Source organism: Brevibacillus sp. TJ4, assembly GCF_044627595.2.
Lineage (GTDB): Bacteria > Bacillota > Bacilli > Brevibacillales > Brevibacillaceae > Brevibacillus.
Map to the genome: position 1 here is coordinate 3,972,501 of NZ_CP185865.1, position 57,671 is coordinate 4,030,171.

Below are 57,671 nucleotides of genomic sequence, written 5' to 3' on the forward strand. Positions count from 1 at the left end.
GCTCAGGACGAAATTGCCCACGAGGACGATTACCAGCGGCAAGATCGCCAGCCAGATGCTCATGTACGTCCTGTTCTGGCCTTCATTCAGATCAGGTTCATTGACATGCCCTTCGCCGTATCCTTCGCCGGAAGCGACAGCTTGCTTGCGTCTGCGTTCCAGCCAGTACATACCCGCTCCAAAAACGAGAATCGCTCCAATGATCCCGACCAACGGTGCCGCGTACGCGTCCGTTCCGAAGTACGAGGTCGGAATGATATTTTGAATCTGCGGCGAGCCTGGCAGCGCATCCATCGTGTAGGTGAACGCACCCAGGGCAATCGCTCCGGGAATCAGCCGTTTGGGAATGTTGGCTTCCCGGAAAATCGCGGCTGCGAACGGATAGACGGCAAATGCCACGACGAACAGGGAGACGCCACCGTAGGTCAGAATCGAACAGGCCAGGACAACAGCGAGGATCGCCCGGTTGGAGCCAAGCGCCTTGACGATGTTGTGCGCAATCGATGCCGCCGCGCCACTCATCTCCATGACTTTTCCAAAAACCGCCCCCAACAGGAAGATCGGGAAAAACGACTTCACGTAGTTGGCTGCGTTCACCATGTAGGTCTCCGTGTAGCTGGGCAGCAAGGCAATCCCGGACATCGCCACGGCGAGCAAGGTGAAAATCGGGGCAAAGATAATCACGGGATAACCCCGGTAGGCAAAAAACATCAACAGCCCGAGCGCAAGGATAATAGAAATAACTTCAATAAACATACGATGCTCCTTTCGCTGATCTCGCCAGTGTGACGGATCGAAGTTTATGAAATCGCTTTCACGAAAATGATAAAAGCAACATTCATGCCAACCTCCGGAACCTGTGCCTGCATCCTTGCACGGCAGGGCTTTTGCCGATTCGTCGAAGGACTTGGAATCGTCGAAACAGCCCTTTATTCCACGATTCCGGAATAAACCTTCCGAAAACGTGGAATTGTATGCGCTTTCCTCACTGCTTCCTTTCCGCAAATCTGGAATATCACAAATGAACAGAAAAAACCTCTCTGCACATGTACAGAGAGGTCGATGATTACGATTCGGGCAAACCGTACTTTTCCCATTTTGCATAAAATGAAGATTTGCTGATCTGCAGCAGCCGTGCTGCCTCCTGCTTGTTTCCGTTCGCCTGCATGAATGCTTGCAGCAGCGCTTCCCGTTCCGCTGCCTCTACAGTCTCTTTCAACGCTTTCACCGGACCAGGCAGCGATGGCACGGATACTGCCTCTGCGACTACCGGCAGCCAGATATGTTCTTTTCGCAACACATCGTCGTCGAGCAGATGCAAGGCCCGCTCCAGCAGATTGCGCAGTTCCCGCACATTCCCCGGCCAGGAGTAGCTTCGCAGCACATTCCACACCTCATCGTCAATCGCTTTGACCACGATCCCAGTCGACTCGGCAAGCTGTTTGAGCAGATTGGATACCAGCTCAGGCAAATCCTCCAACCGCTCGCGCAGGGGCGGAATGGACAGCGAGACGACATTCAGCCGGTAGTACAGATCAGCACGGAACTTGCCCTCCCGAATGAGTGCGAGCAAATCCTGGTTGGTAGAGGCGATGACCCGCACGTCGATCGGGGTGGCACGCACCGCTCCCACGCGCTCCACTTCTTTTTCCTGCAAGACCCGCAGCAGCTTGGCCTGCAGCGGCAGCGGCATGTCGCCGATCTCATCCAGCAGGATCGTCCCGCGGTGGGCAAGCTCGAACTTCCCTTTTTTGCCGCGACGGGCGGCTCCGGTAAACGCCCCTTCCTCATATCCGAACAGCTCGGATTCGAGCAGCGAATCGGGAATCGCCGCGCAGTTCACACGGATAAACGGCCCCATTTTCCGCTTGCTCTCGGCGTGGATCGCGTGGGCAAACAGCTCTTTGCCCGTGCCGCTCTCGCCTGTGATCAGGACAGTGGAGTCGCTTTTCGCCACCTTTTGCGAAAAGTTTTTCAGCTCCCGCATCTTGGCGCTGTAGCTGACGATCTGGTCAAAGCGATACGTGGCGCCGAGCCTGCGTTGCAGCTCTTTTTTGTAATAGGATAGCTCATCTTTTAGCTGCTCGACCATCGCGGCCAGCGACGCCAGTTCTTTTACGTCCTGAAACAGAACCGTGCCCAGGACGGCGATCACTTTGCCGTCGTCGATGATCGGGATGCGGTGGGCGATCATGCTCTGTCCCTTGATTTGCTGAATGGAGGCAATCTCCGGGACTCCCCGTTGCCCGACGATGTGCATGCGCGTATTCTCAATCACTTCCGTAACGGGGCGGCCGATGACATCCTGCACACCGAGGAACTCCCGATAGCTGCGGTTCATCAGCAGTATTTTTCCATTCTGGTCCGTGACCACCATCGGTTCGTGAGCGTTTTCAAAAACAACTTCCAGCAGTTTGCTGATTTGTTGAAGATTCCAGTCCAGAACAGTTCCCCCCGTTCCAATCCCTTGCCCGGAGAGGCAGCAGGAGATGATAAGAAAAGTTTGCCCCAGATTTCACTCCGGGGCAAACATTCGCGAATTGACCTCTCTTTAATTTCTTTGTACGATCTGCTCTTCCTGCTTCAACCCTGCCTGCTTGCGTATGAGTGGAAGCATCGACACCATGCCGATGAGAAACAGCAAAGTGATCCCCTGGTAAATGGCCACCAGCGAGAAGTTTTCTTTCAACAAGCCGGCCACACTCATCGTCAGCACCATAGACCCTGTAAACAGCGGGGTCAGGATGCCGTTCACCCGGCCGATAAAAGAGCTTTCCGTATGCTTCATAATCAGTGTGTTGATGCCGATCTGGATGCACGGCAACAGCAGACCTGCGATCAGACTGGCGGAAAGCGTCAGCCAGAGCATGGTGGAGATCCCGGAGAGGCTGAAGGCAAGCGCATTTCCCAACATCCCGATGATCAACAGCTTTTGCGGAGCGACATTTTTGGCGTAGATCATGGTCAGCGCTCCGCCCACGATCATTCCGATGCCTTGGGCTGTCAGCAGCCACTGCAAACTTTCCTTGGGCAGCCCCAGACGCTCCGTCACCAAAAAGATGCCCAGCGGCTGTGCCATCCCCAAACCGAGTCCCGCTGCCGCGAAGGTAAAGCCGATCAGAGACAGCACGCGATTGGACCTGACATAGCGAACGCCGCTTGCCATCTCGGCCAGAAGCTGCTTCTGCTCCGATGAGGCCGACTCTACCGGGTCCGCTGGCAGCGAATAGAGTACGGCGGCCGAACAGAGGAACGCCACGATGGTGATCCCCATCGCCACTTCCACCCCAAATTGCTGAAATACGAATGTGCCCAAAATCGGTCCCATGACCATAAAGATGGCAAACAGCGTCTGATAGGCGGACATTCCCGCCTGTATCTGCTCGGCCGGAACGTGCAGCTTGAACAGCTTCATCCCGGACGGGTGGGAAAACTGGGAGAGAATCGACGAAATCAACGTCGCGAAAAAGACCGCTTTCCACGTGCCAAACACAAACGTCAGCAATACGACCAGCACAGAGGCCGCGCTGAGCAAATCACACCAGACCATCGTCCGTTTGGGGCGCCAACGATCCGCGAAAGTGCCGGCCAAAAAAGAAAAGAGAAAGATCGGCGCGTATTCAGCTACCGAAATCATCGAGATGGCAAAGGCATTGCCCGCCGTTTGTTCCATCACAAACAGCAGAATCGCAAAGTTGCGCACCCAGATGCCAATCTGCAAAAACAAGCCTGACAACAAAATGGCCCGCACATACCGATTCCGAATAACTCCTGACATAATAAAAAACCTCCTCATCCATTCAATTCTGGACAGGAGGTATCGCATACATGTGCAAAACAGACAAAGAATCCCTTATACGACAAGGGAAGCATCCATATTTTGCCAATATCGCGTACTAATCCTATCCAGAAATGAAGCATCGTCATGTTTTCGAATGCGTTCTTGGAATAGGAATTAGTAGATCATTGGCTTGATGGTCACCCTTCCGTGTTAGAATGACCCAAGAATACCACAAATAGGCAACTGTGCACAAGAACCTTTTTTTGCTTATTCCTTTAGCCGCAACAAGCGCATGCTGTTCAGAATGACCAGAAGCGCCGCTCCGGTGTCGCTCAACACGGCCATCCACAGCGTCAGTATGCCCGGGAAAATCAGGACCAGCGCCGCCAGCTTGATCAGGATGGAGAAGGCGATGTTTTGCTTGATGATGCGCAGCGCTTTGCGGCTCAGCTTGACGGTATGGGGCAGCTTTTCCAGGTTGTCGGCCATCAGCACGATGTCGGCTGTCTCCATCGCGGTATCGGTACCTGCTCCACCCATCGCGATACCCAGGTCAGCCGTAGCCAAAGCTGGCGCATCGTTGATTCCGTCGCCGACCATCGCCACGACGTGACCCTCCCGCTGGAGCTGCTTCACTGCCTCCACTTTTTGCTCGGGCAGCAGTTCGGCAAAATAGCGGCTCACACCTGCCTGATCCGAGACCTTTCGAGCTGTTCCCGCATGATCGCCGGTCAGCATTACCATCTCCCGCACACCGGCCCGTTGCAGCTTGCCAATCGCCTGAACGGTACTCTCGCGAATCGCATCCGCTACGGCGACAATTCCGACAACGCGCTGTGCCGTACCGACGACGACGAGTGTATTGCCTTCTTGCTGCAAGGACTGGATCGAGCCTTCCCATCTCGTCAGGTCCACACCCAGTTCGGCAAACAGCGCCGGTTTGCCTGCGTAGTAGGTCTCGCCCGTGATCGTGGCTTGCACCCCTTTGCCCGCGATGGCGAGATACGCTTCTGCCGCAAGCGGGGGAACGCGTTTTTCCATCGCGTAATTGACGATCGCTGTGGCAACCGGATGGCGGGAATGTTCCTCGATCGTGCGGGCGATTTGCAACAACTCGTCTTCTGTCGCTCCGACGGTCAGCAGTCGCGTCACCTGCGGCTTGCCCTGCGTCAGCGTCCCCGTCTTGTCAAAGGCGAAGGCCGTAATCGCACCCGCTCTCTCCAAAAACGTCCCGCCTTTGATCAGCACGCCATTTCGCGCCGCGTTGCCAATCGCCGAGACGATCGCGACCGGGGTGGAAATGACCAGGGCGCATGGGCAGGCCACGACGAGCAGCTCCAGCCCTTTGTAAAACCACTCGCCCCACGTGCCGATTCCGAACAACGGCGGCAGGAAAATCACTCCGATGGCCAGCACGAGCACGATCGGTGTGTAAATCTCCGCGAATTTATCGACAAACGCCTGGGTCGGTGCCTTTTTCTCCTGCGCCTCTTCGACCAGATGAATAATGCGGGCGATCGCCGTATCCTCCACCAGCCTGGTCACTTTGATCTCCAACGAGCCGCTTTCGTTCACCGTCCCGGCGAAGACCACATCTCCCGGCTCCTTGTCTACCGGAATCGACTCCCCGGTAATCGGCGCCTGATTGACGCTGGAGCTGCCTTTGCCCACCTCGCCGTCCAAAGGGATTTTCTCCCCTGGCTTGACGACGATCACCTCTCCCAGGCGAATCTCTTCCACTGGCACGCGGACGAGCGCTGCTCCGCGCTGCACCCATGCTTCCGGCGGTGCCAAATCCATCAGCTTGCGAATCGAATCGCGCGTCTTCTCAATCGAGCGGGCCTGCAGCATATTTCCGATGGCAAACAGCCAGACGACGGTTGCCCCTTCCAGCCACTCACCAATCGCCGCCGCACCGATTGCGGCCACGGACATCAGCACGTTCATGTCGAGCGAACGGCTTTTGATCGCGTAAAAAGCGCTCCGCACCGGTTTGTAGCCGCCCGTCACGATCGAGCTGGCGAACAGCAGCGTACTGACCAGCTCAGGAATGGCGGAAAACGAGCTGACCAGCCCCAGCAGCAGAAAGACACCGGAGATGATCGTCAGCCTGGTCCCGCTGCGATCGCCCTCGGACTGTTGCTCCACGCGTCGGCCAGACAGCGGGCTGGCGCTGTACCCTGCTTTGGACACCTCCTGGGCCACCCCCTGGTGTCCGAGTCCTTCCTCGACGATCTGCATTTTTCCGGTTGAAAAATTGACGCTGACCGCCTGTACCGCTGCGAGCGATTTCATATGGTTCTCCAGCGACTTCGCGCAGGAACTGCAATCCATTCCATGGATCTGGTAGACAGCCACACCGGACCCTGCCAGCAGCGGAGCAGACTCTTCCCCCGCGTGATGCGCGTGTCCGTGGCCATGCGAATGTAGATTTTGCTGACTGCCGCACTGATCATCCTGGCAGCAGGCAGATTTTTGATTGGAACTTGTCATGGATATTCCCCCAATCCATCGGACAAAAACAAAACATTCAAATGTATATTTAATTATGATACTACCTGATTTTTGGTGTTCATTCAATTGCATATTTGAATTTGCACCGCTCTTTTTTCCTCACTACTATTGATTCTTTCCCTCCGGAAAAGAAAAGAGACTTCTCTGCGCGAGAAGCCTCCTTAATGCACTGCGATCTACGATTTGTTCCGGCCTGTCACCGGTTCCCAGCGATGGCCGCAGTCCAGACAGGTGCAAGCGACGGTCTTGCTCCTCTCCAGCATCATCCGGATGACGAACAAGGCAAACGCCGCCGACAAGCCGAGAAACATGAACACCACCGGCGTAGCCTCCAGCCGGACGCCGACCCAGCCGGCGATCACCAGGATCAGGACGTACATGACGACGTAGAGCACGCGATTGTAAGATTCTTGTATATCCACCTTTTTTGATTTGCACGAAGGACATTTGCTTGCTTCCATGCTGTCTCTCCTCCTGTATGTTCCGCTACCGGTTCGTAACCATGTCCATCTTACTCCAGCACACTTTGCTTTGCCAAGGAAAGTGTTTTTGCCTTTCCACTTTTTCGCGCAATGACTATAATAGGGAGACATGAAATGTAAGGTAAAGAGGTGATTCCTCATGTCCGCAAAAGCAAAGGAAGACATTTGTGAAATCCAGTGCTTCGACGAAGAAAAAGTACAGCGCCTGCGTCCACACGTCTCCGAGTCAGAAGGGGTAGCGAAGATTTTCAAGGCATTGGCCGACGACACGCGAGCCAAGATCATTTACATCCTCTCGCTTGAAGATGAGCTGTGCGTCTGCGATATCGCGGCTGTCATCGGCAGCTCGATCGCCAATACCTCCCACCACCTGCGGCTGCTCCGCAATATGGGATTGGCCAAGTACCGCAAAGAAGGCAAGCTCGTCTACTACTCGCTCGATGACGAACACGTCCGCCACCTCATCCTGGCTGGTGTCGAACACGCGAAAGAACTGCGCGTACCGATGGATACCCAAAAGGTATAACGCAGCTCCCCGATCCTGCGAATCACCCTTATGAAAAAAAGACCCTGGCTGTCGATCTCACCAGGAGGGCTCACCCAAGGTCAGTCCTCCCGGTCACAGCCGGGGGCTTTTTGTATGCGCCGGTAATCGTCCGGAGTGTCGACATCAAGACCCCACTCCGCCCGTTCAAACGGAATGGTGCGCAAATGCTGCTTGTACTGGCTGACCACTTCCTTGCCTCCCTGATCTCCTGTGACCTGGGCCAACTCGGCGAACAGCGCTGCGTCGAACAATACCGGATGACCTGCCTCTCCGGCGTACAGCGGGCGCACAATCCGCACCCCGGCATCGCGCTGCTGACGATATGTATCCACCAGTGCCTGAATCACCTGACCGGGAACGTAGGGCTGGTCAGCCAGAAACACGAGCACAGCATCCGCCTTCCCCGTCATCGCCCGAATCCCGCACGCCAGCGAAGAAGCCATGCCTGTGGCGTAATGCGGATTGTGGAACACTTCCACTTGCGGCAGATCGCTTGTCTGCTCGCGCAGTTTCTCGTGATGCTCGCCTCCTACGACGAGGATCGGCGCCAGTCCGCTCGCCACAGCGCGGTCGACGGCGTGGCGAAACAACGGTTTTTCCCCGAGCGGCAAAAACTGCTTGGCACTCCCCATCCGGCTCGACATGCCAGCCGCCAGTATGATCGCTCCGATTTCAGCCATTTTCTACCCCCCTTTTCTCGTTCACTCGATGGCCGCGATCAGCTTCTCCATCATTTCCATGTGCAGCGCACCGATTACTTTCTCGCGAACGATGCCGTCCGCATCGATGACATAACTGGTCGGAATGGAGATTCCCTGATACAGCCGGGCCACCTGTTTCCCGTCATCCAGCAGGACCGGAAAGCTGATGCCGTACTCTTCGAGGAAGCGGGTGACTGCTTCTTCGCTCTCCTCGGTTTCGATCAGGTTGACGCTTACGATCGTCACGCCATCTGCTTTGTACTTCTCGTAAAACTCCTGCATATCCGGCATTTCGGCGCGGCATGGCGGGCACCAGGTAGCCCACATGTTGAGAATCACCTTGCTTCCGCGAAAATCGGACAAGCGGACCAGATCGCCTTCCCGGCTGCGCAGGGCAAAATCCGGGGCGAGGTTTCCTTTTTTCAGTCCGACAGCAGCCTCGCTTGCTCCCGCTGTCGGCTGGTGTGGTACTGACGGGGCGAGCTCTCGATCCAGATACCCCCAGAGGACCATTCCCGCGATGCCGAGTACCGCGACTACCGCTCTCCTCCGGTCCGTGCGCGCTGTCAGCGCCAGGTACAAGACGAGGCACAATCCGGCCTGTGCAGCATGGTACAGCACGTCTTCCCGCCACACTGCCGCGTACAGTACGTGTCCGATCCCCCAGGAGATGACGACGCCGATTGCCAAGGCGGGAAAGACAGCTTTGAAAGGCAGCTCCGCTTTTCTCATGCGGTAGATCGCATACAGCGCTACGCCGCCTAGGGCCAGCCATACTCCGCGGTCGCCACCGGAGAAGTAGAGCAGGGACGCAGGGTTTTCCCACACTTTCCACGGGTAAAACACGGCGTAGCTGAGCTTCCAGATCAACAAGCCGAGTATTGCTCCACTGCCTGCCAGGTCCGTAATCTGCCGGCGATACGCCGGATATTGCCGTCTCAGCCGGTACCCCATCGCGCCATACCCGCTCAAGGCGGCAAGAACGTACACCAGCGTAGCTGTCTGGATCAAAAACGGTCCCAATTGGATGACATCGCTCACGTGCCGCCCCCCTCTCTTCCGATCATCGCACATCTCGCTGGACAAGATGCTGATTCTTCTATCATACAATCTCTTTCTCCGCTTGTAACGCCCGGCAGTGCAAACCTTCCCTCCGGCGCTTGCACCAGGCATTTTCCCGGTCATTACCCGGCAACACATCGCCCCAAAACACGCACATGAAAAAAGGAAGGCGTGGCGACCTTCCCTTTTTCCCGACATATAGGTGCTGTCACGAAGTCCGAACAGCGCGCTCGGCATTGACGCGTCCGTGTACCCAATATCTGCCGGTTCCCGGTACCGGGTCACATGTGGACAAAATGGCGTCTACGATCTCTTCGTTCGTTTTCCCTTGTGCAGCCAGCAACGCGGCTACCCCGGCAACATGCGGAGCTGCCATCGACGTTCCGCTCAAGTACGAGTAGTAATTCCGCGGATACGTAGACAAAACCTGATCTCCGGGTGCCGCGACATCGACCCACAGCCCGTAGTTGGAAAAGCCGGACTTCGTATCGTTTTCGTTCGTGGAAGCGACCGCGATCACATTGGCGAAGTTGGCCGGGTAGTTGGGAGTGGCCGAACCATCGTTTCCGGCTGCCGCGACGATGACAGCGCCGCGGCTCCACGCATACTGGACAGCGGATTGCAGCGTCGAGGATGAGGCCGGCGCACCCAGGCTGAGGTTGATGACTTGTGCACCTTGTTGCGCGGCATAGACGATGCCCCGTGCTACATTCATCAGGTCGCCGCTACCCGAATTGTCCAGTACCCGGATCGGCATGATCGATGCCAACGGACACACCCCGGCGATGCCGATACGGTTGTTCGTTACCGCCGCTGCGATCCCCGCTACATGTGTACCGTGTCCGTTTCCATCTGCGGGACTCGTATCGTTGCTGACAAAGTCGTAACCAGGTACGATCTTCGCCCGAAGGTCCGGGTGATCCAGTTGTACGCCTGTATCTACGACAGCGACGGTCACCTCTGGGCTCCCCTGGGTTACATCCCACGCTGCAGGGGCTGCGATTCGCTGCGGTCCGTACTGATACAGGCTAAAGTACGGATCGTTTGGTACCGCAAAAGCCTTGAACTGGTAGTTGGGCTCGGCGAATTCAATCTCGGACAATCCCTGGTAATGCTTGAGTATTTTCCTCATCTTGCGCCTGGAGGAAACCCGATAGATCCCCAGCTCTGGCTCGCTGTCGACCAGTTCGCATTTTGCCTTGCGATGAATCTCATTCATCTGTTCTGCCGACAAACCGTCCTTAAACCGGACAATCAGTTGGTTGGCTGTGTGCGCCGGCCACTTCTGATCCTGTCGGCGATCCCAGTATCGGTACAGAAGACCGGCAATGACAGCTCCCGCGACGAACAAGCTGATCCAGAATCCCATGTTCGCTATCTCCCCCTTGTTTCGTGATGGCAATTCCTTACCTGTGTATGCGGGGAGAGGGACAGGGGATTGGGTGGCTATCCTTTTCGAAGCGAAATTTAGTGCAAATCAACTATCATTCTTTTGCAGTAAACCGTGATATTCGTGTCGTTATTGCATTGTGTCACTTCCATTATTATGCAAACAAAAAAGCCAATCGTCCGCCGTACTTGGACATTGGCTTTTCGTTTTGCACCCGATGGACGCGTTATGACAGCAGGGCTGCAAATACCTGCTCGTCGAGCGCGGTGGCCTTTTCGATGTTGTACGTTTTTTCATAGGCCGGGTTTTGCGTGATGGCCGCTCCCCAGAACATCGATTCGAACACGGACTCGACCGCTACCTCGATTTTGCACAAAGGCATGGCGACGCCTTCCATTTTCTCCTCCACAATCTGCGCGACACCGATGATCGAATATACGGTTCCCAATCCGATCATCGTCAGGGAAACGCGCGGATTGGCCTGTACATTGGCCGCAGTGCGGGAGTTGTTGGTAACGGCAAAACGAATCGCTGTATCCGAGTACGCCTTCACCCATGAAATCGCAGAGGTATTCGGCGTATTGGTTTCGGAATCAATCGTGCTCAAGAGAATCAGCGGCTTGTCGTTCATAAAATCGATTTGCTCCTGAGTGAGCGTTTTCGGGATTTCTTTACTCATCTTCGCGTGTGCCTCCTTTTGGTTTCACTTTCCTTATGATAACAGTAAATCCTTTTGATTCAAAGGCACCCCCAGTTCCAACTTTCCAAACATTTCCCCGAGATGATCCATATTAAACGTGATGTGCATGGACGACGCCTGCACATCGCGCCAGTATCGCTGCAACGGGTTGGCGGCAAAGATACTTCCCGCACCGCTCGCATCCATGATCGTCTTGACTGCTTGGCTGCACAGTTTGGCAGTATAGCCGTAGTTGCGGCGCAGACGAATTCGCTCATACGCATCAATCGGCACATCGGTACTCAGACGCGTCAATGATTTTTCCAGCAAGGCAGTCGCCGCTTCCAGCGATGCTGAGACTTCGGCAACGCGGATTTGCTGGTGCGTGAAATCGGCCACTTTTGCCTGACGCACCGTAGATTTGGTACGCAGCCCGTCCCGCCACAATTCATAGGCGCCAACACTGGCACCGAGTAGCGCGGATGTAAGGCTGACCGGTATGACCGTATACAGCGGATTTTTGTAAAGCGGATTGTCGTTCACGACGTTTCCCGGTCCCTCGCCCCTTTGGCACCAGGCAACCATGTCAAAGGTGCGATGTTCCGGAACGAATGCATCGGTTATTTCGATGTTTTTGCTCCCGGTGCCACGCTGGGCGACAGTGTCCCAGGAATCGAGAATCGTGTAATCCTGTTTCGGCACCAACATCATCATCGAATAGGGAGGCTCTCCTTCTTTTTCGGAAGGTACGCTTCCAAACAGCATCGCCCATCCGCTGTGGTCGACTCCTGAGGAAAAACCCCAGGTTCCGCTGATCCGATAGCCGCCTTCGACCTTTTTCACCTCTGACTTCGGCGAACCAAATGACGATGCGATACAAGCGTCGGGGTTTTCCCCCCAGATTTCCTGCTGTGCCTGCTCCGGGTAGTAGGCCAGCATCCAGGAGTGGAGCACCAGCAGCCCAAAGCACCACCCGGCTGACGGATCTGCCTTGGCGATTTCGTACGTCGTTTTGTACATCGTTTCAATTCCCAGCTCATGCCCTCCCCAACGCTTGGGCATCAGACAGCGGATCAAGCCTGACCTTACAAAATCATCGATATTTTCCTGCGGTTGTCGGCCCAACTCCTCCGACAGATTCGCCCGTTCCCGGATTCGCGGAACAAGGCTCTTGGCTCGTGCCACTGCTTCTTCGTGTGTAAGAAAAGACATCGGCGTATCCCCCCGTACTGACTTCTGCTTTCCATGCTAGTCAAAAGGGAGGGCAAACGGAAATACATGACTTGTATGTCGGTAATAAGAATTCCTTATTGCCATCTGTATCAATTGGCTTCTGTGTTATCATGTAACCAATCTGGCTACTTTTCAAAAAAGGGGATCAGCAGCAATGGACATCCGGCAATTGCACTATTTTATCGCGGTCGCGGAGCATCTCAACTTTACCGAAGCAGCCAAAAAGCTGTATGTAGCGCAGCCTGCCGTCAGCCAGCAAATCGCCTCTCTGGAAAAGAAAATCGGTGTCAAGCTGTTCCATCGAACCAAGCATTCCGTAGAGCTGACAAACGCAGGCCGAGCCTTTCTCGAAGACGCACGGGAGATTGCCAAACGCTTCGCCGATTCGATCCAGCACGCCCGGGAAGCGGAAGAAGGACTGGCGGGTGTCATTCGCATCGGCTTGTTGAGCGTCTCTGTCCGGGATTTTCTGCCGCTTGTAGTCCGCTCGTTCCGCAGCAAATACCCGAACATCAGGCTTCACTTCAGCTTTCATAATAGTGCGCGCATCAATCGCATGCTGCAAGACGACGAGATCGACATCGCCTTCACCCTGTCACACGGACTGCACAATATCCACAATCTGCAGTGCCGTGCCTTGTGGAACCAGCCCTACTCAATCATTTTGCCGCAGGATCATGCTCTTGCGGATCAAGCCGAACTGTCTGTGGCCCAACTGGAACACGAGCCGTTTCTCATGCTGGATCGGGAAGAATCGCCGCAGGGCTATGATTACGTGCTTGCGATGTGCGCCAGCCATGGATTTTCCCCGCGTATCGTTAGCCATGCGTCCCGCCCGGATGCAGTCTTGATGATGGTCGATGCGGGAATCGGCATTACGATCTTGTCTCGGCATCTGCTTTTGTACGCAAGTCCGCGCCTGCGCTTTGTCGACATCGCAGGCGAACAGCATCAGGTGGATGTCGTGGTCGCCTGGAAAAACTCGACTGCCAATCCTTCTGTCCCTCTGCTCATCCGGGAGGTAGAAGATACGCTGGCAACTGCTTCTTTTCGTTGATGTGGCCGAAATCACCGGGACCCGACAAAAAACAGCCCTTGGCTCGCTGTACAAATGCGAAACCAAGGGCGAAAAATTCAGCAGAACAACCCTTGCAAAAACGGAGCTTGCAGCCGATTCGTCATCTCCTGCCGGCTTTTTTTCATCTTCTCCCTGACCGCTACCCTCTCGCGCAATGCCAGCTTCGTACAACTCACCAACTTTTGCGCCAACTCCGGATCGTCTGTCATCACAGCCAATTCCGGCAAATCCAGTGAATAGGCGAAATCTACGCACTTGAAGCGATAGGCCAGACAGACAAACGGCACGCCCGCAGCAGCGCTCAAGACGTTGGCATGCAGCTTGAAGTTGATCGTCGCCTGGCAGCGGCTGATCCGTCTCATCAGCTCCTGATGGCCGTGCAGCTCCAGGTCGAGAACCGTGTGCTGGGGCAAGCCAATGTTGCTGTACAATCGCTTGATCGCCTCCCGGTCGGGGCCCCACATCGTGTACAGGTAAATGTCATACCCTTCCGCAATCATCGCCCGGGCTGTTTCGGCCAGCGCTGCTTCGACTCTTGCCTCGTTTTTTCCGTAAATGCGGTTGTAGGAAGTTCCCCAGTTGATGCCGATTTGCGGGCGCTTCCCCGCGTCGTCGGCCTCCTTCTCGATTGATGGCAGGCTTGGCAGCATGCCCGAATCGCCGCTGACAAAAAGTTTGCCCGCAACGCCTGCATACCGCATCACTTGCTCGCTCAACGGTCCGCGCACCCCGAAGTACGCGGCATGGTTTCCGATGTTGACCAGCATCCGGCACATCGCTTCACTCTCCCGCCATTGTCCAGACGGAAGCTCTCCGGCAAAAGCAGAAGGCAGCGGCACCTGGGAATCGTACCCGCTGCCCCAAATGACAAGCTGCTTGTTTGCTTGCACCGCCCGATGCGCCACGTTGACGTATCCGGGCACCAGCAGCGAGCCGCCGCCCAGAACAACCGTATCATACGCGCGTACATCCTGCAGATCGACGCCGGGCAAGGAAGGAACCACCTTGTAGTGCTTGGGATCGAGATGCTTGCGAGAAAGCTCCGCGAACACCTCCCACATCAGCTCGTCGCCAAGATTGTGAAACCCGAGCCAGCCTACGTACAAAATCGTTTTCATCGCGTCGCTGTCCCCCTCTCAGGATCGCTGTTTGCACGCTGCATACACAGCGAGAATCTGACCGCTCACCTGTTCAATGTCAAACTGCTCCTGCACCCACTCTCTGGCTTGTTCCCCCCAGCGCCGCAATTGCTCGCGATCGGCAAACGCCCGCTGCAAAGCCTGCGCGATCAAATCAGAGGACGGCTTCGCAATGGAGGCGTGGTCGCCAAAATAGTAGTCCCACGCCTGATCGTAGGCGGATGGGGTGACCAGGCCAAAAAAGCCGTGATTGCCAATCGCCAGTACGGGCTTTCCTGTCGCCATTGCTTCCAGCGCGACCCTGCCGGTGCCGACGACGAGATCGCTTTGCGCATAGTACGGCCGGACATCCGTTTTTTCTCCGACAAAGTGAATGTACTCTCGCCCCCTTTGGCGGTTCAACGCCTTGGCCAGCTCCCTAACAGCATGAGACTGCGGTCCGGTGCCGACGACGATGACATGCAGGTCGGATAGCCCGGGCAGTACCTTGGTCGCCCGCAACAGCATGTTGCAGACCGACGCCTTTTGCCAGGCCAACCGGCTGACATAGGTGACAACGGGTGCGCCCGGAGCAATCGCGGGTAATCTCCCCTCTGTGGCAATGGCCTGCTTCCCTGATTCGGGATGAAAAAGCTGGACATCTACGCCGTTGGCTATCACGGCAGAGGCGATTCCTCGCTGCGCCCAATACTTCTGCACCGGTTTGCTGACGCTGATGACAGCATCGCACAAGCGTGCGAGCTGGACCGCCTCTTCGACCGGATAATAGGTGCCGTGCAGGGTAAAGACGACCGGAATCCCCAACTGCTTCGCCGCTGACGCCGCTGGCAACCCCGAAGGTGTCTGGTGCACGTGGACGACAGTAATCCCTTCGCGCTCCATGACGCTGCGGTAATATTTCTCCGCCTGTCGCCTGCGCACCGCAATCGGTTCACGTCCGCCAGTTTTCGGAAGGTGAATCTGGTATCCTGCCTGGGCGAACGCACGATGGAGAGGACCGTTTGCCCCTGTACAAAACAGCGACACGCCTCTCGCTCGCAGCGGCCCAGCCAGACTGAGCGCATACGTCTCTGTGCCGCCTGTTCCCAAGCTGTCCAATACCATCAGCACGCGCTCTGTACTACTGTTCATTGCTCTTCTCCTTTCTGCCATAAAAGTAGGTGGATCGCTGCCCTTCATGCTGGCGGTAATAGTACAACGGGTCGGGAATGTTTTCGATATTCGCGCCCACGTTCAATGCTTTGGCAATAAATTCGTAATCCTCTGCCCCGACGATGCGCCTGGTCGGCCCGCCAATCCGGTCGAACAGCGTCCCGCGAAACAGGATCGTGCCGTGGCAGACGCAATGCCCGCCTCTGCCGTACACCTTTTTGATCTCCTCGCCATAGCGAATCCAATTCGCCAGCTTGCCATGAGCCGGGGCATCGCCAGAAAAGGCATAGTAATTGGAGCCGACGAGTTCGATGTCGGGCCGCTTGCGCAAAAACGCGACCTGCTTTTCAAAGCGCAAAGGATGCGAGTAATCGTCCGAATCCTGGATCGCGATAAACTCGCCCTGCGCCAGATACAGTCCTGTGTTCAGCGCACCGGCAAACCCGATATTGCGAGGCAGCGCATGCACCACGACCTGGTTGACGCCGCCCTGCTGTGTGATATACTGCTCTCGCCACTGCTCTGCTACTTCTACAGAGCGGTCCGTCGATGCATCGTCGACGAGGATAATCTCCCAGTGGCTGTACGTTTGTTGGCGGATGCTGTCCAGACATTCGACCAAGTATTTCGCTCGGTTGTAATTGGTAATCACCAGGCTGACCAGCCCGTCGATTCTCGAATTGTTCATGCTGACACCCCATACAAATTGTAAAATCGTGAAAATTTCCCATCCTGCGAAAAAGAAAGGCAGCTACAGCGCCGCCTGATTACTGCCTGCGCCCTGTTGCCGGACGCGACCATGCCAATATTGGATCGCCTCGATGTGGTCACCCATAATTTGCTCGACAGCAGGTGCGTGACCACGACGGGCAAGATGTTTTTCCGGGCGGAACCGGTTTAAGGCAAAGCTGTCTACTGCGTGTACCAGTTCGACCCGCAAGCCCTCTTTCAGAGCGGCCATCTGCGCCAGTGGAGGACAAGCGAGCAATGACCAGCCCAACGTCGCAAACGCCGCTTTTCTCAGGGCGAATGGAACGGCAAGCATCGACCCTGTGCCCAAATCCTTGCGATCAGCCACAAAGGTAAGCGCTTGACGGGCAGCGACGATGACATTCCCGGAGTGTGACTCGAAAAACGCGGATTGATCATTCAAGGCGAGATCAATTCCCTGCTCACACCCGTAGACGAAGGGATACAGATCCTGTGCCGGCAATACAAAATCGGCGTCCACAAAAAGCAAAATGTCCCCTGCTGCAATGCTTGCTCCTACTGCCCGCCCGGAATCAACTCCGAGAGGATGGGCAAATTCTACGGTGACACCCCCGCACGCACGCGCCTTTGCAGCCGTACCGTCCCGGGACCCGTTGACCACAACGATCACTTCCTGAGGATTCAGCAGCTTCACCTCACGAATCACAGCCTCGATCGTGCCGGCTTCATCCCGTGCCGGAATGATGACAGACAGACGCGATCCTTTCTCGACTGTCGTCCTTGGCTGCGCACGTTCCGGGAGAGGTTGCTGGAAAAGCTCCTCCCTTCGCCACCTTCCGTCTGTCAGGCCGTTTCTCTTGGGAAGGCTGGCTGCGAAGTCTATCTGCTCCCGGATTACCGCTTTTTCAAAAAAGGAGCACTCCCCTTGGATGGCTCCATAAAGCTGCGGGTTATAGGGAATGGCATCCCTCATCGGCTCCACCGGCTGCGCCCCGATTCTCACGCCTGTTTTTATCCATTGATAGAGAGCATGCGCCGGATGCTGCAAAAGCTCTGTGCTGATCCGTCTGAGCGCAACTTGGGTTATAGCGTGAGGCGTCCCAAAAAGTGAGGCGGTCCCCAGGTCTGTCCTGCCAAGCAACTCATGGAAAAACAGAATCAGGCTGTGCAGGGGCAAAGTCGTTCTACTCCTGTGGTGACGCCTGCCTTCGCAAGAGAGAAGCACTTGCACCCTGCCATGAAGAATCGGAAACAAGAAGCGCTGCAGCTCCATGGCCGAATAGAAGCGATCTTCCCCCAGAAACAGGAGGACAGCCCCGCGGGCATGACTGGCCGCGAGCGCCCTGCCTGAAAAGGGGTTTATCTGCTGTTCCGGTTCGACAGGAACCATTCGTGTCTTGGCACGAACAGGGGTGGGAATCTCCGGTATCAGGTGACTGGCTGCGGCTACGACAATATCCGCGGAGCCAAGCTGTTGACTGACCTCCACCATTTTCTGCAGATGGTGTGTGGTGTACATCGCAGAGATGATCACAGATACGGAATGCCCCGCCCCTCCCTGTACAGTAGTTCGCATGCTTAGACGACCCGTACGAATGTGATGCGTTCCAGAGGAATGGTGACATTCTGCCCTCCGCCATAGCCAGATGCACTTGCGGCTAGTAAAGTCGCTGTACTGTCTGTTACGCGGCTAAGCACGCCCGTCGTCACCTGGAGACCTGTTGCGATTTCTACCGTCTGTCCGATATGTGTTGTCAATTTTTCTTGAAATTCCATCCATTCTTCTCCTCCTTACAAAGCCTGCACGTAATTGATTTGGCCCAAGGGAACGATGACTTGCGTACCGCCCGGTTCGTTGATCTCCACATAGTCATCGCCCACTTCAGTCAGAACTCCAGCCAGGCTTCCCGCATCCGTCGCGATCTCAATCGACTGATGGAGATAGCCCTGAAGCACTTTGCGAAACTCTGACTTTTCGGGCGGACATGGGGGTTCCTCAACGGGAGGCCTGGGTTTGTTGGGTCCGCCCCAGATGAGTTGCCGCAAGCCTTCAAAGTACGCTTTTATCTCTTGTTCTTGGATAATCAATTTCATTTACTTCATCACTCCAATACCTGTTTGAATTGGCGCCACCTCGTACAAGGTATACGGAAATGATCAAAGATGTGGTAAGACAAACGCATATTTTGTTGCAGATTAGTGCAACTGTCTTAAACTTTTGTTCCAAAATGAGGAAAAAAAGGACGCTTGCCGATCCTAACACTCCCTATCATTCGGAAACAGGATCTTCCGCTTGCATTTTAGGTGTTTCTGGCTGTCGCCCGCATCCTGCTTTCGACCATCAGGCTATGCTTTTATGAGGCTGAGCAGCCGTATCCCTGCGCGAGCTTTCTTTTTCAATGCCAGCATGTTGCTCTGCTATACGGCCTTCACATCCATCGGGGCGAGCAATGGGCCTCTTACATTTACACGAAAACTATTATCCTATATAATAAATGGTATTCTGGTATCACCATAATACGGTTCAATTTTGGATAATTTGGTTTATTGGAGGATAGACATTTATGTTTATCGTAGAAACGATTAAAAGGGTGACCGTCGCTGAGCAAGTCATGGAACAAATTGCTCAATTGATTATCTCCGGTCAGCTCAAGCCCGGCGAGCAATTGCCCAATGAACGGGATCTGGCCGTCATGTTCGGCGTGACTCGCGGACGAATTCGCGAAGCACTGCGTGCCTTATCCCTGGTCGGACTAATCACCATCAAGGCCGGTGAGGGCAGCTTTGTCAACAAACAGGAAGTGCCGATCCCCGCTGATACCATCGTCTGGATGTTCCATAATGAAAGAAACAATCTGGAAGAAATCTACGCGGCGCGCAAGCTGATAGAATCGGAAATTTACCGTTTGGCTACCCAATACGCAGAGGCTGACGACATCCTCAAACTAAAGGGATACATCGAGGAATTGGCAAAATTGAAAGAGGACCAGGTCGAAGAATTCCTGGAAATCCTCGAACAGTTCGATATGTACATGGGACAATTAAGCCAAAACAAAATCTATGACAAATTAATGCAGACGATTATCTATCTGCGCAGGGACAGCAGCAGAAAGATCCTCTGTGTCCCTGGGGCGATGGAGAACAGCATAAAGACGAGAAACGACCTGATTCAGGCCATCGAATCAGGAGATCCAAAAAGAATTAAGTCTTCTATCGGACAATTGTTCAAAAGCGCGCAAAAGTTCTACGACTCGATCATTTCTTCCTAATTCAGATTCACTTGGAATAAAAAAGCGCAGGCAGGTCGCCACGGACCTGTCTGCGCTTTTTCAGGTGCACTGTATATCGGGTATCGCTTCTCCCTACAGCTTGGTTAAAAGAAGACTCAGACTTGGAACATAGGTCACAATCATCAGGATGAGGAACAGGACAAGATAAATCAGTCTGCCTTCTTTGACGAAATCCACAATCGATGTCTTGGTTACAGCACTGGTCGTAAACATAACTGTTCCTACAGGTGGTGTAATGCTTCCGATGGTCAGGTTCAGAACCAGGATGATTCCAAAATGGACCGGATCGATGCCCAATTGAAGAACGAGAGGAATCAGCAAAGGCGTCAACAAAATGATGCACGCTGTTCCCTCCAGGAACATGCCGATAATGAGCAGCAGCACGTTGATCAAGAACAAGATGACAAGCGGGTTATCGGAAAGCCCCAGTACCCAGCCCGCGATCTGCTGCGGCATTTGCTCCCAGGTCAAAATCCAGCTAAATGCGGATGAAGCCGCGACGATGATAATCACCGCAGACGTGAGAAGGACCGACTCTTTCAGCACTTGCCTGATATCGCCCAGCTTGATTTTTTTATAAACGAAAATGCCGATCAGAAGCGAGTACACTACTGCAACAGCCCCAGATTCCGTAGGCGTCATAATGCCCAAGCGGATTCCCCCGACAATAATGACGGGAATCAACAGCGCAAGCACAGCGTCCTTGAGAGCAGACCAGAGTTCCCGAGCGGAGAAGTGATTCATCTCCTTGGATATGTTCTCGCGCTTGCTGGTGTAAGCGTTTACAGCAAATAGCCCGATCGCCATCACAATACCGGGCAAAATCCCCGCCATAAATAATTTTCCAATGGATACCTCAGCAACAAAGCCGTACATAATGAGGCCAATGCTCGGAGGAATAATCGGTGCAATCAGAGCCGCGCCAGCCGTTAACGCCGTGGCAAAGGCCTTATTATATCCCCTGTCTACCATTGGCTCGACCAACAGCTTGGACAAAACGGCAGCATCAGCATTGGATGAGCCGGACATCCCTGCCATCAAGGTGTTGACCGTGATGTTGGTGTAGCCGATACCGCCCCGCACACTTCCCATTACGGAAGACGCCAAACGGATCAAACGGCGGGAAATATCACTGGCATTCATCAAGTAGCCTGTAATGATAAAGAACGGGATCGCCAGCAACGGAAATGATTGCGTACCTGTGATGAGCCGCTGAACCAGCACCTCTATCGTTACATCGGGTGATGCAAGAAAGAAGACGAGAGTGGAGATGACGATCGCAAAAGCGACCGGAAAGCCAAGTACGATCAGAAGCAACATGAGAAGCAAAATGAGCACGGACATCTTTCTAATCAGCCCTCCTGTTTCTAAGGGTGCCATTGACTTCTGCTACCAGGCGAATGAGCATGAGGAAAAAACCGACCGGCAGCGCAGCGTAAAGGTACGCTTGTGACAGAGAGGTATTGCCAAGCGTTTTATGCACCGCTTCGATCGTCAGGAGAACTCCGTAATAGACGAGAATGGCGAATGTCACGATCATAACGAGATGAATCACCATCTCATAGATTGGTTTGCTTTTCTCCGGCAACCGATTCACGATGATATCCACGGCGATATGACCCTTGTGTTTCAGCGCCAGACTTGAGCCAAGGAGGCATATCCAGATGAACATAAGTCCCGAAATCTCAACGACTCCTGAAATACTCGTACTGAAAAAATAGCGCAGAATGACATTGAGGAACGTCAGCAGGACAAGAGCGAGCATTAAAACGCTTGTGAGAATCTCCTCAAGAAAAGTAACGGTTTTTTTGAGCATCCTATCGCCTCCTTATGCAAGCATAGTGAGAAAGGCAGGGAATCCGCCTTTCTCACCCAGTTGTCATTGCTCCAAAATCTTTTGGATGCGATCGTACAATCCCGGAGTCCAGCTATCCTCCAGATTTTTGTATACGACTTTCGTAGCTTCCCGGAATGCCTCAATATCCGGCTCTACAATTTTTACACCTTCCGCGACCAGCTTTTGTTCAAATTCTTCACTTTGCTTAATCGTTTCCTGAGACATTTTTTCACCGGCTGCCTTCGCCTCTTCCAGCAAGATTTCCTGATACTCCTGCGGCAAGGAAGAGAAGATTTTTTCACTCATTACCCAGCCGTTCACCTGTGAAAAATGACCGGTCTTGGATATGCTTGTAGCTACCTCGTGCAGTTTGCTGGAGTAGAGCGTTGAGAACGGGGCTTCAGCACCTTCGATCACTTTTTGCTCCATCCCCGGATAAACCTCTGCCCATGCCATCGGAGTCGGAATCGCTCCCATTGCCTTGATCGTTTCCTCTACCAGCGGGCTTGGCTGCGAGCGGACTTTGACACCGTTCAAATCTTCCGGAGTCTTGATTTCCTTGTTGGTGATCACATGGCGCGAACCGAAATACCAGTTAAAAGCCAGCACGCGCAAATCGTTGTTTTTCAGAATCTCTTCCTGTTCTTTCATAAAGTCGGAATCGATGATTTTTTTCAGTTCTTCCCAATCTTTGACCAGGAATGGCCCTCCGATAATGCTCAAGTCTTTGGCCATATCTACCAGATACGTCGGATTGGTATAGGCAATCATCGGGTTGCCCAGTTTCGCCTGTTCCATAACCTCTGGATCGGAGCCCAGGGTAGAGTTAGGAAAAACCTGAACTTCTATATCGCCGTTTGTCCGCTCCGCCACTTTCTTGGCAAACTCCAATGCCGCCTGATGAGATGGTTCGCTTTCTGTCATCACGTGCCCCATGCGAAGCACCAGTTTTTCTTTCAATTTGGATTCTCCTGCAGCACCTGTTTGCGTGCCTGCGTCTGTGCCACCTGCACTATTGCTCCCGCATCCTGCAGCAGTAACAGCAAGCATCGCAATCAAGAGAGTTGAAACAAAACGCTTTACTGATTTTTTCACATGATCCATCCCCTTTTTTCTATTTCTGTTTCTAGTTCATCTCATAACCGCCGCATACATTGATCGCTTGTCCGTGAACATAGGAAGACTCCGGCAAGCACAGGAAGACGACTTGCTGAGCGACATCACTAGGGTAGCCAATCTCCTTGATCGGTACTTTGGCAAGGAACTCATTTACTGCAACATTCTCCTCGTTCTCTTTTCCAAAAATTCTGGCTCGATCGCGGTTGATTTGCTCCATCATCGGTGTCATAATGACTCCCGGGCAAATAGCGTTTACCCGTATTCCATGCTCGCCAAACGCAAGAGCCGCAGATTTGGTCAGGCTGAGGACTGCCGATTTGCTTGCCGCATAGTGGGCAGCGACCGGGCGGCCTGATCTCCCCGCGATGGAAGAGATGTTGATAATTCTCCCCTGCTTTCGGTCCATCATTGGTTTGACTACTGCCTGAGTCAGAAAAAACACACTTTTCAGATTGGTATCGAGCATACGGTCCCATGATTGCTCGTCAATCTCCAGGAACGGTATGGTTTGCATGATGCCCGCGTTGTTGACCAGAATGTCGATTTTTCCTTTTTCCTCCACGATTTGCTCTACCTTTGACCGCATTTGGGCAATGTCGGATATATCGATCTGCACCGGAATGACCCGCTTGGCATCCAGATTTTGATTCATCTCATCCGCCTGGCTGTGAATCTTCTCGCTTATATCCCACGCGAACACCGTTGCACCATCTTGCGCCAGCTGATTCGTAATCTCTTGACCGATCCCTCCGCCTGCCCCGGTGACAATCGCTACTTTGCCTTCAAGTCTCATGAAAAATGTCTCCTTTTCCATTCGGCAAGGGCCTGATCGAACAATGTCGATTTTGCTCACATTTTGTAAGCCAAGCTCTTTCCATTGTAACCGAACTTTTTGCCAAAACATCTTTTTTGTATTGAACTGAATCAGAACAGCTTCCACTGATCCGCTTGCATCAACGCGGTAAACTCCTGCAAGAATTTGGCTCCTTCCATGCCGTCAATCGTGCGGTGATCGAAGGATGCCGTAATGCTCATCATCGGGTTTACCTGAACCTCGGAGCCTGTCCATACCGGTTTTTCGATTACCCGGCCAACCGCAAAAATTCCCGTTTCAGGCGGATTGACGATCGCCACGAACTCATCGATGCCCATCGAGGCCAAATTGGAGATCGTAAAGGTTCCACCGCTTTGTTCGTCAAGGCTGAGAGAACCGTTGCGGGCTTTTTCTGTCAGTTCCATGCGCTTCCTGCAAATCTCAATCAACGACAACTGATCTGCGTTGTGGATCACAGGTACTACCAAACCGCCGTCAATCGCCACCGCAATCCCGATGTTGACCTGATCCCATTCCATGATGTGCGACGTCCCTGCCTCTTCGATAAAGGATGCGTTTACGCGAGGGCATTTTTTCAAGGCCAGAGCGGTCGCCTGAATCAAAAAGTCATTGATGGATGGACGTACTTGCGCCGAGCTGACAAAGCTGGGAATGGAGAGAAGCGTTTGCCGAAGCTGCTGGATGGCGGACACGTTCACTTCCTGCTTGAGCTGAAATTGCGGTACATGCATGAAACTTTGCACCATTCTGTGCGCGATCTGTTTTCGCATCCGCGTGAGGGGGATCTTTTTCCCGCTCTTGCTGCTAAATGGCTTGGCCGCCGATGTTGGTGCTTTTGCTGCCGCGACTACGTCACTGATGACAATCCGGCCGCGTGGACCGCTTCCCTTGATCTGCTGCACATCTACACCATGTTTGACTGCCAGCTTCCTTGCTGCCGGGGAGACTCGCAGCCGATTGCCCTGAGGTGGCGGCGGCTCCGGTTTTTCTTCCTGCCCGCTTGCCTCCTGGTCAGCTTCGGCACGTGCTTGCGGCTGAGGTGCGTCCGCGGCAACGGCAGCTTCCTCTCCTTCGGTATACACGTCTGTGATGTATCCCAGCAGTGAGCCTACCGCAGCCACTTCCCCTTCTGCTACCACGATCCTTTGCAAAAATCCGTCGGCCGGAGACTCTACCTCCAATTCTGCCTTGTCCGTTTGTACAGTTAAGAGAACCTCGCCTTTTTCGATAGGGTCTCCTACTTTCTTGACCCACGAGGTAATCTCGCCCTCTTCCATGGTCAACCCCATTTTGGGAAGCAAGATATTTACTGTCATGGCTGCTCACCTTCCTTTTGCCTCAAACTTACCCGTTAATTTCTTGACCTTCTGTAGCCAGTGCAGCCTCGCCAAGAATCTCTATCAGTGTGGGGTGCGGATGAATGGCGCTGCTGACTTCCCATGCCGTCGCTTCCAGCAGCATGCCCAAGGCCTGCTCGCCGATCAACTCGGATACATCCGGCCCAATCATGTGCACGCCCAGGAGCCGATCGGTGGAAGCGTCGCTGATCAGTTTGACGAAGCCGTCCGTTTCCCCGTGAATCAAGGCTTTGCCGATTCCCTTGAAGGGGAACTTGCCGATCCGGATGTCCAAGCCTCGCTCGATCGCTTCCTTCTCGTTTAAGCCAATGCTGGCTACCTGCGGATTGGTATACACGCAGCGCGGTACATATTCCGGGATGTACGGCTCTGCCTCTGCTCCACGAATTCGGTCAACCGCAATGATCGCCTGATGAGATGCGACATGCGCCAATTGGAAGGAACCGGCTATATCTCCGATGGCATAGACTCCTTTGATCGCTGTTTCTTGATACGCGTCCACGGGGACAAAGCCCTTGGATACGTCGATGCCCAGTTCTTCTAGTCCCAATCCCGACACTTTGTTCTTTCTGCCCACTGCCAGCAGAAGCAAATCTGCTTCTTCCGTCACTACCTGATTAGAAGCTAGATTTTGAATGGGTAGTGTCACACCAATGCCAGATGTCTTTACTCCTGCCAGATCAAGCCTGGATTGGAGATGCAGGCGGATTCCCTTGCGTTTCAACAAGCGGGTCAGTTCCTTGCTGATCTCCTCGTCCTCTTGCGGAAGCAGGCGATCTTGCTGCTCGATGATGCTGACCTCGACACCCAGCTCGTGCAATATGGTGGCAAATTCAGCTCCTATGACTCCGCCGCCAAGAATGGCAGCCTTTTTGGGTAGGGTCTTCATCGACATCATGTGATCGCTTGTGACGATGAGCCCGTCCCGGCACGCGATGCTGGATGGGATCACCGGTACAGAACCGGTCGCCAGAATGACTGCTTTCGCTTCCACGAGCAGGATGTCATCCGCCTTCTGAATTTCCACCGTGAAAGACTCCCCTGCGCGCCCGCTGATCTTTCCCGTCCCTTTTTCCAGGGCAATCTTGTTTTTTCGCATGAGATATTGGATGCCCTGATGGAGCTGGTTGACGATCTTGTCTTTTCGCTGCATCATTTTTTCCAAAGAAAATACAGGTTTCTCTGTCAACTCAATTCCGTACTCGTCTGCTTGCGCCATACGGTGATAAAATCCGGAAGATTCCAGCATCGCTTTGGTCGGGATACAGCCTTTGTGCAAGCATGTCCCGCCAAGCTGCTCCTTTTCGATCAACAGGACGTTCAAACCATTTTTGGCTGCCCGGATCGCTGCTGTGTAACCGCCCGTTCCCCCGCCGATAATGGCCAGATCATAACTCATGGTGTCACCTTCTTCACGACTTGTTAACATGCCCGGGAGGCTGGACCAGCTCCAGTGTGATTTGGTCAGGGTCGTAGAAATACACGCTGTAGCCTCCCTTGTTTCTCCCTTCCACGATGGAGACTACCTCCGACTTGAAAGAGACGTTATTCTCCTTCAAACGCTCGACCATTTCATGAATGTTCTCGACTACAAAGGCAACATGGGCACTGCGGACATGAGCCGTCCCTGGAGGCACCTCCTCGCCCTTTGGAGAGACGTATTCGATCATTTCAAGCACATGCCCCGAAGGCGAATGCTCCTCTCCAGGAATGGCAAACATCGCTACCTTGAGGGATGCGTCAGGATAACCAACCAGCTTTCTGGTATACTCGTTGTCCTGGATCTGCGTATGGATCAGCTCCAATCCGAGTTGATCCCGATAAAAGCGGATTGTGCGCTCCAGGTTTTGGACAGTAAAGCTCGTATGCCAGATTCCTTTTACCATGGATGTTCCACCTCTCCCGTCTCCCTTGCCTCTACTGTCGATAAAGCGACTTCTTGACTTCCTGGACGATGTCTGCGACTTGCGGCAAAACCTCTTTTTCCAGCTTCAGGTTGTACGGGATTGGCACATCCTCTGCCGCCACCCTCAGGACCGGACTATCCAGGTCATCGAAGGATTCCTCCTGTATGCGTGCGGCCAGCTCAGCTCCCCATCCGTACGAGCGATGAGCCTCCTGTACAATGACCAGGCGATTGGTCTTGGCTACCGATTGCTTTACTGTTTCCACATCCAGCGGGACGATTGTTCTCAGATCGATTACCTCGGCGCTGATGCCTTCTTGTTCCAGCTGCGCAGCCGCATCGAGGGAGAACTGCACCATCCGCGACAGGGAAACGATCGTGACATCGCTGCCTGTCCGCTTGATGTCCGCCACACCCAGAGGAATGACGTACTCCTCCTCAGGGACTTCCCCCTTCTGGTTGTACAGCATCTTGTTTTCCAAAAACATGACTGGACAGCCTTCGCGGATCGATTGCTTCAGCAAGCCTTTTGCGTCATAAGGGGTGGACGGAGCGACTACCTTGATTCCCGGCACCTGGGCGAAGATCGCTTCGAGACTCTGGGAATGTTGGGCAGCGTTCCCGCGTCCGCCGCCTCCCTGTGTCCGAATCACCATGGGGACAGCGGTCTGTCCGCCTGACATGTAGGACATTTTCGCGGCTTGATTTAAGATTTGGTCCATGGCTACGAAAGTAAAATCTACCCACATGATCTCCACCACCGGTTTTAATCCGGTCATCGCTGCTCCGACACCCGCTCCTGTGAATCCCGCTTCTGAAATCGGCGTGTCAATGATCCGCTCTCGCCCGAATTCCTCGATCAGGCCCTTCGTTACGTTGAAGACCCCGCCGTAGTCACCGATATCTTCCCCAAGGATGATCACATCCTCGTCCCGCTTCATTTCCTCCCGCAATGCTTCATTCAGCGCCGCCGCATACGTAATGGTTCGATTAGTAGACATCCGTAAAAATCTCCTCCATCCTCGGTTCTGCAGATTGCTTCGCCCGCTCGTACGCCTCCTCGATCTGGCTGTAGACGCCTTGCTTCAGCTCGTCCAGGGCAGCTTCATCCAGCAGTCCGCGTTCAATGCACGTTTTGCGGAACAAAAGCAATGGGTCCTTCTGCTTCCACGCCTCTACTTCTTCTTTGGTGCGATACGTCTCGGCGTCCCCGAACATATGCCCCAGCTGGCGATAGGTTTTGGCCTCCATCAGCGTCGGTCCTTGTCCAGCACGCCCGCGGTCAACCGCCCATTTGGCCGCCTCCGACACCGCACGAACATCGTTGCCGTCCACGACAATCGATGGGATGCGATACGCTACGCCGCGCTCAGCCAAATGCTCATTCAATACGGAATCCTTGATCGGAGTCATCTCGGAGTACAGGTTGTTTTCGCACACGAACAGCACAGGCAAAGCCAGTATTGCCGCCAGATTCAGCGCTTCATGGAAAGCTCCCTGATTGGTTGCCCCGTCTCCAAAAAAAGTGACCGCTACCTGTCCGTTCTTCCTCCGTTTTGCTGTCAGTGCTCCTCCTACTGCAATCGGAATGCCTGCACCGACGATTCCGTTTGCCCCGAGAATCCCGTCCTCCTTGGAGGCGATGTGCATGGGGCCGCCTTTTCCCTTGCAGTAGCCATCCTCGCGGCCCATCATTTCCGCAAACAGCTTGTACGGATCTGCCCCTTTCGCAAGAGCATGTCCGCGCCCGCGATAGGTCATCGTCATGTAATCGGTTTTCTGCAAATGCATGCAGACCCCGACCGCAACTGCCTCCTGACCGATGTAAGGATGAAGAGATCCGCCCATTAACCCTTGCTTGTATACGTCCACACTTTTTTCTTCAAACGCGCGAATCAGATTCAACGTGCTCCATACGTTGCGGCAATCCGCTTCGCTCCAGGACCACCCCTGCTCGTCCAACTCATAGAATTTCAGCAAGTCTTGCATCTTTTTATCCCTCCCTGTCGCTGGCTTGTGGTGAAACGGCTTTTGCCAGCACTCCAGCTACCGAAAATGTGCCTTCTTTCAGTTCGACCAACTCAATGCGAATATGCGTGGCGTCAATCCCCAGCGATCTGGCAGCGGCATCCGTCATTTCTCGCACCAGCTTCGCCTTCGTCTCCAGGCTGCGTCCCTCCATCATCTTCACGGTAATATAGGGCATGTCTCATCCCTCCTGCACTCGGCTTAGCACCCGATCGACGAATTCCAGGCTCAGCCCGATGTAGGTGGTCGGATCCATGCAAGCCTCCAGCTGCTCCCGGCTTACCTTTTCCATAATGAAGGGCTCCTGGCATATTTCGTCTAGCAGGGTAGACTGATTATCAAACGCTTTCATAGATGCCCGATACACGAGTTCGTGAGCCGTTTGCTTACCTACATGGGGGGAAAGGAAGAACATCAGCCGCTCTGACAAGATCAGCCCCTTGGTCAGATCGAGGTTTTCCCTCATGTTTCGTTCATTGACGATCAGGTTCTTCAAAATCGTTTCGGACTGATCAAGCATAGCCCCGAGATTAACGGAGATTTCCGGGAGAAACTCCCACTCTACAAGCCAGAGCCCCATGTCGCGCTCATGCTCCTGCACCATGGCTTCAAAGGCCAGCGGCACGTTGTTGCGAATCAGGCGGGACAAGCCGACCAGGTATTCACATACCATCGGATTGCGCTTGTGCGGCATGGTGCTGCTCCCGACTTTCCCCAATTCGAAGCCTTCTTCCAACTCCGCAATCTCTGTGCGCTGCAGGTTGATGATCTCATTGGCGATCTTCCCGAGCGTCGCGGCAATCATGGCATAGACCGATGCCAGTTCGGCAAAGTGATCTCTGCTTGTGTGCCAATTGATGTCGGGTACCTGAAGGTCGAGCAGCTCCATCATGCGCTTTTGAACCATTAAACCGCTTTCATGGATGGAAGCGAGCGTCCCAGCAGCCCCCGCCAGCTGACCAATAAACACCCGGTCATGCATTTCCTGCAAACGCTTTTGATGTCTGTGCATCTCCGAGAGCCAGGTAGCCAGTTTAAAGCCCAGCGTGATCGGGAGTGCATGCTGTCCATGTGTGCGTCCCGCCATCGGGGTTGCCCGGTATTTTACAGTCAGGTCCCTCAAGGCTTGTACAATGCTGGACACCCCTGCGCAGATGTAGCGATAGCCGTCCTTTAGCTGCAGAATGAGTGCCGTATCCAAAATGTCCTGCGTCGTCGCACCGTAATGGATGTACTCTCCCGCTCCCTGCTCGCACAGCTTTTCGTACTGGCGAATAAACGGGACCAACGGGTGAGACGTCTTGATCATTTGCTCCCGAATCCGGGCCATATCAAAGGATTGAACCTTCCCTTTGCGCTTGATTTCCTCGTATACCTCGACCGGGATCAAACCAAGCTCAGCCTCCGCCTGCGCCAGAGCTACCTCAACCTGTATCCATTTTTCCAGCAATGCCTCATCCGAAAAGATGCGTCTCAACGTCGCTGTTCCGTAATGATCCTTAAACAACTCCGAATCAATCATGTGGGTATTCAAGCTCTCACTCCCGCCTTTCGCAACACAGTCTTCTGTGGATCGCTGGTAGTACCAGCACATCAAAAAAATAATGGCTTCTCTTATTTGGTATTGTGGTACTACCATAATCGTTTGGAAAAAGGTACAGATTCTTGTGTCTGCACCCTATTATTTCGGTATCGTGGTACTACCATGCGAATAAAGTAACACAGCGCGATCGAATCGTCAATTTATTTTTACTTTTTAAACAAAACAGCGAAAAGAGAGCAAGTCTCTTTTCGCTTGATCCTTGTTACAAGTATGAATCATGGGCTTGCTGCAACAAATCAAACACCCGATTCGGGCTGATCGGCAGACGATCAATCGTAATGCCAAAAGGCGACAGCGCGTCTACTACGGTATTGACAGTCACGATCCCCGTCGCTAATCCCCAATTCCTGCAGGAACGGCTAGTTCGCCAGTAAAAATGTTGATGTTCGATTTGTCGATCATCGAAACCGTAGACAGAATCAGCAAGGTTATCCCGATGTGCATCCAGCTCGCCTTGCTCATTTTCGTCGGTAATGTACCTGCGGAAGTCCCTGGTTGGCTCACTGTAAAACGATATGCTGTCGATTTGAAATATATATATCATCATTACGTTATGCATGTGGGTACATAAAGAAACGAGCCCTCCATCCGCCGAATCACAAAAAAGTACACGGCTTTGCAAAAGAGCCGTGTACTCGCTATCCGTATCGCTTTTCCGTACCTGTTCAGACCGAAAGTCCGCACGACTCGGCCAACAATTCGATCAAATGAACTGCGCGCATCTCGCCAGCCTTGCCTTCCCGTTGTACACCCAGTTTCATTTGCAGCAAACAACCGGGATTGGTCGTGACGATGACGGACGCCTGCGTGTCGCGAACCGTCTCCATCTTGGCGTCGAGCACTTCCATCGATTCGTCGTAGTGCAGGACGTTGTAGATGCCCGCAGAGCCGCAGCACATGTTCGGGTTTGCCATTTCCCGATAGGTGACACCGGGAATTTTATGAATCAGATCGACAGGCTCCTTCGTCACTTTTTGCACATTGGTCATGTGGCAGGAGCGCTGGTAGGTGACGACAGCCTGTACCGGTTTGTGCAGCGGCAGCTCGCATTGCGCCAGCACCTGGCTGATGTCGCGGGTCTTGGCGACAAATGCCTTGGCTCGCTCTTCCCATTCCGCATCCCCGTGGAACAGATGATGGTATTCCACAAGCTGCGCCCCGCAGCCTCCCGCGTTGTTGACGATGAAGTCGACGTCGAGCTTCTCGAATACCTCGATATTGCGCTTCGCCATGCCAATCGTGTCGTCGCGCCGTCCGGCATGGGCGTGCAGCGCACCGCAGCAAGTCTGCTCCGAAATGACGACGACTTCACAGCCTGCCAGCGCCAACAGCTCCATCGACAGGCGGTTGATCTTTTCAAAAATCGCGTCCATCACGCAGCCGGTGAAAAAGGCGACGGTATAGCGGGGAGCCTGCCCCGCCGGAGGATGAAACTGCGCCGGACGCTTTCGCCGTTCGCCGGGAGAGCTGACCTCGGGCAGCACTTCCTCGAACGCCCGGAGGTTTTCCGGCAGCACGCGATTCAGTTTGCCCTTGTGCGCCACTCCCTGCAAGCCGCTCTTCTGGTACAGCCAGATCGCATCTGCGGCGAATTGCAGTTTCTTGGAATCGGGAAACACGTTCTGAAATACGACATCCTGGGCAAAGCGCGACGGTTTGGAGGAGCGGCTCTGCTTGTGCTCTGCCAGAACCTCGCGCGCTCCCTCGAGAATCTTGCCGTATTCCACCCCGGACGGACAGGCCGTTTCGCAGGCGCGGCAGCCGAGGCACAGATCGAGCGGCTCTTCCAGCTCGTCCAAAGAAAGCTGCCCTTCTGCCGCCATTTTCACCAGATTGATCCTGCCCCGTGGCGAGTGCGTCTCCCGCTCCATCGTCAGATACGTGGGACAAGCAGGCAGACAATAGCCGCACTGGACGCACTGAAAAGTCTCGTCGTAGGGGAGATTGTGTTTGTGTGAATGGCTCATCGGCTACCCCTCCGTCAGGTTGAGTTTTTGTCCAGGCTCGGGAAAAATTTTCCCCGGATTCAGAATGTGATGCGGGTCCCAGCTATCCTTGATGCGCTTCATCATGTCCAGCCCGGCCGCTCCCAGCTCCATTTCCATAAAAGGCGCTTTCATGTTGCCGATGCCATGCTCGCCGGACAGTGTCCCGCCCAGTTCGATCGCAGCCGCAAAAATTTCTTCCACCGCTTTTTCGACGCGCTGCATCTCTTCCTTGTCCCGCTTGTCGGCGACGATGTTGGGATGCAGGTTGCCGTCTCCGGCATGGCCAAACACGACCAGATTGACCTGGTACTTCTCGCGGATTTGCTTCAATCGGGCGAACATCGCCGGTATTTGGCTGCGTGGAACGGTCGCATCCTCGGAAATCTTCGTCGGCTTCATCCGCGTAATCGCCGGGGAGACCATTTTGCGTGCCTTCCACAGATTGGCCCGCTCCTGTGCGGTGCTGGCGATTTGCACGTCGCGGGCGCCGATTTGCTGGCAAATCTGGGCGGCCTGGCGAATCTCCTCCTCGACCGCACGCGGGTGACCGTCGACTTCGATCAGAATGACCGCTTCGGCATCCATTGGCAGGCCCAACGGCTGGTACGACTCCACCGCCACGATGCAGGCCTGGTCCATAATCTCCATCTTGGCAGGCAATATGCCGGAAGTCAGCACCTTGGAAATTGCTTCTCCCGAGGTGATGATGTCGTCAAAGATCGCCAACAGCGTCGCTTGTGCCGGTGGCTTGGGGATCAACTGCAAGACCGCTTCCGTAATCACCCCGAGCGTCCCTTCCGACCCGACCAACAGCTTGGTCAGGTCGTAGCCGGTCACATTTTTCACCGTGCGCCCGCCGGTGCGGATAATCTCGCCCTGCGGTGTCACGACTTCCAGCCCGAGTACGTAATCCTTGGTCACCCCGTACTTCAGTCCGAGCGGGCCGCCGGAATTCTCCGCCAGATTGCCGCCAATCGTAGAGACGGCGGAGCTGCTCGGGTCTGGCGGATACATCAGACCCACTTTTTCTGCCGCTTCGTGAATCGCTGCCGTCAATACGCCCGGTGACACAATCGCGATCAGGTCATCCGGGTGCACTTCCAGCTTGTCCGTCATCTTCGACAAGTCGAGTACGATCCCGCCCTCGACCGGCAGCGGTCCACCCGACAGCGAGGTGGACTGGCCGCGCGGATAGACGGGAATGATCTCCTCATTGGCGAGCTTGACGATGCCCGCGACCTCTTCCGTGCTTTTCGGCTGGACGACGACTTCCGGCCAGTACGTCCCGAAGGAAGCGTCAAAGGAGTAGGCAGCCAGGTCCTGTTTTTCGGTCAGAACGCGCTTGGGATCGGATATGATCTGCCGGATGCGCTCCACGGTCTGCTGATCCACTTTTTTGTATGCCATCTCCAATCCCCCCTACAGCTCGATCTGCAGAGAAAGGAATTTGTAATCCAGATAATCCTCGATTCCGTATTTTCCGCCTTCGCGACCGACGCCGGATTCTTTGACTCCGCCAAATGGCGCCTGGGCGACTGTCGGCATCGCGTCGTTGATTCCGACGATGCCGTAGTCCAACTGCTCGGCGACGCGGAACATGCGGGAGCCGTCCTTGGTAAAGATGTAGGAGGCGAGTCCGAATGGCGTGTTGTTGGCATTGGCGATCGCCTCTGCTTCGGTCTCAAACGTAAAGATCGGCGCGACCGGGCCAAATGTTTCTTCGGAGGCGATCTTCATCTCGTGTGTCGCGTTCGCCAGCACAGTCGGCGCGAAGAAGTTGCCTCTGGCAAATTCGCCTTCCGTCAGGCGTCCGCCGCCGCACAGGATGGACGCGCCTTTGGCTACGGCGTCATCGATATGCTCCTGCGCTTTTTGCATCGCTTGCTCGTCGATCATCGGGCCGATCGTCGTGCCTGCTTCCAGTCCGTTGCCGACGACGAGCTGCTTCATTTTTTCCGCCATGATCGCAGCAAACTGGTCCGCGACGGATTTTTGCACATAGATGCGGTTGGTGCAGACGCAGGTTTGTCCGGCGTTGCGGAATTTGCTCGCGATCGCTCCCTCAGCCGCCTTTTCCAGATCGGCGTCTTCGAAAACGAGGAATGGCGCATGACCGCCCAGTTCCATGGAGATTTTTTTCATCGTGTCGGCAGATTGGCGCACCAACTGCTTGCCGACCTCGGTAGAACCGGTAAAGGTAATTTTGCGGACGACGGGACTTGCCATCATCGTCCCGACTACTTCACTCGCAGAGCCGTTGACGAGGTTGGCGACGCCTTTTGGTACGCCTGCTTCATCCAGCGCCTTGAACACCTCAATGGCGGCGAGCGGAGTCGCAGACGCGGCCTTGAGCAAAATCGTGCAGCCAGCAGCCAGGGCAGGAGCCAGCTTGCGCGTAATCATGGCAATCGGGAAGTTCCACGGCGTGATCGCGCCGACTACGCCGACGGGCTGACGAAGCACGAGAATCCGCTTGTTGGGAGCAGAAGCGGGAATGGTATCGCCGTAAATGCGCTTGCCTTCCTCCGCATACCAATCCAGATAGTCGATGGCAAGACCGATTTCACCCCGCGCTTCTGCCAGCGGTTTGCCCATCTCGCGCGTAATCAACTGGGCGATCTCTTCGGTGCGGGCACGCAGGATGTCGGCTGCTTTCTTCAAATACGCATAGCGTTCCTTGGCTGTCAGGCGGGACCAGGGGCCAAACGCCGCCTGTGCCGCGTCAATCGCAGCCTGTGTGTCCTCCGCTCCGCCTTTTGCCACGGTCGCCACTTTCTCGCCCGTAGCCGGATTGGTCACGTCAAAGGTCTTGCCGGATGCAGCTTCGCGCCACTCGCCGTTGATGTATAGCATGGGATATTCCTCCTTCGTGTATATAACCCCCAAGGTCAGGTCACCAATGGGGGTCTGTGAACAATGGTTGTGTGCTGCTTTCGATTAGCGAAGCTCAGACAGCGATTCCCGGATGATGCGCAGCGCCTCGTCGATCTCTTCCTTGGTCACCGTTGTCGGAGGGATGAAGCGGATGACGTTTTTGTCTGTTCCGCAGGTGAGCAGGATCAGTCCTTTTTCCATCGCTTTGTCTTTCAGTCCGCTGACCGTTTTCGCGTCCGGCTTGCCGTCCTGATCCAGGCACTCCATCCCGATCATCAGGCCCAGTCCGCGAATTTCGGCGATTTGCGGGTAGTCTGCTTTGAGCTTATGCAGCTCCTCGACGAAGTAGGCTCCCATCTTGTTGCAGTTGTCCAGGGCGCCGCCCTCCAGCAGTTCAATCACCGCCAGCGAAGCCGCGCAGGCGACCGGGTTGCCGCCGTACGTGCCGCCGTGCGTGCCGGCTGTCCATTGGTCCATCAGCTCCGCCTTGGCGACGAGCGCGCTGAGCGGGAAGCCGTTGGCAATCCCTTTGGCCAGCGTCAGCACATCCGGCTGAACACCGAAATGCTGCCAGGCAAACATCTTGCCGGTACGGCCAAAGCCGGTCTGGATTTCATCAAAGACCAACAGGATGCCGTGCTTGTCGCAAATGCTGCGAAGCTCCTGCAGGAAGCCTTTCGGCGGAACGATGTAGCCGCCTTCGCCTTGAACGGGCTCCAGGATAATCGCCGCCACCTGGTCAGGCGCGATCAGGAAGCGGAAAATCTCGTCCAACTGCGCCAGGCAGCGCGCTACTTCGGCTTCTTCGGACAGCCCGCTGCGCAGCGCGTACGGGTATTCCGCGTAGTAGACACTCGGCAAAAGCCCCTCGTAATCCATGCGGTAGCCGCTGTTGGAAGCAGTCAGGGTCGTGGTCGCAATCGTCCGTCCGTGGAAGCTGCGCTTGAACGAGATGATGCCGGGACGCTTGGTCACTTTTTTCGCCAGCTTGATCGCCCCTTCATTCACCTCTGCGCCGCTGTTGGAAAAGTACACTTTGCAGTTGCCGCCGTTGAGTTCGTTCAGCTTTTCTGCCAGTTCGACGTACACCGGATAATAGACGACGTTGTGACCGCCGTGGATCAGTTCATCGATCTGCGCTTTGGCACGCTCGACTACCAGCGGGTGGTTGTGACCGACATTGGTTACGGCGACGCCGCTGGCAAAGTCGAGGTACTTCTTGCCGTCCTCGCTCCAGAGGTAGGCGCCTTGTCCTTTTACCACGCCGAGGGTGGTAGCGCGGGAGGCTACCGGCGGCATTACTGCATTGGCGCGTTCGTACAGGCTCTTGGTTTGTGTAGTCATCGTTATCGCTCCTTTTCTACTCGTTCGTTTGCTTGCCAAGCCACTGCTCTGTCATTTCCCGGATCATGCGCGGCACAGTCTCGAAGGAATACGGCTTGTAGACACGCTCCGTCCAGCGGTGCGCATCGAGCCCGTAGACGCCGACATTGATCGCGGGTACATTGAGATCGCGTATTCGCTTCACCGGAACCGGGTAAATGCGCTCCCACTCGGGGAAGTTGTCGATCAGGGCCGCTACCTCCTCGTCGGTGTCGTGCAGCGAAAGGTAGCTGCTGTCCGACAGGTATGGGAAGAAGCGTTTGACCGCAAAGCGCTCTCCTTTTTGCTGCTCGAAGCCTTCCGTGACGTCCTGGATGACCGCCATGACTTCCTGATCGCGCGGGGAGTCGCCCTTCAAGTAATTGTGCGGGCAATACGGCGGCGCAAAAAACAGGATGATGCACGGTTTGCCGCTCGGATCAAGAGCCCGCAGCGTGTCGACGATGTGGAAACACAACTGGCGCGGTTCCATGTCCGGATTGTCCATCGCCACTTGCGCCGTCACTTGCTTCACATCGATCCCTTGTCCGGCCAGTTTGTCGCAGAACTCTTCGTACGTGTACACATCCATCTCCCAGGACGGCATCTCATCCGGGAAATGGTTAACCCGGGCAAAACGAGTGTACTGCTCGATGTAGTAATCGCGCGTCCAGGTTGCTGCATCCACTGCGACATCCTTCAATTTGTTGATGATGTCCTGCGGCGAATCCTCCAGCACCATGTAGTTGAAGTACAGATAGCTCGTCACGGATGTCTGGACGTTGTAAAAGGCTTTTGTGTCGCGGTGGTAGAGGGCGGACGGCGGAACGACCATTTCACCTTCCACCTGTTCGGTCAACTCCATGTTGTTGTTGATGCGCCGGTTAAGCTCCGCCGTCACCAGTGTCGGGTCGAGTCCTCCGAGCGTCTGTCCGACATGGGTTTCCCGCCCGTAGACGTAAAAGCAAGGAAGCAGCTTGCCGACAGCACCCGTGTAAATGTATTTATGCGGATCGCCCGGATAGAGCGGCGCGATGTAGTCATTGTTGATCGCCACGACGTAGTGCAGCCCCTCCTCGTCGCGCAGGCGGAGCAGTTCATCGACGGCGACAATCACCCCGGTATGCTGGTTTTCCTCTACCGGATTGGCCATGAAGATGATGTCTCCTGCCAGTTCGTCGAGGTGTTGGGAGAAGTACAGCAGATTGGCGAGATGGACAGCGACGCCGCTTTTCATATCAAGCGCGCCCCGCCCAAACATCCAGTCGCCGGATCTGGCGTGCTCCTTCACTTCCGGGTTGCCGTCCCATTCGGAAAAGAAGCGCAGCAGCGCTTGCGGGTCGTTGGCAATGTCGATCTGCTTGCCGTAGTCGTCGATCCCGACCGTGTCGATATGGGAGTGAAAAATCACCGTCCGTTTGGAGCCGCGTTTGCTTTTGATGCGGGCAAATACATTTTTTCGTCCGAGGTGATCGCCCGGCAAAAGCTGCGTCCACACCTGCCCGGGATGCTCCTGGAAATACGGGAAGCTGCGCAAAATCTGCTCGACTGCTTCGGCAATATCCACTTCTCCGGCAGTTCCGTTGATACTCAGTGTCTCGACCAGTGACGCGGTCATGGCCTCTACCTGTTCAAACAGCGACAGGTTTTTTATCTGTTGGTACAAGCACTCTCTCCTCCTTCGGTCTTGCAAGCACCTAATACTCCTTCGTGGTGTCTACGACATTGATCATCTCTGTTTGATGGCGAAGTGCCTTCCAATTGTGAAGGAAGATGTCAACACAGCGGTCAATGTAGTAAATCGATTTGGCAGACATGTGCGGGGTCAAAAGCAAATTTTCGCACTCCCACAACGGGCTGTCTTCCGGCAGCGGCTCCTGCTGGAACACATCGAAAGCAGCCCCTCTCAGCCGACCGTCTTTGAGCATCTGGACCACGTGGTTCTCATCGACGGCATCGCCGCGGCCGATGCTGATAAACACCGCCTCTGGCTTCATCCGATCGAGCCGTTCGGCGGAGAAGAAACCTCTCGTCTGTGTCGTCGAGGGCAGGATCGTAATGACGTAGTCCGCCTGTTCGTACACGTCGTCTTCCTCGCCCAGCGCATAGGTTGTGTCAAAAGGCTCGACCGGTCTGCCGCTGGTGTTGACCCCGCGGACGCGAACATCGAACAGCTTCAGCTTTTCGGCGACCGCTTTGCCGATGACACCTGTGCCGTAAATCAGCGCTTCCCGTCCGGCCAACTCGCCTACCAGCTTGGTGCGGTCGTACTTCTTTTGCTCCTTGAGCGCGCGGTAGCGCTCCATATCCTTTTCAAAATGCAGCATGCAGAGCACGACGTATTCGCTCATCGGCTTGACGTGTATGCCCGAAGCATTGGTGACCCGTATTCCTCTCTCGTGCACATAGCGGTACGGCAGATTGTCCAGACCTGCCCGAATGATCTGAATCCATTGGAGTCGCGGGAACCGCTCCAGGTTTTCTGCCGCCAGATCGTCGCCAAACGTGATCAGCGCCTCTGTCTGTGCAGCCACATCCGCCGGAATGTCGCCCATCGAGGAAAAAACCAGCGGAGCGCTCCCGGCTTCTTGGGCAATGCGCTCGACGTGCCGAGGCAAGATTTCATTCGTAGTCGAAACAATCATACGGATACCTCCCTACTTCTGGATCGATGGAAGCCATGTAGACATTTCCGGTACATACGTAATGACCATCAAGGTAATAATCATCATCAGCAAAAACGGCATGATCGCGCGGATGATTTGCTCCAGCGGGATTTTGCTGACGCTGGATGCGACGAACAGGTTGACTCCCAATGGCGGGGTGATGAATCCGATGGCCAAGTTGGCGACCAGAATCACGCCGAAGTGAATCGGATCGACGCCGACGTTGGTCACAATCGGCAACAAAATTGGCGCCAGCACGACCAGCGCAGAAATCGTATCGATAAACATCCCGACGATAATCAGGAAAATATTGATCATCATCAGAATGATGAGCTGGCTATCCGAGATCGACGTGATGAAGCTGGCGATCGCATTCGGGATTTTTTCCAACGTCATAATGTAGGCGAAGGAAATCGACAGCCCGATGATGATCATCGTGGAGGCGTTGATGATCGCCGATTCGACGATCGCTTTGTACACATCGGACCAGCTCAGCTCGCGGTGGACGAACATCCCGACGACAATCGCGTACACGACTGCCACGACGGCTGCTTCAGTCGGAGAAAATACACCGCCGTAAATGCCGCCCAGAATGATCACGGGAATGAGCAGCGCCCATTTGGACTCGTACAGTGCCTTGAGCACATGTGTAAACGTGATTCGCTCTGTCGTGGCAGGCTTGTAGCCTTCCTTTTTGGCGATTACGTAGGAGACGACCATCAGTCCGATCCCGATGATCAGCCCCGGAATAATCCCGGCCAAAAACATGCTGCCCACGGACACCCCGGCTACGACACCGTACAGAACGAAAGGAATACTGGGGGGAATAATGACCCCGATGGAACCAGCGGCCGCAGTCAGCGCAGCCGCAAACCCGGCGCTGTAGTTTTTCTCGCGCATCGTCGGAATCATAAAGGAACCGATCGCGGCTACCGTCGCCGGGCCTGACCCGGAAATGGCGGCGAAAAACATACAGGACACGACCGTCACCATCGCCAGGCCGCCGACCATCCAGCCGACCAGTACAGTTGCCAAATCAAGCAGTCGCTTGGAAACCCCGCCTTTTCCCATCAAAATCCCCGCCAGCATAAAGAACGGGATGGCCATGAGCGGGAATGAATCCAGCGATGTAAACGCCTTTTGCGTAATCACGCCAAGCGAGAGGTTCGTCGTAAACGCGATCGTTGCGAGCGCTGCCAAACCGAGCGAAATCGCAACAGGCACATTCAACAGAATAAACAGCATCAAACTGCCAAACAGCACAAGAACCGTCATGGTTGTCTGATTCCCCCTTTCCTACGGTTTTTCCGGTTTGAACAAGAAGTAGATTTGCTGGATCAAGCGAATAGACATCAACAGGCCGCCAAGCGGAATTGCCGAATAAATAAACCACATCGGCAACTGCATTGCTGGTGAATCCTGCCCTCTTGTAAACATTGTGTTCACCAGATCGGTACCCGCTATAGCCAAAAAGACAGCAAGCACAAACCAGAGGATGAGTGCAATAAGATCGATGATTTTCTGCCCTTTTTCATGAAACAGCTTTTTAAACGCCTCTACTTTGATATGCTCTTTTTTGCGAATGGCAAAACTAGCGCCGATCCAAATCTGCCAAATATGCACGTAACGCGCTAATTCTTCTGACCAGGAAAGGGAATTTTCAAAAATATACCGGGTAATCACTTGAACAAAAATCAGTACAACCATGACTACCATCGTGGCAACCAGAAACCACTCTTCCAACTTTTCGTCCAACAGTTTTTTCAAGGTCACGGGCCTCACCTCTTTTGGGCAGATTCGTCGAGAAATGAATGTCCTTATACCCCGCTACTTGAAAGCGAGGCATAAGGAATCGGTGTGTAACAATTTGTTTAGTTGTTGGCTTCCATTGCTTTCTCTACCAGCTCTGCACCGATTTCAGCCGTGAATTGGTCATAGACGGCTTCGGAAGCAGCGATGAACGCGTCTTTTTGCTCAGGTGTCAGCTCGTTTACTTTCATGCCTGCTTCGACCAGCTTGTCCAGGAACTCCTGGTCCTGCTGTTGAGCCAGTTCGCGTTGATAGTCGCGGTACTCAAGCGAAGCGTCCATTACGACTTTTTGCAGGTCTTCCGGCAGGCTGTTGTACCAGTCGAGGTTTGCCAACAGAATCGTCGCTGCGTACACGTGTCCGCTCATTGTCAGGTATTCTTGTACTTCGTAAAACTTGTTGGTGTAGTAGAGAGAGATCGGACATTCCATCGCATCGTACACATTTTGCTGCAGGGCAGTGTACAGCTCGCCAAAGGCGAATGGAGACGCATTGGCGCCAAACGCGTTGAAAGTCGCCGTGTGAACCGGGTTCTCCAGGGTGCGCAGCTTCAGGCCTTTCAAATCTTCCGGCGTGTTGACCGGTCCTTTGTTGTTGGACATGTGGCGGAAACCATTTTCGCCGAAGACCAGACCTTTAAATCCATTCGATTCTAAATCTTTCAGCAATTCTTGACCAACTTCACCGTCCAGCGCTTTGTAGGCGGCTTCGTTGGTTTTGAACAGGAACGGCAGGTCAAATACCATGAATTTTTTGTTGAAGCCGGCAAGCGGCGCCACAGCCGGGATGGTCATTTCCACGTTTCCAAGCTGTACTGCCTCGATTGCTTCCCGGTCAGACGGGAAAAGGGAGCCGTTGGGGTAGAGTTCTACCTTGATTCTGCCGTCGGAATTGGCTTCTACGGTTTCCTTGAATTTCACTGCGGAAATGTGCGTGGATTGCTCTTCTGGCACCAGGTAGGCAACGCGCAAGTTGTAGGTTTCTCCACCGGCATCGCCGCCACCACTATTGGATGTACCTCCTTGCGTTCCTCCACCGCCACACGCAGTCAACACAAGCATCATTGCCAGGCTCAAACCGCCCAGCAGCTTTTTTCCCTTTTTCATTCATCGTTCCCCCTTGGTTTCATTTTTGCTCTTCTCTCTACGCTTTGAATGTGTTTGCGCATCGTCGCCCCGGCTTTTGCTACATCGCGGTCGGCCAATGCCTGGATAATCTGCTGGTGCTCGACCAGCGCTTCATCGGCACTCTCCTCGATGGTGCGGGACAGGACCAGAAAGCGCAGAAGCTGGTTGCTGATCTGCTCCACGAAATCTTTGAGCTTCGGATTTTGCGTGACTTCAGCGATCAGCACGTGGAATTGCGAATCCAGCTCGATGTACGTGTAGTAGTCATTCTTTTGGATCGCTTCCATCTGGCCGATGCACGTCTGTTCCAGCTTTTGCAGAAACTCGTCGGTGACGAACGGCACAGCCTGCTCCGCCGCGAACACCTCCAGCACTTCCCGCAAACGGATAAAATGCTGCAAGTCCTCCTCGGTAAAGTTGGCCACCCGCGCTTTCTTCCCGGTCTCCAGCTCGACCAGCCCGTCAAATGCCAACTGGTTGATCGCCTTGCGCAACGGCGTGCGGCTGATGCCCAGCATCGATGCGATCGACTCTTCCGGAAGCGGGTCACCTGGCATGAAAGTGCCTTGCAGAATCGCTTTTTTCATTTCTTTGTAGGCACGGTCGGCCAATGTTTCGTTTTGCGGCAGCTTGTTCAACATCTTCCTTTGCTCCCCCCTCCTTCACCACAGCATTGAATACTGTATACAGAATACCGTTTATGTTTTATAAGTATAGAAAATAGTTAGACAATTGTAAAGAAAAAAATATATTTTATTGTGAGAAAACCTTACATTGGACAAATGATGCTGCCTGGTCATGCAAAAAGGCTCTGCCGCAGTATGAGCGACAAAGCCTTTCTCGATAGGTTTTGCTATGTTTGTTGCCTGTTGTTAGCCTGGCTCAGGTGGCCGTGACGATTTCCACGGTCACGTCCCCGGTTGGCAGCGGATCGCGGAAGCTGCTCCAATCCTCTCCCAGTTCGTCCTCCTGCAGCAGGCAGGCATCGAGGCTGCGCGTGATCTCCTCCTGCTTCATGCCGATTCCGATAAACACGATCTCGTTTTGGCGGTCACCGTACTCAGGGTGCCAGTTTTGCGCCAAGTCCGGCTCCTCGCTGAAGACCCGCTGCTTTTCTTCCTCCGGCAGTGCTGCCAGCCACTGTCCCGCCACGCCCATCTGAATCGACGGACCCGCCTGGCTGATCGTGAACGCCCAGTCATTGCGGGTAGCAAGCCAGAGAAAGCCTTTGGCCCGAATCACATCTTCCGGCCAGTTTTCCAGCCATTGATGCAATCTCTCGGGATGAAACGGGAGGCCCTGCTTGTAGACAAAGGATGAGATGCCGTACTCCTCCGTCTCCGGCGTATGGCTTGGCTTTTGCAGCTCTTGCAGCCATCCTGCCGAATGGCTCGCCTTTTCAAAATCAAACCGTCCGGTATTGAGGATTTCCCGCGGATCGACTTGACCGTGGGTGGCGCGAATGATTTTGGCAGTCGGCTGCAATTTGCGCAGCACCGCCTCCAACTCCTGCAACTCCTCTTCCTGTACCATGTCGCACTTGTTCAATACCAAAACGTCGCAAAACTCGATCTGGTCGATCAAAAGGTCGACGACTTCCCTGGTGTCTGTTTCATCGACTGCTTCGTTGCGCTCCAGCAAACTCTCGCCGGAGGAAAAATCGTGCCAAAAGCGATAGGCGTCCACGACCGTCACCATCGTATCGAGGCGGCAGATCGCGGACAGGTCGATGCCATTCGCTTCGTCCTGATACGTAAATGTCTGGGCGACCGGGACCGGCTCTCCGATTCCCGTCGATTCGATCAAAATGTAATCGTACGATCCTTCTTTGACCAGCCGCTCCACCTCTTGCAACAGGTCCTCCCGCAAGGTGCAGCAAATACATCCATTGGACATTTCCACGACCTTTTCGTCCGTCCGCGAAATGCCGCCTCCATTTTTAATAAACTCTGCATCAATATTGATCTCGCTCATGTCGTTGACAATAACGGCGACCTTCATGCCGTCGCGGTTGTGCAAAACATGATTCATAATCGTCGTTTTTCCCGATCCCAAATATCCGCTCAACACCGTAACCGGAATCCGCGTGTGCTGTCCTTCCATCAGACTTCCCTCCCCATTTCGCTCAAACGGCGCTTGCAAATCGTATTTTTTACGTTTTACAAACCGTAGAATACCGCAGGCAAGGAGGGAAGTCAAGATAAAACGTAACGATTCCGATTTGAGGGACAATCAGGCTAATTATGGAACGAATGAAGAAATCGATTCATCAGGACAGGTAGCGAGACAAGAATTGGCGGATCTTCCAGGCGAGGCTTGCGCAGCATGATGTTCAACGGGGGAACGGGGCAATCCGGCCTGACGACGATCGGCTCCTTCTGGCGACAGCGCAGCGTCGAATGTGGCAGCAATACGTCCTTTGTCTGCATCCCCCAGGACACCGATGTGGCGAGCAAATAGTAGATTCCCGGCCTTACCCCCTTGAAGCAAAACGAACCGACAGACGGCAGCAGTGTCCCGTAGATCGGCAAGCCTTCCGGGATCGGTTTGGCAAACAAACCAATCAGAATCACGCCTTGAAAGGAAGACTCGGCCTGAATGTTCCCTTCCACGCTCGGATACTGATCGGCGAAGGTACGTGTCACGCCCCACTGCGACAGCTCCTGCAACCGGCGCACATACTGGTCTACCTGCGCACTGGAGTTGCGAAAATGCGCCGGGGTGACGCCGACCTTTTCCGTAAATCGGGTGGTGAAGGTCCCGAGACTCTGCTGGCCGATTTCCATGCCGATGTCACGGACGCTCAAATTGGTATTTAGCAGCAAATCCTTTGCCTTTTGCAGGCGCAGGGCAGAAACGTAATAGAGCGGAGTGAGTCCCACCCTCTCCTTGAAAATGCGGGAAAAATGATACGGGCTGTACCCGGCGTATGCCGCCATATCCGCAAGCGACAGCGGCTCATACAGGTGTTGGTGAATATAGGCGATCACTCCGTCGATCTCGGCGTACCGATCCGTCACTGTACTCCACCTTTCTACACGAAGATTCCCAATTGCACAAATTCTCTGCCTGTCTCTTTATTCCTTCCGTCTTGCTTGATCCGGTTCCATCCAGGCAGGCGGCAGAACCATCCCATGAAGGGAAAAACTCCGCAATCGAAAAGAAACCTGCCCTTCATTCGTCAAGTAGAATAAAAGCCATACTGTTATACGATGCTAGATTGTGGAGCGTCGTGTAGAGAATACAGGAAATACGAATAAAAAGGAGATGACTCGCCATGTCTGTACAGCTTATCCCCTATTTCGTAATGAACGGAAATGCCAGGGAAGCGATTGAATTTTACGTGAAAGCACTGGACGGAAATGTTCTCTTCAGCCAAACCTTCGGGGATATGCCGGAAAGCCCCGACTTTCCGATTCCAGCCGAAGCCAAGGACCGGATCACCCACGCCACCATTCAGGTAGGGGAATCGCAACTGATGTTCTCGGATACGTTCCCCGGCCAGCCGCATCAGATCGGAAACCAGGTAACCGTCTGCATCAGCACCGATTCTTTGGAAAAGTCGCAGCGCATTTTCGAGGCTTTGAAAGAAGGCGGACAAGTGAGCATGCCCTTTCAAAAAACCTTCTTCAGCCCTGGCTACGCAGTTGTGACGGACAAATTCGGCGTTACGTTCCAGATCAATACCGAGAACGGTTGCCTGGAATAAACGCACAACAAAACGGCTCCGTCCGCTTCATCGCGGGACAGAGCCGTTTTCCTTATAGTGCTTATTCTCCCAAATCGACGTTGTGATAGACTTGCTGCACATCCTCCAAGTCTTCCAGCGCGTCGATCAACTTTTCAAACTGTGCCAGTCCGTCCTCCGGAAGCGTCACTTCATTTTGTGCGAGCATCGTCAGCTCGGCGACCGTAAATTCGTTGACACCGGCGTTTTTCAGAGCTTCCTGCACGGCGTGGAACTGCTCCGGTTCGGCGTAGACGATCACCGCATCGTCTTCCTCCATGATGTCGCGCACATCCACTTCGGCTTCCATCAGGATTTCCAGCACTTCGTCTGCTGTCTTCCCTTCCAGACCGATGACCGCTGTCGCGTCAAACATATACGCAACCGAGCCGCTCACACCCATGTTTCCGCCGTTCTTGTTGAACGCGGCGCGCACTTCCGAAGCCGTGCGGTTGACGTTATTGGTCAGGGCATCGACGATAATCATCGAACCGTTCGGACCGAAGCCCTCGTAGCGCAGCTCGTCGTAGTTTTCTTCCGCACCGCCTTTTGCCTTTTCAATCGCACGGTCGATGATCGCTTTCGGCACGCTGTACGTTTTGGCCCGCTCCAGCACCACTTTCAACGCACGGTTGGACTCAGGATCAGGCTCGCCTTGCTTGGCGGCTACATAAATCTCTTTTCCGAACTTGGCGTATACACGACTGGTATTTGCGTCTTTGGATGCTTTCTTTTCTTTAATATTGTTCCACTTACGACCCATTCTTGTTCCACTCTCTTTCAGTTTTCCAAAAATTGTTCCGCCCCTGCAGCACGTACAAAGCAGGAATGGCCGCTGCCCACGCGCGGGCAACCCCATGTATTCACCTGACTATTATACCGCAAAATAGGCGGCGGGGAATGGGAATCTGTTAACAATTCGTCCTGCATCCTTTTTTTGTGTGAATGATTACAAGCAAAAATCAGTGCCGATTCCGTGCTTGCGGGCCTTCTCGTATACACTGCGGGCGACTGCCGTATCCAGGTAGGCGATTCCGACAGATTTGTACAAGGTGATCTCCTCTGCGGACTCGCGCGCTGGCCTGGTCCCCGCCACAATCTCGCCAATCTCCGCATAGATGTGCGAGAAGTCCCACTCTCCCCGCTCTGCCGGAATGATCAGATCGCCCGCCTCGTGTTGGGCGCCTTCCACCGTATCGACGACGATCTTGTGGCTGCGGCGCAGGGTCGTCAGGTCTACCTCCCGCATATGCGGCTGGAACGCGCCGATCGCATTGATATGGGCGCCCGGACGAAGGCGCGCTCCGTCAAACAGCGGCTCGGTCGCTTTCGTACTGCACATGATGATGTCGGCGGTTTCCACCGCCTGATTCGGGTCATCGACAATCCGTATCTCGCCCTGCCAATCCGGGTACAGCTCCCGAAGCGCCTGGGAAAACTGTATTGCCCTCTCCCTCGTCCGGTTGTACAGCACGACTTCCTCCAGGGCACGCACCTCCATGACCGCCTGGACCTGGCCGATCGCCTGTGCTCCGCATCCCAGAACGGCGCAGTTTTTCGCCTCTGGACGGGCCAGGTATTTGGTCGCAACTCCGCTGCTTGCTCCCGTGCGCAAGACGGTCAAATAGGTGGCATCCATCATCGCCACATGCTGTCCGGTCTTTGTCTCGGTCAACAAAATGACGCTTTGCAAGGCGGGAAGCCCCTCTTTGTGGTTATCGGGAAAAATCGTGATCACTTTGGCGGCGACGTAGTCGAGCGATTCCACGTACGAGGGCATGTAAAGCGTCGTGCCGCCGTACTTTTCGTGACCGATGGCGGTGCGGATCGGCGTCGTCACATTGCCTTTCGCGTTTTCCTCAAAAACCTGTTCCACATCTGGCAGACAATCCTTCATAACGTACAGTTGGCGAATATCGGATCGAGATAAAAGCAGCAATGCAACCACCCTTTCACATCTGGTTATTGGTTTTGAGCAAGCACCGCAGTCCTGCCCTGTCACGGACGCCCGCCCCCGGGGACGATTTCTTCGATATATGCGTTTGTCTGCGAAATAACCGGCACCAATTCCGCTACCCCGTCAGTCAAAAAACTGCATGTGTGTCTTTTCCTGCCGGTAGTAATCCAGTCTGTCCTGAAGCGTCCCGGTGTGAAACTCAAATTTGTGTCCGTCCGGATCGGTAAAGTAGATCGACCGCTTGTCTCTCTCATCGCGCTCCCGTCCGGGCAAGATGTTGACGTGCAGGCGCCGCAGCTTTTCGCACATCTGATCGAACTCGTGCTCGGGTACGGAAAACGCGATGTGGGTGTACGATTCTTTGATTTCATTGCGCGGAATCCCTTTTTCTACGTTCAGCGCCAGCCACATTCCATGCAGGTCAAAATAGGCGGTGCTTCTCCCTTTGACGAGCAGCCTGGCGTCGAACACGTCTCGGTAAAAGGCAATTGACTTCTCCAGATCTGATACGGAGAACAAGAAATGGTTCAAGCCTGTAATCGCCATTCGGCGCTCCCCTCCACAAACGCATTTTCCCCATCATCTTCTACGGGAACGAAAATTTCAAGCGCGGATTGCCCAGGCAAAGACATCACTGCGCCGATCTTCTGAGCCGTGGCACCGTTGGCTGGCATCACCCATTTCCCCTATTTATGGCGGTCGATAAACAGAAGCTATTGTTCAACTGCTCGCCGATTGACGTATAATTCATGTGGACTACTTCCATTTTGTCCCAAGGGGGAGGGCTTGTGATGTCGGATTTACTAGCGAAATACCGGACCGTTCCTACTACGTGCATATCGGACGTGACGATGGGGCTTGTCAACATGGACAGCGCCATCAAACCGTTGAAGGAGGAGTACCGGATCGCCGGTCGCGCGTATACCGTGCAAATACCGGCCGGTGAAAACCAGGCTGTTTTGCAAGCGATACGCGAAGCGCAGCCGGGAGATGTGCTGGTCATTGACGCAAAAGCAGACACGTATCGGGCGATCGCTGGCGACTTCGTCGTTGGTCTGGCGAAGGCGCTCGGGATTCAAGGTATCGTCGTCGACGGTGTCATCCGCGATGTCATCGGCATCAAAAGACTGGGCGTTCCGGTGTTTTGCCGGGGCACGACCGTTGCGGCCAGCGGAAAGGCCGGCTGGGGACAAACCAATGTCCCGATCTCCTGCGGCGGCGTTGCTGTGCGCCCTGGCGATCTGATCGTCGGCGATGCGGACGGGGTCACTGTCGTTGCACAGGAAAGAGAGCAGGAGATTTTGCAAAAAGCGTTGGACAAGTTGGCCAAGGACGAGGCACGGGAAGCAAGCGTCGCAGGTGACCCGGATGCGGCGCGAGCTTATTTGGATGAGGTCCTGTCGGCATCGTCCAAAAAGTAGAACGATTTGCCGCACATAAGTGAAAGAAAGCGACAAAAGGAGCCAGATCATCCGGCTCCTTTTCGTTGTTCCTTCTATATAAGGGATTAGATTGACTGCAACTGATTGCGCAGCACCATCTGCAACACCCCGCCGTGACGATAGTATTCAATCTCTGCCTCGCTGTCGAAGCGGACGATCGCTGCAAATTCGGTCTTGCTGCCTCCTGGTGCGACAGCGGTGATCCGCACCCTTTGCCCGGGCTTGAGCGATTCTTCGAGCGCGATATCATACTGCTCTGAACCGGTCAGACCGAGAGTGTCGGCGTTTTCCCCTTCCGCGAACTGCAGCGGCAGCACCCCCATCAGGGCGAGATTGCTGCGGTGAATCCGCTCGAAGCTCCGCGCCAGTACGGCTTTTACGCCGAGCAGGCAGGTCGCTTTCGCCGCCCAGTCGCGGGAGCTGCCCATTCCGTAGTCCACACCGGCGATAATCAATAGTCCGGTCCCGTCTGCGCGGTATCGCATCGCCGCCTCGTAGATCGGCATTACCTCGCCTGTCGGAAAGTAAGTCGTGACCCCTCCCTCCGTCCCCGGTGCGATCTCGTTTCGCAGGCGGATATTGGAGAAGCCGCCTCGCATCATCACTTCGTGGTTGCCTCTGCGAGAGCCGTAGGAGCTGAGTTCGCCTGGCACAACGCCCTGTCCCAGCAAATATTTGCCCGCTACGCTGTCCGGCGGAATCGTACCGCCTGCAGGCGAGATATGGTCCGTCGTGATGGAATCGCCCAGCTTGACGAGGATGCGCAAGCCTGTGAGCGGACGGATGTGCCCGGCCTCTTTGCTTATCGATTGGAAAAACGGCGGGTTTTGCAAATAGGTGGAGGACGGTTCCCATTCGTACAGCATCCCTTGACTGGCCGGAAGCCGGTTCCAGTCTTCATTTCCCAGGAGCATCTGTTCCTTCTGCCGCTCGTACAAATCCGGGCTGATCGCCTCGGCTATGACCTGCCGGATTTCCTCGTCTTGTGGCCAGATGTCAGCGAGAAACACGTCTCGACCGTTCCGATCCTTGCCCAGCGGCTCGCTGTCCAGGCGAATGTCGACAGTACCGGCGATGGCGTAGGCGACGACGAGCGGCGGCGAGGCGAGAAAGGTCGCTTTGACCAGCGGGTGAATCCTGCCTTCAAAGTTGCGGTTGCCGGACAGAACCCCGGAGACGATCAGGTCATGCTCGACGATCGCCTGTGCAACTTCATCGGGAAGCGGACCAGAGTTTCCGACACAGGTCGTGCAGCCGTATCCGACCAGGTAAAATCCGAGTCTTTCCAGGTATGGCAGGAGGTTTGCCTTTTGCAAATAGGCGGTGACGACCCGGGAGCCCGGCGACAGGCTGGTTTTTACGTAGGGAGGGACAGTCAGCCCTTTTTCCACCGCTTTTTTTGCCAAAAGGGCAGCGCCGATCATCACATGCGGATTGGACGTGTTGGTGCAGCTCGTGATCGCCGCAAGCACGGTCGACCCTGTACGCAAGGTGGACGTCTCGCCGGTTGGATGAACAATTCGCACCGACTTGTGAATCTCCCGCTCATCCAGTCCGTATCCCTGATTCCCTGCTTTCTCGGTCAAAGCGGACCTGAACCTGTCTTTCCCCTGCGAAAGGCGGATCACATCCTGCGGTCGTTTGGGACCTGCCAGGCTCGTCTCAATCGTCGACAGGTCTATCTCCCACACCTCCGAATAGGCAGGCTCCTCCCCGCCAGGTGTGTAAAACAATCCGTTTGTCTTGCAGTACGCCTCGACCAGCCTGACATGCTCCTCCGGCCTTCCGGTCAGCCGCAGGTAGCGCAGCGTCTCTTCATCGACCGGAAACAAGGTCACGGTAGCGCCGTTTTCCGGCGACATATTCGCCACCGTCGCCCGGTCCGCGAGGGAAAGCGTTGTCATTCCCTTCCCGAAAAACTCCACGAATTTTCCTACTACCTGTTTCGTGCGCAACAGGTGGGTCACATGCAGCGCCAAGTCCGTGCCCGTCGAACCCGGCGGCAGCTCGCCGCGCAGCCGGATACCCACGACTTCCGGAGCCGGAAAGCAGGAGGGCTGCCCGAGCATCGCAGCTTCTGCCTCGATCCCGCCGACACCCCAGCCTACGACTCCGATGCCGTTTACCATTGGGGTATGCGAATCGGTTCCCAGACAAGTGTCGGGAAAGGCGAGCGCTTCGCCATTTTCCACCGTAACGGTCTGGACGACAGAAGCCAAATATTCGAGATTGGCCTGATGAATGATCGAGGTAGACGGAGGGATCGCTCGGAAGTTGCGGATCGAGCCAGTCGCCCACTTGAAAAATGCGTACCTCTCCCGGTTCAGTTCAAATCCGCGCTTCACATTGTAATCCAGAGCATCGGGCGCTCCAAAGCGGTCGACCTGCTCGGCATGGTCAATTACCAAATCGACGGGGATAACGGGATTGATCCGCTCCGGGTCTCCTCCCATTTCCGCCATCGCCTGGCGCAGGGAAGCGAGATCGACGACGACCGGGATGCCCGTAAAGTCCTGGAGTACGATTCGCGCCGGACGAAACGGCACGTCAATCTCTCGTTTGGCTGCGCCGCTGCCCCATTGCGCGAGATTTTCCACATGCTCCCGCCTGATCGTCACACCGTCGCACTGGCGCAAGACGGACTCCAGCAAAATTTTGATGGAATACGGCAGTCTGGCGATCTTGCCGATGCCCTGCTCTTCCAGCGCCTGCAAGCGATAGTACGTATACGTGCGGCCATCGACGGAAAACGTGGAACGGGACTGGAACCCGTCATGCTCTGTACGCATCGGTCTCATCCTCTCCCACACAGCGCTCTCTGTAAGCGGGCACGTACAAGTCGCCCTTGATGATTCGTCTCGCCGTCCTCTCCATTCCCACAGAGCGGACGTCCTGTCCGTCATCTGTCAGCGATGCGCGGACCTCGGCAATTCCTTCCGGGTGACCGATCCGCACCGTTTTCTCCACGGTCATGCGATCGCCGGACAGATGCTGATGGGGAATCGTGCCGGGAAGCAGGGCAGCAGCGGCCAGGCAATACAGGCCGCTTCCCGCAAAAGTACGGTGAAACTTTCCCATCGAGACCATTTTGGCGACCAGGTCTACCTCTGTGCCGGACACCCGTTCTCCGCCCGATGTCACATAGTCATGGGGTGCGGCTACGATCGCGATCTTCGGAATCGACGGCGTCTGCCTCGCTTCCTCTACCGTGCCGCACATGCCCGCCGCCACAGCCATTTGCAGGCGAATCATTTCCAGCTCCTGTACGAGCGCTTCATTGGCGGACAGTTCGCTGTTTGGCTCCGAACCGGTGATCCCCAGCTCCGCAGCCGACACAAAGACAAACGGGTTGACCACATCGACAAAGGAAACCCGATACTGCCTGTTATTCGTCGCAAGCGTGAACGCGCTGCCGACAGGCAATGTTTTCCCAGTCTTGCCGCCACCAGGCGAGAGGATGTCCACTACGTATTTGGCGCCCGGCAGCTTTACGCCAGGCATCCGATAATCTCCGCTCACCTTTGCCTTGCCGTCTGTCAGCGGAACGGTAATGGAAATTGTTTTTTGAATATTCGTATTATTTACAGCAACAACAGCCTCCTGGGCATCGGGCGCCACCCGTACATACCCTTCATCGACGGCAAATGCCCCGACAGCCGCCATCAGATTTCCGCATGTGCCCTTGTCGTCGATAATCGGCTCGCCAATCCCGACCTGGTAAAACGTATAATCAATGTCCGCGCCCTCCACACTTGGCTCGGAGATGACGCACACCTTGCTCGCATGCGAGGTTCCTGCCCCCAATCCGTCGATTTGCGAAACATTGTAGGCGTCAATTCCGGCGAGAAATACATGTGCTTGCAGTTCGCGCTCCTTTGGCAAATGCCGTTTATGAAAAAACAGCCCCCGGCTCGTTCCTCCCCTGTACACAGCACACGGAATCGAAAACTGAGACATCCGCTCGACCTCCATCCATCGTTTATGATGCTTGCCCCCGATAAGGAGCAGGTGAGTTCATTATAGAGCAGGATTTTCCAGCAAAAAAATACCGATGATTGATGGTTGGCGATAGAGAAACGGAATCACACAAAAAAGAGCCGTCACCAGAGCGGGCAGTCCCGTCCTTGCGGCTCTTGCTTCCTGGCATATTCGCATGTTTACTTGCGATCGTAGCACCAGCACGACACTACGTGGTCGTTGACCATGCCGACCGCTTGCATATAGGCGTAGCAGATCGTCGTTCCGACAAAGGAAAAGCCGCGCTTTTTCAAGTCCTTGCTCATCCGGTCGCTGATCTCGGTCGAGGCCGGAACTTCCCGCAGCTCGCGGAAGTGATTGCGGATCGGCTTGCCATCTACGAACGACCAGATATAATCGCGAAACGAGCCGAATTCCTCGACCACCTTGAAATAGGCATGGGCATTGGAGATGACAGCCCGGATTTTGAGTTTGTTGCGTACGATGCCTTCGTTTTGCAGCAGCTCTTCGACTTTGCGATCATCGTACAAAATGATTTTTGCCGGGTCGAACTGATCAAACGCCTTCCGGTAGTTCTCCCGTTTTTTCAGGATGGTGTACCAACTGAGCCCTGCTTGTGCCCCCTCCAGATTGAGGTATTCGAACAGCAGACGGTCATCGTATACGGGAACGCCCCACTCCCGGTCATGGTACTCGATGTACAAAGGATCTTGATTGACCCAGCCGCATCTTTGCATGCCATTTCCTCCTTCGCGGTCAGCGAACATACATTCCCTTCCATCATACCTTGTCCTTTTCCTGATGACAAGCGATCTTGCACAAAAGAAAACGGGAGACAGCTCCCATGCTGTCTCCCTCTATCGGCCGCGCCTCAGAAATCAAAATTGTCCGGGTCTGGTCCGACTCGATGATTTTCGTTCAAGCTGTCGATTCTCTCCATCTCTTGTTTGGTCAGCTCGAAATCAAACAGTGTCGCGTTTTCCACAATGCGCTGTTCTTTGGTCGACTTCGGAATCGTGACTACGCCATGCTGCAAATCCCAGCGCAGAATGACCTGGGCGACCGACTTGTTGTATTTGGCACCGATCTCTTTGAGCACCGGGTTGTCCAGCAACTGCCCCTGCATCAGCGGCGACCACGCTTCGAACTGAATACCCTGTGCCTTGCAATAGTCCCGCAGCTCCTGTTGGGTCAGGCGCGGATGGAACTCCACCTGATTGACCATCGGTTTGATCTCCGCGTCTTTCAGCAAATCTTCGAGGTGGTGAATGTGGAAATTGCTGACCCCGATGGCGCGTACACGTCCGTCCTTGTACAGCTTCTCCAGCGCTCTCCAGGCGTCTTTGTACTTGCCTTCGACCGGCCAGTGAATCAGGTAGAGATCCAGTTTTTCCAGCCCCAGCTTGCTCAGGCTCGTCTCATAGGCAGCCAAGGTCGACTCGTATCCCAGATCGGAGTTCCACACCTTGGACGTCACGAACAGGTCATCCCTGGAAATGCCCGCTTCGGTCAAACCCTGGCGGATGCCTCTGCCGACTCCCTCTTCATTTTGATAAATCGCCGCTGTGTCGATACTGCGGTAGCCGTGCTTGATCGCCGCCTTCACCGCATGTTCCAGCTCCGGCCCTTCTTCTACCTTGAACACGCCCAATCCGAACCAAGGCATTTTCACTCCATTCGAGAGGACAGTCGTATCTTGCAAATGTTTTGCCATTATCATCTCATCCTTTTCCATTTTTTTGTACAACACCATTCTCACTGGCTTTCGCCGATGACAGATGCTATTCTGACTTATAATACCCATTTCGGGAAGTACGCACTTTTTTGTACCATAGTAACAAAAAAGTTCCTATTACGAGGAGGATTGCAACCATGAAGAAGAAATACAACATCTCAGTCGAAGCGACATTGGAAGTGATCGGCGGCAAATGGAAATGCGTCATCCTCTGCCACCTCACCTACGGAAAAAAACGGACAAGCGAGCTGAAGCGCCTGATGCCGGGAATCACGCAAAAAATGCTGACCCAGCAGCTTCGCGAGCTGGAGCATGACGGCATCGTCAACCGGATAACCTACAATCAGGTTCCCCCGAAAGTCGAGTATGAACTCAGCGAATACGGCTGGAGTTTGAAAGGCATCCTCGACTCGCTCTGCGCTTGGGGTGAACAGCATATTATCAAAGAGTACGGAGACAAATACGCCGTTCTGGAAGAAAACATTCTAAACCGATAAGCATCGTGTACACGTCATCCATCGAATTGATCCTGTCATGCGGTCTTCTCCAGCTTGCCGCTGATCGCCGTCAGTACGACAGCGCCGAGCACCATCACTCCGCCGATCCACGGTGTATGGATCAATCCGATGGTATCGACTACGATCCCGCCGACAAAAGCTCCGATAGCAATCCCCAGGTTAAACGCAGCGATATTAAATGCCGAGGCTACATCCACGGCGCCCGGCTCGTATTTTTCCGCGAGCTGGACGACGTAGAGCTGCAGGCCAGGAACATTCATAAAGGCGAGAAGTCCCATCAGCACGATGGTAATCGTCCCCGCTACCTGATACGGTGCTGTCATCGACAGAACCACCAGAATGACCGCCTGCACAGCAAACATCCAGAGCAGAGCACGGATCGGATGCTGATTGGCGACCTTTCCCCCGAACGTATTGCCGATTGCGATGGCAAGCCCGTAGACGAGCAGAATCAGGCTGACTGCACTCGCCTGATACCCGGTGATTTCCTCGAGGATGGGGCTGAGATAGGTAAAGGCGACGAACGTACCGCCGTATCCCAGCGCCGTGATTGCATACACCAGCAGCAGGCGGCCGTTGGTCAAGATTTTTACCTGATCTTTTACGGAAGCAGGCTTGGCTTTCTTCTGATTGTTGGGGACGAGCAGAGCTGTGCAGATCAAGGCAATCAATCCCAGCAAGGCAACCCCCCAGAAGGTTGCCCTCCATCCGAACATCTGCCCGATGAAGGTCCCGAGAGGCACTCCCGTCACCGTAGCGACAGTCAATCCTGTAAACATCATGGCAATCGCGCTCGCCCGCTTATTCTCCGGTACGAGATCGGCGGCGATCGTGGAGCCGATCGAGAAAAACACGCCATGAGAAAAGGCTGTGAAAAAACGGGCGATCAACAAAAGGGAAAAGCTGCTCGACAATGCTGCAACACTGTTTCCGACGGTGAAAAAGACCATCAGCAAAAGCAGCAGTGTCTTGCGGGGAATTCTGCTGGTCAGCGCCGTAATGACCGGCGCCCCCACCGCGACACCGAGCGCATAGCCGGATATGAGCAGACCGGCGAGCGTAATCGTGACGTTCACATCCTGAGCGACTGTAGACAGCAAACCGACAATGACAAATTCCGTCGTTCCGATGCCAAATGCATTGATAGCGAGCGCAAGCAGGGCGAGTGTATGGTTTTTCCCACCTCGTGCCTGTTGCACGCCATGGGCAACTGTATTCATTGTTTTCCTGTCTCCTTTTATGCGTAGTAGTCAGTCATCCGATCACGGGGCCCCGCAGCCCGAATGACTGTGGAATCGAACGAGTGCTATTATGTCGCATACAGTCCTCGGAAAAAAGTACGCACTTTTTTGTATCATAGTCACCGAAAAGTTCCTGTACAGTACGCAAGCTGCACAAAAGCTGGCGGTCCGCACACAAAAAAAGACAGCAGCCGATGAGCTGTTGTCTTTTTCCTTCACTTCGCTTTATAGATACTGTATTTGTTTTTCCCTTCTTCTTTGGCTTGATACAAGGCGCTGTCTGCCTTTTTGAGCAAAGTCTGGTGCGTGTCGCCTGGTTCGTAGAGCGCAATGCCGATGCTGGATGTGGTAATGAACGAGACATCGTTGATGTTCCACGGGTGTTGCAGGCCTTCCAGAATTTGGTCCGCAATGACGACTGCCTGCTCCAGACTGTGCGCATCGGATAGGCAGATGACAAATTCATCACCGCCCATTCGCGCCAAAATGGCTGATTCCGGGATACATGTTTTTACTCTTGCTACAAACTGCTTCAGCAGCTCATCCCCCACATCGTGACCGAATGTATCGTTGATGTCTTTAAATTTATCGAGATCGAGGTACAGGACGGCAAATCCGTGATGCTCGTGCTGTGCTTCCTCGATGGACTCTTTCAGCTTCATGTAGAACAGCCGACGGTTAGGCACTCCCGTCAAGCTGTCGTGAAAACTGTAATACTCCAGTTGATCCTGATATTTCTTTCGCTCGGTAATTTCCCGTCCGACAAACATCATATTTTTGAAATTTCCTTCTTCATCGAACA

At 54.5% G+C, this 57,671-nt stretch carries 54 protein-coding genes (2 of these 54 cut by a window edge); 6 read left to right on the forward strand and 48 right to left on the reverse strand.

The genetic code is table 11. The features are described 5' to 3' along the window. The 5 genes from ACAF76_RS19505 to ACAF76_RS19525 all read right to left on the reverse strand — a co-directional run. On the reverse strand, positions 1-756 hold the 5' portion of the coding sequence (locus ACAF76_RS19505) for a GntP family permease (protein ID WP_400164511.1). It extends 636 nt beyond the left edge of the window; the window shows 756 of its 1,392 coding nt (coding positions 1-756); the start codon lies at positions 754-756; its stop codon lies beyond the left edge, outside the window. 310 nt (positions 757-1,066) lie between these two features. Further along, positions 1,067-2,443 carry a sigma-54 interaction domain-containing protein gene (locus ACAF76_RS19510; RefSeq protein ID WP_400164618.1) on the reverse strand — a complete coding sequence of 459 codons (1,377 nt, stop codon included), beginning with the start codon at positions 2,441-2,443 and terminating at the stop codon, positions 1,067-1,069. A 108-nt stretch (positions 2,444-2,551) separates the two neighbouring features. After that, positions 2,552-3,778, reverse strand: a complete 1,227-nt coding sequence (locus ACAF76_RS19515; RefSeq protein ID WP_400164512.1) for an MFS transporter — start codon at positions 3,776-3,778, stop codon at positions 2,552-2,554. 270 nt (positions 3,779-4,048) lie between these two features. Further along, a complete protein-coding gene (locus tag ACAF76_RS19520) occupies positions 4,049-6,274 on the reverse strand; it encodes a heavy metal translocating P-type ATPase (RefSeq protein WP_400164513.1) in 2,226 nt (741 codons plus the stop codon). Positions 6,275-6,471: 197 nt separating this feature from the next. Continuing rightward, the gene (locus ACAF76_RS19525; RefSeq protein ID WP_400164514.1) at positions 6,472-6,756 is read right to left on the reverse strand and encodes a hypothetical protein; all 285 of its coding nucleotides are present in this window, start codon (positions 6,754-6,756) and stop codon (positions 6,472-6,474) included. Between the two features lie 160 nt (positions 6,757-6,916). Between ACAF76_RS19525 and ACAF76_RS19530 the strand changes: the two genes are divergently transcribed. After that, complete coding sequence (locus ACAF76_RS19530) at positions 6,917-7,303, forward strand: ArsR/SmtB family transcription factor (protein WP_400164515.1); 387 nt, start codon at positions 6,917-6,919, stop codon at positions 7,301-7,303. Positions 7,304-7,383: 80 nt separating this feature from the next. Here ACAF76_RS19530 and ACAF76_RS19535 read toward each other — a convergent pair whose 3' ends face one another. The 5 genes from ACAF76_RS19535 to ACAF76_RS19555 form a co-directional block, all read right to left on the reverse strand. Continuing rightward, positions 7,384-8,004, reverse strand: a complete 621-nt coding sequence (locus ACAF76_RS19535) for an NTP transferase domain-containing protein (RefSeq protein WP_400164516.1) — start codon at positions 8,002-8,004, stop codon at positions 7,384-7,386. 21 nt (positions 8,005-8,025) lie between these two features. Next, positions 8,026-9,066 (reverse strand): prolipoprotein diacylglyceryl transferase family protein, encoded by a 1,041-nt coding sequence (locus ACAF76_RS19540; RefSeq protein ID WP_400164517.1) that lies wholly within the window; start codon positions 9,064-9,066, stop codon positions 8,026-8,028. A gap of 229 nt (positions 9,067-9,295) precedes the next feature. Further along, positions 9,296-10,456, reverse strand: coding sequence for a S8 family peptidase (locus ACAF76_RS19545; protein WP_400164518.1), 1,161 nt, complete (start codon positions 10,454-10,456; stop codon positions 9,296-9,298). Positions 10,457-10,703: 247 nt separating this feature from the next. After that, on the reverse strand, positions 10,704-11,156 hold the full coding sequence (locus ACAF76_RS19550; protein ID WP_400164519.1) for a pyridoxamine 5'-phosphate oxidase family protein: 453 nt from the start codon (positions 11,154-11,156) through the stop codon (positions 10,704-10,706). 33 nt (positions 11,157-11,189) lie between these two features. Beyond that, positions 11,190-12,368, reverse strand: coding sequence for an acyl-CoA dehydrogenase family protein (locus ACAF76_RS19555; protein WP_400164520.1), 1,179 nt, complete (start codon positions 12,366-12,368; stop codon positions 11,190-11,192). 175 nt (positions 12,369-12,543) lie between these two features. Between ACAF76_RS19555 and ACAF76_RS19560 the strand changes: the two genes are divergently transcribed. After that, positions 12,544-13,446: a LysR family transcriptional regulator gene (locus ACAF76_RS19560; RefSeq protein WP_400164521.1), complete on the forward strand. Its 903-nt coding sequence runs from the start codon at positions 12,544-12,546 to the stop codon at positions 13,444-13,446. 77 nt (positions 13,447-13,523) lie between these two features. Here ACAF76_RS19560 and ACAF76_RS19565 read toward each other — a convergent pair whose 3' ends face one another. The 6 genes from ACAF76_RS19565 to ACAF76_RS19590 form a co-directional block, all read right to left on the reverse strand. Continuing rightward, positions 13,524-14,585, reverse strand: coding sequence for a polysaccharide pyruvyl transferase family protein (locus ACAF76_RS19565; protein ID WP_400164522.1), 1,062 nt, complete (start codon positions 14,583-14,585; stop codon positions 13,524-13,526). 18 nt (positions 14,586-14,603) lie between these two features. Beyond that, entirely contained in the window at positions 14,604-15,737 is a 1,134-nt protein-coding gene (locus tag ACAF76_RS19570) for a glycosyltransferase (protein ID WP_400164523.1), read from the reverse strand. Further along, positions 15,727-16,446, reverse strand: a complete 720-nt coding sequence (locus ACAF76_RS19575) for a glycosyltransferase family 2 protein (protein ID WP_400164524.1) — start codon at positions 16,444-16,446, stop codon at positions 15,727-15,729. Before ACAF76_RS19575 ends, ACAF76_RS19570 begins: the two co-directional genes overlap by 11 nt. A 63-nt stretch (positions 16,447-16,509) precedes the next feature. Then, a complete protein-coding gene (locus ACAF76_RS19580) occupies positions 16,510-18,045 on the reverse strand; it encodes a glycosyltransferase family 2 protein (protein ID WP_400164525.1) in 1,536 nt (511 codons plus the stop codon). A gap of 2 nt (positions 18,046-18,047) precedes the next feature. After that, a complete protein-coding gene (locus tag ACAF76_RS19585) occupies positions 18,048-18,245 on the reverse strand; it encodes a hypothetical protein (RefSeq protein WP_400164526.1) in 198 nt (65 codons plus the stop codon). 15 nt (positions 18,246-18,260) lie between these two features. Continuing rightward, the gene (locus ACAF76_RS19590) at positions 18,261-18,425 is read right to left on the reverse strand and encodes a hypothetical protein (RefSeq protein WP_400164527.1); all 165 of its coding nucleotides are present in this window, start codon (positions 18,423-18,425) and stop codon (positions 18,261-18,263) included. A gap of 608 nt (positions 18,426-19,033) precedes the next feature. On the opposite strand from ACAF76_RS19590, the gene ACAF76_RS19595 reads away from it, so the two are divergent. Beyond that, a complete protein-coding gene (locus ACAF76_RS19595) occupies positions 19,034-19,738 on the forward strand; it encodes a FadR/GntR family transcriptional regulator (protein WP_400164528.1) in 705 nt (234 codons plus the stop codon). 93 nt (positions 19,739-19,831) lie between these two features. On the opposite strand, the gene ACAF76_RS19600 is transcribed toward ACAF76_RS19595, so the two are convergent. The 23 genes from ACAF76_RS19600 to ACAF76_RS19710 all read right to left on the reverse strand — a co-directional run bounded on the left by ACAF76_RS19600 (position 19,832) and on the right by ACAF76_RS19710 (position 45,291). Continuing rightward, complete coding sequence (locus ACAF76_RS19600; protein WP_400164529.1) at positions 19,832-21,103, reverse strand: TRAP transporter large permease; 1,272 nt, start codon at positions 21,101-21,103, stop codon at positions 19,832-19,834. 4 nt (positions 21,104-21,107) lie between these two features. Next, entirely contained in the window at positions 21,108-21,575 is a 468-nt protein-coding gene (locus tag ACAF76_RS19605; RefSeq protein ID WP_400164530.1) for a TRAP transporter small permease, read from the reverse strand. Positions 21,576-21,638: 63 nt separating this feature from the next. Further along, positions 21,639-22,691, reverse strand: coding sequence for a C4-dicarboxylate TRAP transporter substrate-binding protein (locus tag ACAF76_RS19610; protein WP_400164531.1), 1,053 nt, complete (start codon positions 22,689-22,691; stop codon positions 21,639-21,641). 31 nt (positions 22,692-22,722) lie between these two features. Then, positions 22,723-23,508, reverse strand: coding sequence for an SDR family NAD(P)-dependent oxidoreductase (locus ACAF76_RS19615; protein ID WP_400164532.1), 786 nt, complete (start codon positions 23,506-23,508; stop codon positions 22,723-22,725). Between the two features lie 131 nt (positions 23,509-23,639). Then, positions 23,640-24,866, reverse strand: coding sequence for a dihydrolipoamide acetyltransferase family protein (locus tag ACAF76_RS19620; protein WP_400164533.1), 1,227 nt, complete (start codon positions 24,864-24,866; stop codon positions 23,640-23,642). 28 nt (positions 24,867-24,894) lie between these two features. Further along, complete coding sequence (lpdA, locus tag ACAF76_RS19625) at positions 24,895-26,307, reverse strand: dihydrolipoyl dehydrogenase (RefSeq protein ID WP_400164534.1); 1,413 nt, start codon at positions 26,305-26,307, stop codon at positions 24,895-24,897. A 13-nt stretch (positions 26,308-26,320) separates the two neighbouring features. Next, complete coding sequence (locus tag ACAF76_RS19630) at positions 26,321-26,794, reverse strand: VOC family protein (RefSeq protein ID WP_400164535.1); 474 nt, start codon at positions 26,792-26,794, stop codon at positions 26,321-26,323. 31 nt (positions 26,795-26,825) lie between these two features. Continuing rightward, on the reverse strand, positions 26,826-27,815 hold the full coding sequence (locus ACAF76_RS19635; protein WP_400164536.1) for an alpha-ketoacid dehydrogenase subunit beta: 990 nt from the start codon (positions 27,813-27,815) through the stop codon (positions 26,826-26,828). Next, a complete protein-coding gene (locus tag ACAF76_RS19640) occupies positions 27,805-28,803 on the reverse strand; it encodes a thiamine pyrophosphate-dependent dehydrogenase E1 component subunit alpha (RefSeq protein ID WP_400164537.1) in 999 nt (332 codons plus the stop codon). Before ACAF76_RS19640 ends, ACAF76_RS19635 begins: the two co-directional genes overlap by 11 nt. Before the next feature lie 4 nt (positions 28,804-28,807). Beyond that, on the reverse strand, positions 28,808-29,020 hold the full coding sequence (locus ACAF76_RS19645; protein WP_400164538.1) for a 4-oxalocrotonate tautomerase family protein: 213 nt from the start codon (positions 29,018-29,020) through the stop codon (positions 28,808-28,810). Between the two features lie 3 nt (positions 29,021-29,023). Continuing rightward, entirely contained in the window at positions 29,024-30,376 is a 1,353-nt protein-coding gene (purB, locus tag ACAF76_RS19650; protein WP_400164539.1) for an adenylosuccinate lyase, read from the reverse strand. A gap of 734 nt (positions 30,377-31,110) precedes the next feature. After that, complete coding sequence (locus ACAF76_RS19655; RefSeq protein ID WP_400164540.1) at positions 31,111-32,412, reverse strand: (Fe-S)-binding protein; 1,302 nt, start codon at positions 32,410-32,412, stop codon at positions 31,111-31,113. A gap of 3 nt (positions 32,413-32,415) precedes the next feature. Continuing rightward, positions 32,416-33,840 carry an FAD-binding oxidoreductase gene (locus ACAF76_RS19660; RefSeq protein ID WP_400164541.1) on the reverse strand — a complete coding sequence of 475 codons (1,425 nt, stop codon included), beginning with the start codon at positions 33,838-33,840 and terminating at the stop codon, positions 32,416-32,418. 12 nt (positions 33,841-33,852) lie between these two features. Next, on the reverse strand, positions 33,853-35,286 hold the full coding sequence (locus tag ACAF76_RS19665; protein ID WP_400164542.1) for an NAD-dependent succinate-semialdehyde dehydrogenase: 1,434 nt from the start codon (positions 35,284-35,286) through the stop codon (positions 33,853-33,855). A gap of 84 nt (positions 35,287-35,370) precedes the next feature. Beyond that, positions 35,371-36,651 carry an aspartate aminotransferase family protein gene (locus ACAF76_RS19670; RefSeq protein WP_400164543.1) on the reverse strand — a complete coding sequence of 427 codons (1,281 nt, stop codon included), beginning with the start codon at positions 36,649-36,651 and terminating at the stop codon, positions 35,371-35,373. A gap of 16 nt (positions 36,652-36,667) precedes the next feature. Next, complete coding sequence (locus ACAF76_RS19675) at positions 36,668-38,335, reverse strand: M20/M25/M40 family metallo-hydrolase (protein ID WP_400164544.1); 1,668 nt, start codon at positions 38,333-38,335, stop codon at positions 36,668-36,670. Between the two features lie 31 nt (positions 38,336-38,366). Next, positions 38,367-39,314, reverse strand: a complete 948-nt coding sequence (locus ACAF76_RS19680) for a D-2-hydroxyacid dehydrogenase (protein ID WP_400164545.1) — start codon at positions 39,312-39,314, stop codon at positions 38,367-38,369. Positions 39,315-39,326: 12 nt separating this feature from the next. Further along, positions 39,327-40,610 (reverse strand): TRAP transporter large permease, encoded by a 1,284-nt coding sequence (locus ACAF76_RS19685; RefSeq protein ID WP_400164546.1) that lies wholly within the window; start codon positions 40,608-40,610, stop codon positions 39,327-39,329. 21 nt (positions 40,611-40,631) lie between these two features. Then, on the reverse strand, positions 40,632-41,108 hold the full coding sequence (locus tag ACAF76_RS19690) for a TRAP transporter small permease (protein ID WP_400164547.1): 477 nt from the start codon (positions 41,106-41,108) through the stop codon (positions 40,632-40,634). Positions 41,109-41,206: 98 nt separating this feature from the next. Then, complete coding sequence (locus ACAF76_RS19695; protein WP_400164548.1) at positions 41,207-42,250, reverse strand: DctP family TRAP transporter solute-binding subunit; 1,044 nt, start codon at positions 42,248-42,250, stop codon at positions 41,207-41,209. Beyond that, positions 42,247-42,912, reverse strand: a complete 666-nt coding sequence (locus tag ACAF76_RS19700) for a GntR family transcriptional regulator (protein ID WP_400164549.1) — start codon at positions 42,910-42,912, stop codon at positions 42,247-42,249. The genes ACAF76_RS19695 and ACAF76_RS19700 overlap by 4 nt, the downstream gene beginning before the upstream one ends. A gap of 241 nt (positions 42,913-43,153) precedes the next feature. Beyond that, on the reverse strand, positions 43,154-44,374 hold the full coding sequence (locus tag ACAF76_RS19705) for a GTP-binding protein (RefSeq protein ID WP_400164550.1): 1,221 nt from the start codon (positions 44,372-44,374) through the stop codon (positions 43,154-43,156). Positions 44,375-44,508: 134 nt separating this feature from the next. After that, the gene (locus tag ACAF76_RS19710; RefSeq protein WP_400164551.1) at positions 44,509-45,291 is read right to left on the reverse strand and encodes a helix-turn-helix transcriptional regulator; all 783 of its coding nucleotides are present in this window, start codon (positions 45,289-45,291) and stop codon (positions 44,509-44,511) included. Positions 45,292-45,548: 257 nt separating this feature from the next. Between ACAF76_RS19710 and ACAF76_RS19715 the strand changes: the two genes are divergently transcribed. Then, a complete protein-coding gene (locus ACAF76_RS19715; protein WP_400164552.1) occupies positions 45,549-45,980 on the forward strand; it encodes a VOC family protein in 432 nt (143 codons plus the stop codon). Positions 45,981-46,041: 61 nt separating this feature from the next. On the opposite strand, the gene ACAF76_RS19720 is transcribed toward ACAF76_RS19715, so the two are convergent. From ACAF76_RS19720 to fosM, 3 genes are all read right to left on the reverse strand, one after another. After that, a complete protein-coding gene (locus ACAF76_RS19720) occupies positions 46,042-46,761 on the reverse strand; it encodes a YebC/PmpR family DNA-binding transcriptional regulator (protein WP_400164553.1) in 720 nt (239 codons plus the stop codon). Between the two features lie 186 nt (positions 46,762-46,947). After that, complete coding sequence (locus tag ACAF76_RS19725) at positions 46,948-47,937, reverse strand: ornithine cyclodeaminase family protein (RefSeq protein ID WP_400164554.1); 990 nt, start codon at positions 47,935-47,937, stop codon at positions 46,948-46,950. A 141-nt stretch (positions 47,938-48,078) separates the two neighbouring features. Beyond that, the gene (gene fosM, locus ACAF76_RS19730) at positions 48,079-48,501 is read right to left on the reverse strand and encodes a FosM family fosfomycin resistance protein (protein WP_400164555.1); all 423 of its coding nucleotides are present in this window, start codon (positions 48,499-48,501) and stop codon (positions 48,079-48,081) included. Between the two features lie 245 nt (positions 48,502-48,746). Here fosM and ACAF76_RS19735 point away from each other — a divergent pair, with 245 nt between their 5' ends. Further along, complete coding sequence (locus ACAF76_RS19735) at positions 48,747-49,376, forward strand: RraA family protein (RefSeq protein ID WP_400164556.1); 630 nt, start codon at positions 48,747-48,749, stop codon at positions 49,374-49,376. A gap of 86 nt (positions 49,377-49,462) precedes the next feature. Here ACAF76_RS19735 and acnA read toward each other — a convergent pair whose 3' ends face one another. From acnA to ACAF76_RS19755, 4 genes are all read right to left on the reverse strand, one after another. Next, a complete protein-coding gene (gene acnA, locus ACAF76_RS19740; protein ID WP_400164557.1) occupies positions 49,463-52,186 on the reverse strand; it encodes an aconitate hydratase AcnA in 2,724 nt (907 codons plus the stop codon). Continuing rightward, positions 52,170-53,354, reverse strand: a complete 1,185-nt coding sequence (locus tag ACAF76_RS19745) for a PrpF domain-containing protein (protein ID WP_400164558.1) — start codon at positions 53,352-53,354, stop codon at positions 52,170-52,172. Before ACAF76_RS19745 ends, acnA begins: the two co-directional genes overlap by 17 nt. Before the next feature lie 200 nt (positions 53,355-53,554). Then, positions 53,555-54,112, reverse strand: coding sequence for a DNA-3-methyladenine glycosylase I (locus ACAF76_RS19750; RefSeq protein WP_400164559.1), 558 nt, complete (start codon positions 54,110-54,112; stop codon positions 53,555-53,557). 134 nt (positions 54,113-54,246) lie between these two features. Next, a complete protein-coding gene (locus tag ACAF76_RS19755; protein ID WP_400164560.1) occupies positions 54,247-55,089 on the reverse strand; it encodes an aldo/keto reductase in 843 nt (280 codons plus the stop codon). Positions 55,090-55,247: 158 nt separating this feature from the next. On the opposite strand from ACAF76_RS19755, the gene ACAF76_RS19760 reads away from it, so the two are divergent. After that, positions 55,248-55,607: a winged helix-turn-helix transcriptional regulator gene (locus tag ACAF76_RS19760; RefSeq protein WP_400164561.1), complete on the forward strand. Its 360-nt coding sequence runs from the start codon at positions 55,248-55,250 to the stop codon at positions 55,605-55,607. Positions 55,608-55,642: 35 nt separating this feature from the next. Here ACAF76_RS19760 and ACAF76_RS19765 read toward each other — a convergent pair whose 3' ends face one another. Both ACAF76_RS19765 and ACAF76_RS19770 read right to left on the reverse strand, forming a co-directional pair. Then, positions 55,643-56,848 carry an MFS transporter gene (locus ACAF76_RS19765; protein WP_400164562.1) on the reverse strand — a complete coding sequence of 402 codons (1,206 nt, stop codon included), beginning with the start codon at positions 56,846-56,848 and terminating at the stop codon, positions 55,643-55,645. Between the two features lie 236 nt (positions 56,849-57,084). Further along, on the reverse strand, positions 57,085-57,671 hold the end of the coding sequence (locus ACAF76_RS19770) for a diguanylate cyclase domain-containing protein (RefSeq protein ID WP_400164563.1). 685 nt of this gene lie beyond the right edge of the window; only the last 587 of its 1,272 coding nucleotides appear in the window; its start codon lies off the right edge, out of view; it ends in the stop codon at positions 57,085-57,087.

Bases quoted from the DNA above. Each gene is read 5' to 3' on its own strand.
- ACAF76_RS19515 (WP_400164512.1), bottom strand. From the start codon at position 3,778: ATGTCAGGAGTTATTCGGAATCGGTATGTGCGGGCCATTTTGTTGTCA.
- ACAF76_RS19520 (WP_400164513.1), bottom strand. From the start codon at position 6,274: ATGACAAGTTCCAATCAAAAATCTGCCTGCTGCCAGGATGATCAGTGC.
- ACAF76_RS19525 (WP_400164514.1), bottom strand. From the start codon at position 6,756: ATGGAAGCAAGCAAATGTCCTTCGTGCAAATCAAAAAAGGTGGATATA.
- ACAF76_RS19530 (WP_400164515.1), top strand. From the start codon at position 6,917: ATGTCCGCAAAAGCAAAGGAAGACATTTGTGAAATCCAGTGCTTCGAC.
- ACAF76_RS19535 (WP_400164516.1), bottom strand. From the start codon at position 8,004: ATGGCTGAAATCGGAGCGATCATACTGGCGGCTGGCATGTCGAGCCGG.
- ACAF76_RS19545 (WP_400164518.1), bottom strand. From the start codon at position 10,456: ATGGGATTCTGGATCAGCTTGTTCGTCGCGGGAGCTGTCATTGCCGGT.
- ACAF76_RS19550 (WP_400164519.1), bottom strand. From the start codon at position 11,156: ATGAGTAAAGAAATCCCGAAAACGCTCACTCAGGAGCAAATCGATTTT.
- ACAF76_RS19555 (WP_400164520.1), bottom strand. From the start codon at position 12,368: ATGTCTTTTCTTACACACGAAGAAGCAGTGGCACGAGCCAAGAGCCTT.
- ACAF76_RS19560 (WP_400164521.1), top strand. From the start codon at position 12,544: ATGGACATCCGGCAATTGCACTATTTTATCGCGGTCGCGGAGCATCTC.
- ACAF76_RS19565 (WP_400164522.1), bottom strand. From the start codon at position 14,585: ATGAAAACGATTTTGTACGTAGGCTGGCTCGGGTTTCACAATCTTGGC.
- ACAF76_RS19570 (WP_400164523.1), bottom strand. From the start codon at position 15,737: ATGAACAGTAGTACAGAGCGCGTGCTGATGGTATTGGACAGCTTGGGA.
- ACAF76_RS19575 (WP_400164524.1), bottom strand. From the start codon at position 16,446: ATGAACAATTCGAGAATCGACGGGCTGGTCAGCCTGGTGATTACCAAT.
- ACAF76_RS19580 (WP_400164525.1), bottom strand. From the start codon at position 18,045: ATGCGAACTACTGTACAGGGAGGGGCGGGGCATTCCGTATCTGTGATC.
- ACAF76_RS19585 (WP_400164526.1), bottom strand. From the start codon at position 18,245: ATGGAATTTCAAGAAAAATTGACAACACATATCGGACAGACGGTAGAA.
- ACAF76_RS19595 (WP_400164528.1), top strand. From the start codon at position 19,034: ATGTTTATCGTAGAAACGATTAAAAGGGTGACCGTCGCTGAGCAAGTC.
- ACAF76_RS19600 (WP_400164529.1), bottom strand. From the start codon at position 21,103: ATGTCCGTGCTCATTTTGCTTCTCATGTTGCTTCTGATCGTACTTGGC.
- ACAF76_RS19605 (WP_400164530.1), bottom strand. From the start codon at position 21,575: ATGCTCAAAAAAACCGTTACTTTTCTTGAGGAGATTCTCACAAGCGTT.
- ACAF76_RS19615 (WP_400164532.1), bottom strand. From the start codon at position 23,508: ATGAGACTTGAAGGCAAAGTAGCGATTGTCACCGGGGCAGGCGGAGGG.
- ACAF76_RS19620 (WP_400164533.1), bottom strand. From the start codon at position 24,866: ATGACAGTAAATATCTTGCTTCCCAAAATGGGGTTGACCATGGAAGAG.
- lpdA (WP_400164534.1), bottom strand. From the start codon at position 26,307: ATGAGTTATGATCTGGCCATTATCGGCGGGGGAACGGGCGGTTACACA.
- ACAF76_RS19630 (WP_400164535.1), bottom strand. From the start codon at position 26,794: ATGGTAAAAGGAATCTGGCATACGAGCTTTACTGTCCAAAACCTGGAG.
- ACAF76_RS19635 (WP_400164536.1), bottom strand. From the start codon at position 27,815: ATGTCTACTAATCGAACCATTACGTATGCGGCGGCGCTGAATGAAGCA.
- ACAF76_RS19640 (WP_400164537.1), bottom strand. From the start codon at position 28,803: ATGCAAGACTTGCTGAAATTCTATGAGTTGGACGAGCAGGGGTGGTCC.
- ACAF76_RS19645 (WP_400164538.1), bottom strand. From the start codon at position 29,020: ATGCCCTATATTACCGTGAAGATGATGGAGGGACGCAGCCTGGAGACG.
- ACAF76_RS19655 (WP_400164540.1), bottom strand. From the start codon at position 32,412: ATGAGCCATTCACACAAACACAATCTCCCCTACGACGAGACTTTTCAG.
- ACAF76_RS19660 (WP_400164541.1), bottom strand. From the start codon at position 33,840: ATGGCATACAAAAAAGTGGATCAGCAGACCGTGGAGCGCATCCGGCAG.
- ACAF76_RS19665 (WP_400164542.1), bottom strand. From the start codon at position 35,286: ATGCTATACATCAACGGCGAGTGGCGCGAAGCTGCATCCGGCAAGACC.
- ACAF76_RS19670 (WP_400164543.1), bottom strand. From the start codon at position 36,651: ATGACTACACAAACCAAGAGCCTGTACGAACGCGCCAATGCAGTAATG.
- ACAF76_RS19680 (WP_400164545.1), bottom strand. From the start codon at position 39,314: ATGATTGTTTCGACTACGAATGAAATCTTGCCTCGGCACGTCGAGCGC.
- ACAF76_RS19685 (WP_400164546.1), bottom strand. From the start codon at position 40,610: ATGACGGTTCTTGTGCTGTTTGGCAGTTTGATGCTGTTTATTCTGTTG.
- ACAF76_RS19695 (WP_400164548.1), bottom strand. From the start codon at position 42,250: ATGAAAAAGGGAAAAAAGCTGCTGGGCGGTTTGAGCCTGGCAATGATG.
- ACAF76_RS19700 (WP_400164549.1), bottom strand. From the start codon at position 42,912: ATGTTGAACAAGCTGCCGCAAAACGAAACATTGGCCGACCGTGCCTAC.
- ACAF76_RS19705 (WP_400164550.1), bottom strand. From the start codon at position 44,374: ATGGAAGGACAGCACACGCGGATTCCGGTTACGGTGTTGAGCGGATAT.
- ACAF76_RS19715 (WP_400164552.1), top strand. From the start codon at position 45,549: ATGTCTGTACAGCTTATCCCCTATTTCGTAATGAACGGAAATGCCAGG.
- ACAF76_RS19720 (WP_400164553.1), bottom strand. From the start codon at position 46,761: ATGGGTCGTAAGTGGAACAATATTAAAGAAAAGAAAGCATCCAAAGAC.
- fosM (WP_400164555.1), bottom strand. From the start codon at position 48,501: ATGGCGATTACAGGCTTGAACCATTTCTTGTTCTCCGTATCAGATCTG.
- ACAF76_RS19735 (WP_400164556.1), top strand. From the start codon at position 48,747: ATGTCGGATTTACTAGCGAAATACCGGACCGTTCCTACTACGTGCATA.
- acnA (WP_400164557.1), bottom strand. From the start codon at position 52,186: ATGCGTACAGAGCATGACGGGTTCCAGTCCCGTTCCACGTTTTCCGTC.
- ACAF76_RS19745 (WP_400164558.1), bottom strand. From the start codon at position 53,354: ATGTCTCAGTTTTCGATTCCGTGTGCTGTGTACAGGGGAGGAACGAGC.
- ACAF76_RS19750 (WP_400164559.1), bottom strand. From the start codon at position 54,112: ATGCAAAGATGCGGCTGGGTCAATCAAGATCCTTTGTACATCGAGTAC.
- ACAF76_RS19755 (WP_400164560.1), bottom strand. From the start codon at position 55,089: ATGGCAAAACATTTGCAAGATACGACTGTCCTCTCGAATGGAGTGAAA.
- ACAF76_RS19760 (WP_400164561.1), top strand. From the start codon at position 55,248: ATGAAGAAGAAATACAACATCTCAGTCGAAGCGACATTGGAAGTGATC.
- ACAF76_RS19765 (WP_400164562.1), bottom strand. From the start codon at position 56,848: ATGAATACAGTTGCCCATGGCGTGCAACAGGCACGAGGTGGGAAAAAC.